Here is a 57,671-nt window from a genome sequence, read left to right as displayed (position 1 = left end):
CGTGAACGCTACCGGCGGGTAGACAAAACGGGCGCCGAATATGGTTGCGATCGCGCCGCGATGTCCCTATCCTCGATCGCGTGCCGAATCCCGCCGACCGCCACAGCGCAGCGCTCAACGTCGCAGACCGCGACAGCGCCGTGCTAATTCCGCTCACCGCGATGGTGGCGCGGCGGCGACTTCTCGTAGTACCCCGCCGTAGCGGGGTCTGATTCGGACCGGCCCCCTCGCTGCGGGCTGAAGACTTTTACTTGCTGGTCCCCTCTGTCAACTGAGCCACGACATTCTTCGGGAAGACCTAACTTTCAATGACCATCCTCACGCTTGATACAGACACGTTCCAGTCCGCCGCGCCCAGGGGCCTGCGCGCCGAAAGCATCGGCCTCACCCCCGCGCAGTTCCACCGTCGCTACTGCGAGCACACCGGGCCGATCCGGCTCGGCGACTGGTCGCCCGCGGGCAGCCGGGGCGCGGAATTCACTGCGACACTGGAGTTCACCGACCACCTGCGCACCGTCATCGCCTCCGGCAGCCCGGTCGCGGCGATGACCTCGGCCCTCTACGACGAGGGCTACCCGGTCGAGATCCTGCAGTTCCATCAGCGGCGCACCCCGGAAGGCACCGCGACGTTCGTGCAGTGCGAATACAACGGCCGACGCGGCTGGAGCGCGGCTCTGGCCGACGACGCCGCCGAGTCGACGGTGCGCGCGATGATCGCGGGCGTCAACCTGCTCGGTCACTGAGTCCCACCGGCAAGAACAGGGCCGTCCCTCCGCGGGGAGGGACGGCCCTGTTCGGTCGGCGTTTCGAGCGAATTACTGCTCGGCACCGGCCTGCTGCTCGGCGAGCTGCTTGCGCACCTCGTCCATGTCCAGACCCTTCACCTGGGTGACCAGGTCTTCGAGCGCGGCGGGCGGCAGGGCGCCGGGCTGTGCGAACACGAGCACGCCCTCGCGGAAGGCCATGATGGTCGGGATCGAGCGAATGTTCGCGGCGGCCGCGAGCCCCTGCTCGGACTCGGTGTCGACCTTGCCGTGTACGACATCGCTGTGCTTCTCGGACGAGGCCTCGAAGGTGGGCGCGAAGCTCTTGCACGGGCCGCACCACTCAGCCCAGAAATCGACGAGTACCACGTCGTTTCCGGCGACTACCTCTTCGAAATTCTGTTGGGTCAGCGTCTGGGTGACCATGACGTCCTCTCATTCGGTATGTCGGCTATAACGCCGACCGTTGCTCTAATCTTCCATGGGCTGCACGGGCGCCCGCCCCTAATCGCCGTCCTCTCGCCGGATACCCACGTCCGTCGCCGGGAAATCACGGCGGCACTACCCGCGGGTGGGGGGTCGGTGCGTGGACCCGAGCCGGGCGAGGCGAGGATGAGACGGTGACGGATCGAACCAACGGGCCGGTACGGCTCGGACTGATCGACGGTGACGGCATCGGGCCGGAAGTGGTGCGGGCCGCCCGGCAGGTCGTCGACGAGGCCGTGGCGGCGGCGGGCGCGTCGCCGATCGAATGGGTGCCGCTGCTCATGGGACATCGGGCGATCGAGGAATACGGTGACCCGTTGCCGCGGCCGACCCTCGACGCGCTGGCCGAGGTCGACGCCTGGATTCTCGGCCCGCACGACAACGCGTCCTATCCGCCACAGCATCGCGCGGCGCCGGGCGGCGCGATTCGGAAACAGTTCGGCCTGTACGCCAATATCCGGCCGGCTCGTGCCTTCGCCGGGGTCCGCGCGCTCGCGCCCGCCATCGACCTGGTGATCGTCCGGGAGAACAGCGAAGGTTTCTACGCCGATCGCAATATGTTCGCCGGATCGGGGGAGTTCCGCGCCACCGAGGATGTGGCCATGGCGGTCGGCGTGGTGACTCGGCAGGCGTGTGAGCGGATTGCGCACGAGGCCCTCCGGCTCGCCGCGACGCGGCGCAAACGACTGACCATTGTGCACAAGGCAAACGTGTTGCCGATGACCATGGGCCTGTTCCGCGATGTGTGCTATGAAATTGCCCACGCCTATCCGGGGGTCGAGGTCGACGACGAACACGTCGACGCGACGGCCGCGCATCTGGTGCGCGCCGCCGCCGATTACGACGTTCTGGTCACCGAAAATCTCTTCGGTGACATCCTGTCCGACCTCGCCGGAGAGCTCAGCGGATCGCTAGGGTTGGCCGCCTCGTTGAACTGCTCGGCCACGCACGCGATGGCGCAGGCGGTGCACGGCGCGGCGCCCGCGCTGGCCGGGCACAACCGCGCGAATCCGGCGGCGCTGCAACTGTCGGCGGCAATGCTGTTGCGCTGGTTGGGAACTCGGGACCGTGACGGCCGTAACAGCGGCGCGCTGCGACAGGCCGCTGAGCGGGTGGAACGCGCCGTCGCGGCCACCTTCGAGGCCGGCATCGCCACCGCCGACCTGGGCGGACTGGCCTCGACGAGCGAGTTCACCGAACAGGTCTGTGCTAGGGTCCACCGCCGGTAGTCATGGTGTTGTAGCTCGGAGTGTTCAGCACGGAACGGATCAATCTTCCGTTACTGTCCAGCACGAAGCGTCTCGGTCGCTTAGATTGCCAACGGGTGGTGACACCCGGGTTTCTTGAATCCGAAATGTGGAGGGCTGCTGTGTCTGTTCGATCGGTTCTTGGCAGGCGCGCCCTGCAGGCGATGTGTGTACTCGCAGGAGGCGCACTGGTGCTGACGGGCTGTAGTAATACCGAAGACTCCGGACCCGCCGTCGACAAGGTGAAGGTCGACAAGGTCGACTCGATCGCGGCGCAGCTCCCCGACAAGATCAAGCAGTCCGGCAAGCTCGTCGTCGGCGTGAACATTCCGTATCAGCCGAACGAGTACAAGGATCCGAGCGGCAAGATCGTCGGCTACGACGTCGACCTGATGGACGCCGTCGCCGCCACGCTGGGCGTGCGGGCCGAGTACCTCGAGTCCGCGTTCGAGAAGATCATTCCGACCATTCAGGCCGGTACGTACGACGTCGGCATGTCCTCGATCACCGATACCAAGGAGCGCGAGCAGCAGGTCGACTTCACGACCTACTTCAACGTGCGCACCCAGTGGGCCCAGCAAAAGGGCAAGCCGATCAATCCGGACGACGCCTGCGGCAAGAAGGTCGCCGTGCAGGCCACCACCATTCAGGACACCGACGAACTCCCGGCCAAGAGCAAGAAGTGCGTCGAGGAGGGCAAGCCCGCGATCGACATCAAGTCGTTCGAGGAGCAGAGCGCCGCGACCAACGCGCTGGTGCTCGGCCAGGTCGACGGCATGGCCGCGGACCTGCCGGTGACGGTGTACGCGATCCAGAAGAGCGACGGCAAGATCGAGATCTCCGGTACGGCGTACGGCGAGGCGCTCTACGGCTGGGCGGTCGCGAAGGGTTCGCCGCTGGCCGGCGTGCTGCAGAAGGCCGTGCAGAGCCTGATCGACAACGGCAAGTACCTCGAGATCGCCAAGAACTGGGGCGTCGAGCAGGGCGCGATCACCAAGTCGGTCGTCAACGGCGCCGCGAGCTGACCCGATGAGTTCGAACGAAACCATGCCGGCGCCCGGCGATCCCGGGCTCGGCGCGGCAGCGGACACCATGGAACCGGAGCCGATCAAAGCGGTTCCGCTACGCAGGCCCGGCCGGTGGATCGCCGCCGCGGTCATCCTGGTGCTGGTCGGATTGTTCGTCTACGGTGCCGCGACGAACGAGGCGTATCAATGGTCGACCTACCGCAAGTACCTGTTCGACAGCCGGATCGTGCAGGGCGCGGTCGTCACCCTGGAATTGACCGTGCTCGCCATGGCGATCGCCGTCCTGCTGGGCACGCTGCTCGCGGTGATGCGGCTCTCGCCGAACCCGGTGCTGCGTTCGGCGGCCTGGGTGTACCTCTGGATCTTCCGTGGCACACCGGTTTTCGTGCAGTTGGTGTTCTGGGGTCTGTTCCCCTCGCTGTACAAGACGATCGTGCTCGGCGTGCCGTGGGGGCCGCACCTGTTCGAGTTGAACGTGCAGAACATGCAGGCCGCCTTCACCTTCGCGGTGATCGGCCTGGGCCTCAACGAGGCCGCCTACATGGCCGAAATCGTCCGCGCCGGCATCAATTCCGTCGGTGAGGGCCAGCGCGAGGCGTCGATCGCGCTGGGTATGTCGTGGAGCCAGACCATGCGCCGGACGGTGCTGCCGCAGGCGATGCGGGTGATCATCCCGCCGACCGGCAACGAGCTCATCGGCATGCTGAAGACCACCTCGCTGGTCACGGCGTTGCCGTTGAGTACCGACCTCTACGGCCGGGCCCGCGAGATCTACGGCGTGAACTTCCAGCCGATTCCGCTGCTGCTGGTCACTGCCACCTGGTATCTCGCGATCACCAGCGTGCTGATGGTCGGTCAGTTCTACCTGGAGCGCTACTACTCGCGCGGCCTGTCCCGCCAGCTCACCGGTAAGCAGTTGCAGGAGCTGGCCGACGCCCAGACGATTGTGAAGGCGAAATGAGCAGCGTCGACGTCGAGCAGACCGCTCGACTCCCCATGATCGTCGCCGACCGGGTCTGCAAGAACTTCGGCGCGTTGCAGGTGCTCAAGGGCGTCTCGCTGGAGATCGGCCGCGGCGAGGTGCTGTGTGTCATCGGGCCGTCCGGTTCGGGCAAGTCCACCTTCCTGCGCTGCATCAACCATCTCGAGCAGGTCAACGCCGGACGGCTCTACGTGGACGGCGAACTCGTCGGCTACCAGGAGAAGAACGGCAAGCTCTACGAGCTGCACCCGCGTGAGGCGGCCCGGCAGCGGCGCGAAATCGGCATGGTGTTCCAGCATTTCAATCTGTTTCCGCATCGCACGGTGCTGGACAACGTGATCGAGGCGCCGACCCAGGTCAAGAAGGTGCGCAAGGCCGACGCCGTCGCCAAGGCGAAGGAGCTGCTCGAGCGAGTCGGCTTGGCGGAGAAGGCGAATGCCTATCCGGCCCAGCTCTCCGGTGGGCAGCAGCAGCGCGTGGCGATTGCCCGCGCGCTGGCGATGGATCCGAAGCTGATGCTGTTCGACGAGCCGACCTCCGCGCTGGACCCGGAACTGGTCGGCGAGGTGCTCACGGTCATGCGTGAGCTCGCCGAGTCGGGCATGACCATGGTCGTGGTCACCCACGAAATGGGTTTCGCCCGTGAGGTGGCCGACAAGCTGGTGTTCATGGACGGCGGCGTGATCGTCGAGGCCGGCGCGCCGCGCGAGCTGCTCGCCAACCCGAAACACGAACGCACCAAGACGTTCCTGTCCCGGCTGCTCTGAGTCGTCGTGCTCCCGCACTCGAATTCGGGTGCGGGAGTAGTCCGGTCCTACGCCTCAGGCGCGGTCGTTTTGCCGCCCAGCGCGATCCGTAGCTGACCGAGCAGCACTTTGGCGGCCGGAGTGCCCGGCCGGTCGGCCCGCCAGACCAGCGCGAGCCTGCCGTGCATCTCGGGCCGCACGATCCGGACCACGCGGACCCCGAACGCCGCCGCTTCCGCGGGCGTGAGCTCGGGGACGACGGCGATGCCCAGACCGCGGGCCGCCAGTTGCAGCAGCAGCGGGGGAGCGGCCGCCTCGAAGGCGATATTCGGCGTGAAACCGGCTGCTGCGCAGGAAAGTTCGAAGACGCCGCGCAGGCCGGTGCCGGGCGGCAGGCAGATCAGCGGCTGCTCGCGCAGTGCGTCGAGGGCGATCTCCGCGCCGTGCGCCCGGTCTGTTGCCGCGACCGCGGCCACCACCGCGGTCTCCAGCACCACATCCATGCCGATGCCGGAACCCATTGGCGCGCCGGTCAATCCGATCAACGCGAGATCCAGGTTGCCGCGGTCGAGGGCGGCGAGCATGCGTTCGGAGGTGTCCTCGGTGAGGCTGATGCCGACCTGCGGATGGTCGTCGTGGAAGTCGGCGAGCACGCCGGCCACATCGAACGCCTCGGTGGCCGCGCCCGAGATCAGGCCGACCCGGACCTGGCCGCGCAGCAGGCCGGCGAATTCGTCCGCCGTCGCGGTGATGCGCTCGGTCGCGGCGAGTGCGGCGCGGGCGTGGGCCAGCACCGCCGTGCCGACCTCGGTGGGGGTCACCGTGCGGGCGCCGCGGTCGAGCAGCTGCTGGCCGAGTTCGCGTTCGAGCTGCCGGATCTGCGCGCTCAACCCTGGCTGGGCGAGGTGCAGGCGCGCGGCGGCGCGGGTGAAGTTCGCCTCTTCGACCACCGTGACGAAGTAGCGCAGCTGACGCAGTTCCATAACTGATGATTCTAGTTGCGAGAAGATCTATCTGTTGTACTTCTCGCTGCGCCCCGGGCAGGGTCGAAGTCATGGAGAACACCGCAGAAAACATCACCGCTACCTTCGTCGGCCCGGTCTTCCGCCCCGGTGACGCCGGATACGACGAGGAGGTCGCGGGCTTCCAGACGGCCTACAAGCACCGGCCCGAACTGGTCGTCGGTGCCCGGCACACCGAGGATGTCCGCGCCGCCGTCGAATACGCCGCACGGCACGGGCTGCCGGTCGCGGTGCAGGCCACCGGTCACGGCCTGTCGGTCGCCGCGGACGAGGGAGTGCTGATCAGCACCGGCCGGATGGCCGGGCTCGAGATCGATGCCGCGGCGCGCACCGCTCGGGTCGGCGCCGGGGTGCGGGCGGGCGCGCTGGTCGAGGCCGCCGCCGCGCACGGGCTCGCGCCGCTGATCGGCTCCTCGCCGTCGGTGGGCGTGGCCGGCTACCTCCTGGGCGGCGGAATCGGCCTGCTGGCAAGGGAATTCGGCTACGCCGCGGAGCATGTGGTGGCGATCGAATTGGTCACCGCGGACGGGCGGGTGCGCCGGGTGCGGCCCGGCGACGAGCTGTTCGGCGCCGTGCTCGGCAGTGGCGGCAACTTCGGCGTGGTCACGGCGGTCGAGTTGGGCCTGCTGCCGATCAGCGAGGTGTACGGCGGCCAGTTGATGTTCGATACGCCGCTGGTGGAACGGGCGCTGGAAGTCTGGCGGGACTGGACCGCGACGGTGCCCGACGAGCTGACCTCCACCGTGGCGATGCTGCGGTTCCCCGATATTCCGCAGGTGCCCGCGCCGTTGCGTGGCCGGTTCGTGGCGTCGTTCCGGATCGCGTACCACGGTAGCGCCGCCGACGGCGAGCGCTTGGTCGCTCCGCTGCGCGCGGTGGGCGAGCGGCTGAAAGACGACCTGCGGGTCATGCCGTACACCGAATCGCACACCATCCACAGCGATCCCGATCACCCGCACGCGTACGCGGCCACCAACGCACTGCTCGGTGCGCTGACCGGAGAAACGTTGTCCGCCTTGCTTTCCGCCGCCGGACCGGACTCCGCTGCCGGTGCCGTGATCGACATCCGCCACCTCGGCGGCGCCCTGGCGAAGCCGCGCGCCGAGATCGCGGTGGACCATCGCGAGGCCGCCTACGTCGTCCGGGTCATCACGGACGCCGGGGATGCGGGCACCGCACCGGCAAGCCAGGCGGCGATCCGGGCGGCGCTCGCACCGTGGACGCTCGGCCACAGCCTCAACTTCCTCTACGGCGCGGGCGCCGACGCGGACGAGGCGCAGACCCGAGGCGGCTACGCCGGCGACACCTACACCCGGCTCGCCGAGCTGAAGCGAAAGTACGACCCGCACAACATGTTCCGGTTCAACCGCAACATCCGCCCGGCGCGGCGCTGACCGTCCGGCAGTTCTTCGCACTCGGCGCTCTGGCGGGTATGCGAAGTCGTGACGCGGGATCCCGGGGGCCGTCTGCTATCTTGGTGATATCACTTTGATAGTTGGAGGATGTCATGAAGCTACGTCCCGCGCTCCACGTCAACGGCTTCCTGGTGCTGGTGGCCTGGCTGGTGCTCACCCTGTTGCTCGGCGGCGGCGCGGCACTGGGGTATCTCGCGATGGCGCACGATCAGAACGTGCCCGCCCTGGTCGGGGCGATCGTCGCGAGCTTCCTGGTGCTCGTGCTGCTGCTGGGCGCGACCGGTTTGACCATCGTCAACCCGAACGAAGCCCAGGTGGTCCAGTTCTTCGGCCGCTACATCGGTTCGGTGAGCGAACCCGGCTTCTTCTCGGTGCTCCCGCTGACCGACCGCAAGCGGATCTCGTTGCGGGTGCGCAACTTCGAGACGCAGAAGCTGAAGGTCAACGACGCCGACGGCAACCCGGTCGAGATCGCCGCCGTCGTGGTCTACCGGGTGGTGGACAGCTTCAAGGCCGCCTTCTCGGTCGACGACTACGAGGAGTACGTGCAGACCCAGTCCGAGGCCGCGGTACGCCATCTGGCCACCACGCACCCGTACGACTCGCACGACGACACCCGCACCAGCCTGCGGGACGGCAGCGAGGTGGCCGAGGAACTCACCGTCGAGTTGCGCGACCGCACCGAGCTGGCCGGCATCGAGGTACTCGAGGCCCGCATCACCCACCTCGCCTACGCGCCGGAGATCGCCCAGGCCATGCTGGTCCGGCAGCAGGCTTCGCAGGTGGTCGCCGCGCGCACGCAGATCGTCGAAGGCGCGGTCGGCATGGTGAGCCTCGCGCTCGACCGGCTCACCGAGCAGGGGGTGGTGGAACTCGACGAGGAACGCCGCGCCGCGATGGTGTCCAACCTGCTGGTGGTGCTCTGTGGTGACCGAGCGACCCAGCCTGTCGTGAACACCGGCTCGCTCTACAGCTGAACGCCGAAGCCCATGGCTGAGCGCAAGAAGCTACTGCTGCGACTGGATCCCGGTATCCACGAGGCCATCGCCAAGTGGGCCGCCGACGACCTGCGCAGCGTCAACGCCCAGATCGAATACGCACTGCGGCTGGCGCTCGAACAGGCGGGCCGCAAACCGAAATAGGGCACCGAGCCGCACACCGACAGAATTCGGTGTGCGGCCGTGCCGTGTTCGCCGTTACGGTGGGCGGGTGCCTATCTCGTTCGATATCAGTGGACTGCAACAGATGGACACCAACACCTGGGGGGATCACAGCACCGGCGACATCGTCACGCTGACCTACCACGACTTGGTGCCCGACCTGCCCGCGCCGCTGGAAGACCTCGACACGCTGCGCACCCGGCTCGCGGAGATCTCGGCCGAATCGGGTTGTCTGGTCGAGGCTTTCCTCGTCTGGGTCGACAAGTTGCCCGGCCTGTTGCGGATCGAGAAGCTGCCGCTGCCGAACCGGGATCACGGCCTGGTCTTCGCGGCCTCGATCGTGGTGCCGAAAGACCGGTGCAGCGCGGTGTTCCAGATCCTGTGCCCCGAATTCGGCACCACCGGCCTGCGCGAGGCGGCGCTGCTGGCCCAGCTCGGCCCGCAGCACATGTTCCCGCCGCACCCCTACGCGCCCGGCCTGCGCGGCAAACTGCCCTACAACATCGCCGACGAAGTCCGTTGGGACGCGCAGTTTCCGGACCATCCGGTGAGCCGGGCCCGCCGCTGGGTCGCCCGGACGGTCCCCACCGCCAAGGTCGATCCCGGTTTCGCGGCGCTGCCCCCGTTCCCCGGGCCGCAAACCTGAACTCCCGCACCCCTTCCGTGTTCCCGCACCCGCTATGGCCGGCCACAGCGGGTGCGAAGCATCAAAACCCGTGCGACTCCGGCTTCTGTGCGATGAAGATCGCGGTCCCGGGGAAGATCTCACCGCGCAGCGGACTCCACTGACCCCATTCGCGGTCCAGCCATTCGGGCCAGTCCGGCTCGACGAGGTCCACCAGCAGCAGCCCGGCGGCCACGATTTCGCGGACGCGATCCCCGACGGTGCGGTGATGTTCGACGTAGGTCGGCTCGCCCGCGCCGTCCACCTCGACATACGGGGTGCGGTCGAAATAGGGGATGGCGGCGGTGAGCCCGGCCGGGCCGGGATCGTCGGGGAAGATCCAGCGCATCGGGTGGTTCACCGAGAAGACCCAGCGGCCGCCGGGCCGTAGTACCCGGGCCACTTCGCGCATCACCTGCGCCGAATCGGCGACGAACGGGATCGCGCCGAACGCCGAGCAGGCCAGGTCGAAGGATGCGTCGGCGAACGGCAGCGCCTCCGCGCCCGCCTGGACCAGCGGCACCTGCGGTCCGCCGCGGCGCATCGCGTCGAGCCCGCGGGTCAGCATGCCCATCGAGAGATCCAGCCCGACCGGGTGTGCGCCCTGCCCGGCCAGCCAGCGCGAGCACGGCGCCGATCCGCAGCCGATCTCGAGCACCCGCTTGCCCGCGACCTCGCCGAGGAAACGCATATCGCCCTCGTGCAGGCCCTCCGGGCACCAGACGAATTCGCCGTCTGGGGAATCGACGCCGAGGAACGCGGCGTGCGTCTCGTGGTACTGCCCCGCGTCCGCGTCCCACCAGCGCCGGCTGGCCTGCTGGCTGGCGGCCGAACCGATCCGGGTTCGCGCCGTTCCCGCGGTCCCGAGCAGTGTGTTTGCCTCTGCATGGCGATCTTCCGACACGGGCGTCAGCTTATCGACCGAGGGTGTGGCGCTCGGCGCGCGGACCGGGAGGCCGACCGCGGTACGCGTATATATATAGCCGCCCGCTTGCTGTGCGCGGTCCGGACAATGCCTCGACGGCGTGGCGGCCGGACCGGTTTGCCCGGCCGGACCAAGGTCGCGTACGCTGAACGCGCGAGTGCCTTCTGTACAGCCGTACCGGAGTCAACCACCCGTGCTGAGTTTCACGTGCGTTACGTGCGGTACGTTCCTTGTGTCCGTCTTCACTTCACCGCGGTGAATTCGCCAGCGTACCGAAAGTTCCAATGTCCGCAACCGACCACAATCCGTCCGGAGCAAACCGACATATGCCCACCACCGTCACCTCGCCGCAGGTAGCCGTCAACGACATCGGCTCCGCCGAGGATTTCCTCGCCGCCATCGACGCCACGATCAAGTACTTCAACGACGGCGACATCGTCGAAGGAACCATCGTCAAGGTCGACCGCGACGAGGTCCTGCTCGACATCGGTTACAAGACCGAAGGCGTCATCCCTTCCCGCGAACTCTCCATCAAGCACGATGTCGACCCGAACGAGGTCGTTTCCGTGGGCGATGAGGTCGAGGCTCTTGTTCTCACCAAGGAGGACAAGGAAGGCCGCCTGATCCTGTCGAAGAAGCGGGCGCAGTACGAGCGCGCGTGGGGCACGATCGAGGAGCTCAAGGAGAAGGACGAGGCCGTCAAGGGCACCGTCATCGAGGTCGTCAAGGGCGGCCTGATCCTCGACATCGGTCTCCGCGGCTTCCTGCCCGCCTCGCTCGTCGAGATGCGTCGCGTCCGCGACCTCCAGCCGTACGTCGGCAAGGAGATCGAGGCCAAGATCATCGAGCTGGACAAGAACCGCAACAACGTGGTCCTGTCCCGCCGTGCCTGGCTGGAGCAGACCCAGTCCGAGGTGCGCAGCGAGTTCCTGCACCAGCTGCAGAAGGGCCAGGTCCGCAAGGGTGTGGTCTCCTCGATCGTCAACTTCGGTGCCTTCGTGGACCTGGGCGGCGTCGACGGTCTGGTGCACGTCTCCGAGCTGTCCTGGAAGCACATCGACCACCCGTCCGAGGTCGTCGAGGTCGGCACCGAGGTCACCGTCGAGGTGCTCGACGTCGATCTGGATCGCGAGCGGGTTTCGCTCTCGCTCAAGGCGACCCAGGAAGACCCGTGGCGTCAGTTCGCCCGCACCCACGCGATCGGCCAGATCGTGCCGGGCAAGGTCACCAAGCTGGTTCCGTTCGGTGCGTTCGTGCGCGTCGAAGAGGGCATCGAGGGCCTGGTGCACATCTCCGAGCTGGCCGAGCGCCACGTGGAGGTCCCGGACCAGGTGGTCGCGGTCGGCGACGACGCGATGGTCAAGGTCATCGACATCGACCTGGAGCGTCGCCGGATCTCGCTGTCGCTGAAGCAGGCGAACGAGGACTACCACGCCGAGTTCGACCCGTCGAAGTACGGCATGGCCGACAGCTACGACGAGCAGGGCAACTACATCTTCCCCGAGGGCTTCGATCCCGACACCAACGAGTGGCTCGAGGGCTTCGACAAGCAGCGCGAAGAGTGGGAAGGCCGCTACGCCGAGGCGGAGCGTCGCCACAAGATGCACACCGCGCAGATGGAGAAGATGGCGGCCGACGCCGCGGCCGAGGCCGCGAACGGCGGCGGCTCCTCGAACTACTCCTCCGAGAGCGGTTCGCAGGCGTCCTCCTCCTCCAGCTCGTCCGAGTCGGCCGGTGGTTCGCTGGCCAGCGACGCGCAGCTGGCGGCTCTGCGGGAGAAGCTCTCCGGCAACGCCTGATAGATGCAGCACGACGAAGGCCCCGGTCCGCTGGACCGGGGCCTTCGCCCTTTTCGCAGGTGGCCGGACCGCCGCGGAATGCCGTGACAGGTAGCGGCGGCCGGTATCGTTGGTGTGATGTCCGATGCCATTGCCGAGCTTTCCTCGACCTCCTGGGAACGCAGGAAGATCGAGGCGATGGGCCGAATCCAGCGGGTCGCCCTGGATCTGTTCGACGCGCACGGGTACCGGAATGTGACGATCGAGCGGGTCGCCGCCGCGGCGGAGGTGTCACCGAGTTCGGTCTACCGCTACTTCGGCACCAAGGAGATGCTCGTCCTGTACGACGAGGCCGATCCGAAGGTGCTCGAGGCGGTCCGGACCGCGGGCGGGCCGCAGACCGTCGCCCCGGCCGAGTTGATCGCGGTCGGACGGCTGCTCGTCCCGGTGTTGCTCGAATCGCTGCTCACCGCGGAGGCCGAGCATCGAATCCGGCAGCGGCTGCAGTTCATCGCGGCGGTGCCCGAGATCCGGGCGGGGCAGACCAAGCAGATGCGGGAGCTGGAAGACGAGTTCCGGACCCTCGTCGCGGAGCGAACCGGCTTCGGCCCCAACGATCTTCGGGTGCGGATGGCCGCGGCCACCGCGGTCTGGGGCTGCGTCGCCGCGCTGGATCATTGGGCCGGAACAGGTTTCGCCGGACGGCTGAAAGACGTCTACACCGAGGCGTTCGGGTCGATCATCGACCAGGTCGAGACCATGTTCAGGTAGTCGCCCGCTGCGCGCGCGACTTGCGTTGCGGCAGCCACCAATTCCAGCGGCCGAACAGCCGCATGAAGGCCGGCACCAGCACCAGTCGCACCAGCACCGCGTCGATCGCGATGGCGACCGCGAGCGCGAAGCCGATCTGCTTCAGCTCCAGCACGTCCGCGGTCACGAAGCTGGCGAACACGGCGACCATGATGGCGGCCGCGGCGGTGATCGGCCGGGCCGTGCGTTGCAGGCCGTCGGCGACGGCAGCGGCGTTGTCCCCGTGCACATCCCAGTGTTCCTTCATTCGCCGGATGAGAAACACCTCGTAGTCCATCGAGAGACCGAACAGCACCGCGAACACCAGCATCGGCAGATAGATCTGTAAGAACCCGGTGCTCTGGAATCCGAGCACGCCCGCGCCGACCCCGTGCTGGAACACCGCGACGGTGATACCGAGCGCCGCGCCGGTCGCGAGCAGGTTCATCGCGATCGCCTTGAGTGCGAGCACGATACTGCGGAACGCGACGACGAGGAAGCCGAGCGAGATCGCGAGCACCAGCGTGATCACCCACGGGAAGCGGTCGGTGATCCGGTGCGACACATCGACGAACAACGCGGACGTGCCGCCGACCTTCACCTCGGCGTGCGTCAGAACCGCTGCGCGGGAACGGATATCGGTTACCAGATCGGCGGATTCGGTCGACTCGAAGGAGGCTTTGGGCACCACCGCCGCGAACATCCGGCCCTGCGCGAATTGCGGCAGCACCGCCGCGATCCGGGGATCGCGGGAGAACTCACCGATGAGCCGGTCCCCTTCGGCGCGAGCGTCGGCGGTGAGCGGGGTGTCGGCGGCGCCGGTCACGACCACCTCGATGGGTGATACCAGACCGGGTGTGAAGTTCTGCTTCACCAACGTGAGCCCTTGGCCCGACGCGCGATCGGTGAGTGATCCGAGGCCCACGTCGACGCCGTAACGCAGGCCGGTCAGCGGAGCGGCCGCGACGAGCAGCAACGCGACCCCGACCGCGCCGAACAGCACCGGTCGCGCCATCACGATGCGGGCCCAGCGCGCCCAACCGCTCGACGCCGTGGCCGCGCGCACCTCGGCGGGCCGCAGGCGTTCGGGTAGCGCGCCGCGATTGATCGCGGGCCCGAGCGCGGCGAGCAGGGCGGGCAGCAGCGTGAAGGCCGCCGCCATCGTGGCGATCACCGCGGTCACCACGCCGATCGCGACTCCGTTCAGCATGGGCAGCCCGACCACCACGAGGGAGCACAGCGAGATCATCACAATGAGACCGGAGGCGAGCACCGTCCGTCCGGTGGTGTCCATCGCCGCACCGACGGCCTGCGCGATGGCGTTGTGCTCCTGCCTGTTTCGGACGCCGCGCCGGGTCAGCTCCTCGTTGAACCGGCTGACGATGAACATGCCGTAGTCGATCGCGGTGCCGGTGGCGATCATGGTGGCGACCGAGAGCACCAGCGAGTCGAAGGCGAGGAACGTGGTCAAGCCGAACAGCGCGCCGACCGCCACGGCGATACCGGCCGCGGTGACGCTGATCGGCAGCGCCGCGGCGGCCACCGCGCCCAGCGCCAGTACCAGCAGCACCGCGGCGATGGGCACGCCGAGCGCCTCGCCGCGTTGCAGATCCGCCGTTTCGATCTCCATCAGATCGGCCTGAATCGGCGCGTAGCCGGTGAGCACGGCCTGCGCGCTCGCGTCGGATCCGGCGGCGAGCGCGGTGCGCAATTCCCGGACGACGCTGACCCGCTCGGAGATATCGCCGTCGAGGCCGACGACGGCGAAGGCGGTGTGCCGGTCGGCGGCGATCTGGGCGGCATTGCCGTCGAACGGGCCGACGGCGCCGGCGACGCCGTCGGTCTGCCGGACCGTGGCCAGGGTGCGCTCGATCGCCGCACGGAATTCCGGCGCCTCGACCGTCGCGGTGTCGGAATGGAAGACGATGAGGTCCTGTTCGGTGCCGAACTGGGCGAAGTGCTCGGCGACCAGCTTGCTCGCCGCGACGGAGTCCGACCCCGGCACGGAGTAGTCGGGGGTGCCGAGCCGGGCGTGCAGGGCGGGGTAGGTCGCGCCGCAGGCGATGACCAGCAGCACCCAGACGGCGAGCACGATCCGGCGATGCCGGGCCATCGCCATGCCCCAGCGACCGGCGGCGCCCCATCGCGGCGTGGCCCGCGGGGGTTGCGGCCGTTCGAGGATGGTCGGTTGCGCCATCGCCCCTCCCAGGGTTCGCTACCTGACAGTGACTATCAGGTTCTTTCGGTCAGCATACGAATACTGAGGGAGCAGAAGCAAGGGACTCTCAACTTTGTGGCAGTGGTCCGGTTGCCGGAGCTGTGCGCGGCGGGGCTGTTGCGGGCGAGAGGCCGTACTATCGCCGGTCAATCGGGTCGTGCGAGATCCGCCCGCCGACCTATGAAATGAGCCCGCCGCCGACGTGGCACGATCCGGTGCGACAGGTGCTGTCGCGGATCGCTGGCACCCCGGCGGCGGGCTCGAATTCAGTTGTCCGCGTGGTGCATCAGCTGGGGCTGGACGCGCCGCGACGGTTTCGTCGTGCCTCCTCGGGTCACCTCCGGCGGGCCGGTCGGGCGAGTGGTCCATCCGCCCGGCTGTGCCGTGGTGAGCACGACGACCTGGATCTGTTCCAGCCGCAGCCCCAGCCCGGCGAGCCGGGCGATCACGCCGAGCCGGTGTTCCGGCAGCCCCGGGCGGATCGCCAAGGGTTCCCGGCCGGGCCGGCGCAGCACGTAGGTCCGCCGTTCGAGGTCGAACTCGAGCGGCGCACCGTCGCGCACCGCGCGGTAGGCGTCGAGATCCAGGGTGGTGTGCTGGACCGGGTCGATCATCATCGCCTCGATCAGCCGCTCGGCATGGGCCAGCCGCATCGCCCGATCGTCCGGTTCCAGCCACTCCACCCGCTGCGCCACCCGCCACCGATAGTCCTCGGCCGCGGCGCGGAGCAGGTACCGATGCCGCTCGATCTCTGCCGCCAGCTCCACCAGCCGCTCGAGATCGACATGCATCGGGTCGCGCGGGTCGGGTGTCGAAGCTGGGACATCAGGCATTGCGCCTCCTCGTTCGAGTGCCAATTACCTTTCGCGGCAACTCGATCGACGTCCGACCTGAGAACTATTCTCCCTCAGGGGTACGACAAGTTTCGGTGCTCAGTAGCCGACGGTGAAGCGACGCTGGATGAACCGTGGCTGTTCCGCCTCGTCGAGCAGCGCGACGGCGATGTCCTCGGCCGAGATGTCGCCCGCGCCGGGGGCGGGGGGCAGCAGCTGGTCGCCGCCGATGCGGAAGCGCCCCGTGCGCTCACCGGATTCGATCCGGCCCGCGGACGGACTGAGGTAGGTCCAGTGGCGATCGGACAGCCGATAGACGTTCAGGCTGTCGCGCAATGCGCGCACCACGTCGATGTATTCCGCCGGTACCGCCAGCACCTCGGTCAGGGTGCGGGTGAAATCCGCTCCGGTGTCGACCAATCGGCGCCCGGGCGCGACCTCCAGGCTGCCCGCGCCGCCGACGGCGATCACCCGGACCCGGGGCTGCCGTTCGAGCGCGCGCACCATGGCCTGCGCGCCGGTGACGAAATCGCTTGCGTGGGCGATGGTGTCGGCGATGTCGCGCCCCGCGTTCACGGCGCTGATCACCACGTCGACGCCGGTGATGGCGGTGGCGATGCTGTCGGCGTCGAGCCAGTCGGCCACCTGCCAGCGCACCCCGGCCTGCTCGGCGGGAATCCGGGCCGCGTCCCGGGTGAACGCGGTCACGCGGTGTCCCCGCTGGGTGGCCTCGGCGACGACCCGGCTGCCGATGACGCCGGTCGCCCCGAAAATTCCGATCTCCACGATCTCTCCCTCAACGCTGTTCATTTACTACACGCCGTTCAGTAACAGCACGGACGATAGTAGCCAAACGCTGTAGAGTGTCAAACCGTGGTCGAGGCAGTCAGGAGTCGCAGGGAGCGGTTACGCGCGCAAGCGTCGGACGAGATCAAGGCGATCGCCTTGCGGTTGCTCGCCGAGGGCGGTCCGGACGCGGTCTCGTTGCGCGCCATCGCCCGGGAGATGGGCATGACCGCGGGCGCCATCTACGGCTACTACGCCACCCGTGACGACCTGATCTCCACGCTGATCTCCGATGTCTACACCGCGCTGGTGGACCGGGTCGAGGCCGCGCGCGACGCGGTTCCCGCCGCCGATCCGGCGGGACGAATCGTCGCGTGGGGAGAGACCGTGCGCGACTGGGCGATTGCGCATCCCGCGGAGTTCCGGCTCATCTATGGCGATCCGGTGGCCGGGTACCAGCCTCCGCCCGGCGGACCCGCGACGGCGGCCGAATTGCGGGCCTGCACCGGGCTCGTCGGCTTGGCTGCGGCGGCCTGGCCGCGCGCCGCGGCGCGGCAGACGGTCGGTGACGAGGACTGGTCCGACTTCGATGCGGGGCTGGTCGCCCACGTACGCAACGACTTTCCCGAGCTGCCGCCCGCGGCGCTGAGCCTGGCGCTGCGGATGTGGGGCCGGATGCACGGGCTGATCGCGCTCGAGGTCTACGGTCACCTGGTGCCACAAGCGCAAGCCCCCGCGAAGCTCTATCACGCCGAAATGCTGGACCTGGTCCGGTCGCTCGGGCTCTAGCCGGGATGAGCGAGATAGCGACGACTATCGGCAAGCTCGCGCCGGTGGCCCTGGTGTTCGGCGGTGGCGTCGTCTTCGCGCGGCGCAAGATCATCGGTGCCGAGGTCTCGAAGGCGTTCTCCGACTTCGCGTTTCTGTTCGCGATTCCCTGCTATCTGGCCGGGGCACTGTATTCGAGTGACCTCGGGCGGCTGTTCGATCCGCGCGCCATCGCCGCGTATCTGGTCACCGCGCTGGCCGGCATGCTGGTGGTCGGGTTCTGGTCGCGGCGGGTGACCGGCGCGGACAGCCGGGGGATCGCGCTACGCATCATGGCCGGGGTGCAGGTGAACACCACCTATTTCGCGATTCCGGTGTTCGTGCTGCTGTTCGGTGATGCCGCGCCGATCTTCCCGATCATCCTGCTCCAGGTCTGTGTGCTCACCGTCGTGGTCATCGCCGTCATGGAATTCGGTGCCGGACAAGAGGATCCGGGTGGGCGGCGGCCGATCGCCGCCGCGGTGCGCGGGATTCGCGCTGCCTTGCTGACGCCGATCGTGGTGGCCTGCTACCTCGGTATCGGCGCGAACGTGGCCGAAGTGCCAGTGCCGCAATGGCTCCTGGACGCACTGGCCTTCGCGGGCAACGCGGCGGCGCCCATCGCGCTGTTCGCGATCGGCCTGCACCTGGGCGGTTCCGGGCTGCGCCTGCGGGCCGCGGCGCGCGACGAGTACGCGCTGATCGCCTTCAAATGCTTGGTCTTTCCGCTGCTCGCCCTGCTGGTCGGCAAGTATCTCTTCGGTATTCGCGGTGCCTGGCTGACGTATTCGGTGTTGATCGCCGCCATGCCGTCGCCGCAGAATCTGTTCATCTTCGCCCAGCGCTACGAGACGGATATCGATCTGGCGGCGTCGATCGTCGCGAAGACCTCGCTGCTGGCGCTGCTGCTGTTGCCTGGGTGGTTGCTGCTGGCCCGGTGACGTCGCGCCAGTAGCCGCGCATCCGGCCCGCGGGCCGCTCAGATGCCGAGGTACCCGACCGTGGCCGCGAACATGATCGCGGTGAACAGCGGCCAGAACAGCACCTTGGGCAGCAGGTTGTCCCGCCAGGCCAGTGCCTTGCCGAAGGTGCCGTGCAGCAGCAGGGTTGCGTTGAGCGCCACGAGCAAGGTCATCACGTACAGGGTGAAGTACCAGTACTCGATGTAGGAGATGCCCGCGGAGCCTACTTCGGTGCGGGCCGCGTTGTCGTTGACCGCGACGACCAGCACGGTGGACACGGAGAAGGTGATGATCGCGAACGCGGTGAAGCCGGAGATCGGCCGCCGGTCCGGGTCGGTGGTGATGACGAACAGCGAGAGGAACATCAGCACCGCCAGCAGCAGCACCGGCACGATCCGGCCGAGCAGCGGTCCGAGCAGCCCGCGGGTGACGCCGACGTTGAAGTACAGCTCGTCGGTATTGGCCAGCCCGGGATGGGTGAGCATGCTGTACGCCTGGTGGTTGAGGCTCCACACGGTGTACTCGGGCTCCCAGTCGCCGAAGACCAGGCCGGGGTCCAACCCGTTGAGCGCGTGCGGATTCCACGGCGGAAACGATTCGAACGAGGGAACCAGCTGCACCTGATGGATCATGTCGACCGGGCGCATGCGCAGCCAGATGTCCTGGTGGTCGAGCGGATAGTCCTGGTAGTGGAACTGCTGGCGGATGACGGTGGAAAACGACCAGACCACCACGCGCCAGTCGCCGAGCGGGTACTCGAACACCTTCTTGGGGCAGTGCGGGTCCTCGGCCTCGAGCAGCTGCACGCCGATCTCGATCTCCGCCGGGAAGTCGCGGGGTATGTGCTGCCAGATGTGGCCGGTGGCCTTGACGTTGTGCGCGTTGACGAACTGGAGCGAGTTCACCAGCACGCCGGTGGAGAGCCGGGGGACGTGCTGGTCCTGGGGGAGGTTCGGCCGCACCGCTGCTTCGGCCTCGGCATAGGACGACACCGTGGTGCCGATCTCCGCCACCGGTGCGTGCTTGCTCGCCGCGTGCGTCCACGAGTACACGGTGCCCGCGGCCAACAGCAGCGACACCGCGGTGGCGGCGAGCCACAGCAGCAGCTTCCACTTCGATACCAAGCCCGAGACCGCATCCCTGATCGGCACAGCCAGGAGATTAGCTCTCCAGTAGCCAATCGAGCGGTATTCGGACATCGGCGGACATGTCGCGTCCGGCTCGACGGGTGTGTCCGGTTTCACTGAAAATGCTAATGAAAATCATTACCAGTAGTCTACGATGCTGACATGGCTTTGTTTCGGATCGGGATGTGTGCTGCCGCAACGGCATTCGTAGTAGGTCTGACCGCGTGCTCGGCACCGGGGGAGACATCGAGCGATCCCGACCAATTCGTGGTGATCGACACCGAGGAACTCGGCGATTTCAGCCCGCTTCTCGGCGCGGGGAAGAACGGCGAGTCGAAGATCTTCGAAAGCCTGTACCGGATCGAGGAGGGTGTGACGGATCGGATCCCGGCGGCCGTGCCGGTGCTGGCCGTGGGCGCGCCGGAGCCGGTCGGCGGCGATCTGTCCCGCTGGCGGGTGCACACCCGAACCGGGGTGCGTTTCTCGGACGGCACCACCTTCGGGCCCGAAGACGTTGTCGCGACCTACAACTCGTTGATCGATCCGGCATTCGCCGCGCCGATCGCCGCGGACTACGACTTCCTGAAGCGGGCGGTCCAGACCGGGCCGGATACCGTCGAGTTCGAATTGTCCGGCGCCTATGCCGATTTCGACCATCGACTGTTCTTGGCGATCGCACCGGCGGAAGCGTTCGCCGTCCCCGGACCCGCGGACCAGGCCGAGCTGAATCGGCACCCGATCGGCACCGGACCGTACGTCCTCACCGAATCCCGCCCCGATCAAATCATTCTCACCGCCCGTGACGATTACTGGGGCGAGCGCGCCCAGGTGCGAAAGTTCGTGGTGCGCCGCAGCGACGACGACAACGCCAGAGCGAGTCAGCTGCGCGACGGTGCCGACGGCACGGTGCTGCCGCCCGAACTGGCCCCGGCGGCGGCCAAGGACGGCTATCGGGTCGTTTCGGCGGTCGCCGATGATTGGCGGGCCATCACCTTGCCGACCGGCAATCCGGTCGCGGGTGACCCGGCGGTCCGCAAGGCCTTGAACTTCGCCGTGGACCGTAAGGCCATGGTGGAGCACATCCTCGGCGGGCACGGTGCGCCGATGTCCACCCTGATGAGCCCGGTCTACGGCGAGAACTACGACCCCGCACAGGATTTCGGCTTCGACCGGGACGAGGCGGCACGGTTGCTGGACGCCGGGGGTTGGCGACTCGGTGCGGACGGCATCCGGGAACGGGACGGGCGGCGCGCAAGTTTCGAGATCGCCTACTACCCGACGGAAGTGCTGCGCCGCGATCTGACGATGGCCGTGGTCTCGGATGCGAAGAAGGTCGGTATCGAGATCACTCCGGTCGCGGTCGACAAGAAGAAGATGACGCCGGAGTACCTGGCGCAGACCCCGTTCATGCTCGGTGGCGGCGGCCAGCCCTACACCGTGGACAGCCAGCTCTACACCAAACTGCATTCCCGCTATGCCGCACCAGGTGTCGGCTCCAAATGGGACAACGCCTCGGACTACGTGAACCCGAAGATCGATGAGCTGCTCGATGCCGCCCGCCGCGAGACGAATGCGCAGCGGCGGGCCGAGCTGTACCGGCAGTTGCAGGCGGAATATCACAATGCGCCCGCGATACTCGCGCTGGTCACCACGAACCACGTCTACGTACTGCGGGACAACGGCTGGCGGGTCACACCGACTGCGCTGGAACCGCATTCGCACGGTGTCGCGTGGGGCCCGTGGTACGGGCTCGCGCGCTGGACCCGGTGATGGGTGGCAGAGCGGGCAGGTTGATCGTCCGCCGGCTCGTCGTCGCGGTACCGCTGGCCGGATTGGTCTCGCTCGCCGTGTTCGCGCTCGCGGCGGCCAGCCCGTTCGATCCACTGGACGCCTATCTCGGTGCGCACGGAGACGGCTTCGACGAGGCGCAGCGCGCGGCGCTGCGCGAGCGACTCGGGTTGGACCGCAACTGGTTCGGCGCGTGGTGGTCCTGGCTCGGTGACCTGATGCGGGGCGAGCTGGGCACCTCCCGGTCCTACCGGCAGCCCGTCGCCGAGGTGCTCGCCGAGCGGCTGCCCTGGAGTGTGCTGCTCGGCGTGCTCGGCGGTGCGGTGGCGCTGGTGCTCGCCGCCGCACTCGGCGCGTGGGCCGGGCTGCGCCGCGACGGCGTGGCCGACCGGATCATCAGCGCGAGTGCCGTGGTGTTGCAGTCCGTTCCGCCGTTCGTGCTGACGCTCGGCGCGGTGCTGGTCTTCGCGACCACCCTGCGCTGGTTTCCCGCCTCGGGTCTGACCGATCCCGGTGGTGGCATCGGCGTCGGATCGACGGCCCGGCATCTCGTGCTGCCCGCGGTACTGCTCGGCGTGACGCAGCTGCCCTGGCTGGTGCTCGGGCTGCGGGAGACCGTGGCGAACAGCCTCGACAGCGACGCCGTTACCGGGGCGAAGGCCCGGGGATTGCCGTGGCGGGTCATCGCTTTCCGGCATGTGCTCCCGGTGTCGGTGGCACCGTTCTTCGCGCTGTGCGGCGCCAGGCTGCCGGAACTGGTGGTCGGCGCCACGGTGATCGAGACGGTGTTCAGCTGGCCGGGCGTGGGCGCGGCGACCGTGACTGCCGCTCGCGCACTGGATTTCCCGTTGCTCGCCGCGCTGACGCTGCTCGTCACGGCCGTGGTGCTGCTCGGCAATCTGGCCGCCGATGCGATCGGCGTGGCCATCGATCCGCGGATCGACGCCGATGGCTGAGCCGCGGACCGCACAGCGGTCGATCAGGACACATTGGCGTGCAACGGTTCCCGTCATCGCGGTGGGCGTGCTGGTGCTCGCGGTGCTGTACGCCGGGCTGGTGCCGCTGCTGCGGCCGGTCGACAACGCGCTGGTCGATTTCTCCCTCAGCAGACGGCCACCCGGTCTCGAATTCCCGTTCGGCACCGACAGTGCCGGGCGTGACGTGTTCGTCCGCGTCGCCGCGGGCATGCGCGTCTCGCTGCTGATCGCCACGGCCGCGGCGCTGGGCTCGGCGGTCCTCGGCCTGCTGGTCGGAGTGAGCGCGGGGGCGTTCGGCGGCTGGTGGGACCGAATCGCGATGCGCGCGGTGGACGCGATGAACTCGCTGCCGAGCCTGCTGCTCACCCTGCTGGTCGTGGCCATGTATCGCGGCTCGGTGCGCGCCATCGTCATCGCGCTCGTGCTCACCCATTGGACCTCGGTGGCCAGGGTGGTGCGGGGTGAGGTGCTGGCGCTGCGGCACGCCGAATTCGTACAGGCGGCCCGGTTGCGCGGGCTGCCCGGATGGCGCATCGTCCGGCGGCATTTCGTCCCGCCCGCCCTCGGTCAGGCGTTGATCGGCGTCGTGCTGCTGATCCCGCACGCGATCTGGCACGAGTCGACGCTGTCGTTCCTGGGCGTCGGCCTGCCGCCGCACCAAGCCTCGCTCGGCACGCTCCTCTCGGACGCGCAGGCGTCGATTCTGCTGGGGGACTGGTGGTTACTGGTCTTTCCGGCCGGGGTGCTGGTGCTCGTCGCGCTGGCGGTATCGGTGCTCGGCAGGCATTGGCAGCGGAACAGTCAACTGCGCCACGAGGTGTCGGCGTGACGTTGACGTTGCAGCGCGTGTCTGTGCGAATCCCGCTGGGCCCCGGCCGCATCGTGCACGCGGTCACCGAGGCGGACCTGGTCGTCGCGCGCGGCACGGTGCACGGATTGATCGGCGAATCGGGCTCGGGGAAGTCCATGCTGTCGGCGACCGTCACCGGTTTGCTGCCGAAAAGTGCCCAGATGACCGGCACCGTCGCACTCGAGGCCAGCGGCCGGACCTACTCCGCAGCGCAGCTGCGGCGGGCACGGGGCCGCACGGTGGCGTGGGTCCCGCAGTCGGCGATGACGTACTTCACGCCGGTCCGGCGGTTGGGACCGCAACTGGCCGAAACGATCCGGTGCCTGGGCACCGCGCACGAGCCGGGCGACCTGCTGCACCGGGCCGGGTTGACCGCGGACGTGCTGCGCCGGTATCCGCACGAACTCTCGGGCGGTATGGCGCAGCGAGCGGCGCTGGCCTTCGCGCTGGCGGGCGATCCCACCCTCATCATCGCCGACGAGCCGACCTCGGCGCTCGACACCGCGCGGGCGGCCGCGATCCTGGGCCTGCTCGGCGAATTCGCCGCGGCGGGCGGCAGCGTGCTGCTCGTCACGCACGACCTGACGGCCCTGCGCGCGGCGAAGATCTGCACGGACATCTCGGTGATGTACGCGTCCCGGATCGTCGAAACCGGCAGTGCCGAGCAGATTCTCACCGCGCCCGCGCATCCGTACACGAAGGATCTACTGGCCGCGCTGCCCGAGAACGGCTTGCACCCGCTGCCGTATCGCACACCGGAACTGGTGAACCTGCCCGCGGACTTCCGCTACGGAGCGACATGACGAGAAGATCTCTTGCGGCCGAAGCCGTGTCGGTGCGACTGGGCGGGCGCCTGGTCCTCGACCGGATCTCGCTCGAACTGGCTCGCGGTGAAGTGGTGGGGTTGACCGGGCCCTCCGGGACCGGCAAAACGACCCTCGCACAGGTCTTGTCCGGCCTGCGCAAACCCAGCGGCGGCCGGGTCGTCTGTGACGGGAGCCCGTTGCCCCGGCGGCACACCGGGCGCATCGCGATGCTGTTCCAGTCGCCGCGGCGGTCCTGCGATCCGCGCCTGACCCTGCGCCGGTCGATCGCCGAACTCGCGCGTGGGCCGGTGGCTTGGGCGAGCGTGCTCGAATCCGTCGGTATGACACCGGATCTGCTCGACCGGTATCCGGCGCAGGTTTCCGACGGCCAGTTGCAACGGGCCGCCGTCGCCCGGGTGCTCGCCGCCGAGCCCGACTACCTGCTGTGCGACGAGATGACCTCGATGCTCGACCCGGCCACCACCGCCTCGGTCGCCCGCACCGTGACCGCACTGGCGGGCACGGGTGTCGGCGTGCTCTTCATCAGTCACGACATCCCCCTGTTGAGCGTGTGCGCGGATCGGCTCGTGCGCCTGGGGGACAACCTTTCTCCCGTGTCCGGTGCGGCAGCGTCGTCGCCCGGACCGACCGTTGATTCGACCGACGACATCGGAGTTCTATGAGCAACGCACTGCATATCCTCACCCGCACCGATCTGGCCGATATCGATCTGACGCCCGCCGAGGTCATCGATCTGGTCGAGGAGGGGTATCTGGCGTACGCGCGCGGCGAATCCCGGTGCCCGGTCAAGCTGATGATGCCGATTCCGAAGGTGGAGCGCGACGCGGTGTCGTATTCGATGCTGGGCTACGACAGTTCGCTGGAGCAGATCGGTTTCAAGACGTCCTACCGGCAGGGCAGCGAGAGCGCGGACAAGTACTACACCACGATCAGCCTGTACGACGACACCACGGGGCTGCCGTTCGCCTTCATGGACTGCCAGCGGGTCGGTGCCGCCCGCACCCCGGCGACGACGGCCATCACGGCGAAACACTGTGCCCGCGAAGGTGCGACGAAGGCCCTGATGATCGGCACCGGGGTGCAGGGACGGAACACCTTGCCGTACCTGCTCACCGCGCTACCGGAACTGCAGCAGCTGCGGCTGTTCGGTACCCATCCCGACGGTATCGCGGAAACCCTTGCCACCATGCGGCGTTGGTATCCGGACCGGGAGATCGAGCTGGTCGAGGACGTACCCGCCGCGGTCGCCGATTCGGATATCGTCGTCGTCGCTTCCGGGCGGGCAGCGCATCCGAAGGTACGCACGGAGTGGTTGCCGCCGGGCGGTGTGCTGATCTCGGTGGCCAGTAAGGGCGTCGAGAGCGGCGCGCTGCGCGCGGCGGACTACGCGATCGCGACCAGTGCGGGGCAACTGGGCGTCACCGGCACCCGGCTGGCGGGCCCCGACGGACCGGTGATCGACGCCGAACTCCCGGACATCGTGGCCGGCCGGGCGCGCGGGCGGATCGGCGCGGACGACCGGGTGTTCGCCTTCGCCAGCGGCATGATCATCACCGATATCCCGGTCGCGCACGCGTTGGCGACTCGGGCGGTGGCCGCGGGCCGTGGACAGCGGGTGGAACTGTGGTCGTGAACATCGCACCGGTCGAACTCCCCGGTCTGCCTGCGCTGGAACAGAAGTGGCAGCAGCGGGTGCGCGCGGACCGGCACCTGCTCTTCGATATCCGGCACGCGTTGGACGGCCCGTTTCACGTGGTCTACCCGGAGCAGTTCGCCGACAACCTCAGGTCGTTCCAGCGGGTCTTCACCGCACGCGGTGTGCGCGGCCAGGTCTATTACGGCAAGAAGGCCAACAAGGCCGGTTGCTGGCTGTCCGAGATCGCCGATCTGGGCGGAGCGGTCGACGTGGCGAGTGAACCGGAACTGGTGCACGCGCTGGCGCACGGTGTCCGCGGGCGCGACATCGGGGTGACCGGCGCCGCGAAAACCGATGCGCTGCTGCGCCTGGCCGCCCGGCACGACTGCGTGGTCGCCATCGATGCGCTGGACGAACTGGATCGGATCGCCGAGATCGCCGGGCAGGCCGGGCCGGTGCGGATCTTGTTGCGGCGGCTGCCACCCAAGGCCCCGCACAGCCGGTTCGGTTTGTCCGCAACCGATCTCGATCGCGCGATCGAGGTGTGCGTGCGACTGCGGCCGCGGGTGGAACTGATCGGGTTCTCGTTCCATTTGGACGGCTACGCGGTCGCGCCGCGCGCCGAACTCGCCGACGAGCTGATCCAGCTGTGCGTGCGGACGCGGGCGCGGGGTTTGCCCGTCGACACGATCTCGATCGGCGGCGGCTTCGCCTGCCGGTATGTGCGCGACGATGATTGGCACACCTTCCTCGAACAGCGTCGCGACGACTGGTTCCATGCCGGAAAACAGTTCGACAAGTTCTACCCCTACGCCCAGGACCCGACCGGCGCCGCCATGCTCGACGCCGTACTGGCCACCCGCTTCGGTGTCCGATCCCTGGCGGAGAACCTGCGGGACAACGATATTCAGCTGTTCATCGAGCCGGGGCGGGCCCTGCTGATCGATGCGGGATTCACCGTGTTCCCGGTGCTCGGTTACAAACAGAACGCCGAGTACGGCATCACGACCGTGCACGGACTCAGCATGAGCGTCTCCGAGCAGTGGAAGGGCAGTGAGTTCCTGCCCGACCCGATCCTGGTGCCGCGCAAGCAGATCACCGACGCCGCACCGGTGGCCACCTGTGTCGGCGGCGCCAGCTGCATGGAGTACGACGTGCTCACCTGGCGCAAGGTCCGCTTGGCGCAGCGACCCGAACCCGGTGACCTGCTGTTGTATCCGAATACGGCGGGCTATCAGATGGACAAGAACGAGAGCGAGTTCCATCAGCTCCCGTTGCCGCCCAAGGTTGTCGTCACCGAACAGGAGGACCGGTGGTTGTGGCGTTTGGACAAGTAGAAGCGGACGCGACGACGGTGCGTCCGGTCGGCCGGGCCACGGTGCATCCGGCCGGAGTGCGGCCGATGCCCCGGCTCCGGGAGAACGTCGTGCGCAGCGCGTCCGAGCTCATCGGCGCGACCCCCCTTCTCGAACTGGTGCGTACCGGCACGGGCACCCGGATCTTGTTGAAGCTGGAGCAGTTCAACCCGACCGGCTCGGCGAAGGTGCGCATGGCCCGCGAGATGGTGTTGCAGGCCGAACGCAGCGGCGAACTGCGCCCGGGCGGGCACATCGTCGAACCCACGTCCGGCAATACCGGTACCGGGCTCGCTCTGATCGCGCTGGAACGCGGCTACACGTTCACCGCGGTGGTCGACGACCACGCCGCGAAGGACAAGCTGCGCGCCATGAAAGCGATGGGCGCGCAGCTGGTCTCGGTGGACAGCGGTGACAGCGGCGGCCCGAGCACGGTCGAGCGCAGGCGGATCGCCGACGAGATCGCCGCGCGCACCGGCGCATACCGCCCCGATCAGCACAACAATCCGCACAACAACGCGGGCTATCGGGACCTGGCCGCCGAACTGCTCACCGATCTCAACACCGATGTCGACTACCTCGTCGGGGCGGTCGGCACCGGCGGATCACTGTGCGGCACAGTCGAAGAGCTGCGCAGGCTCGGTTCCCGGGTGCACGCGATCGGGGTCGAGCCCGTCGGGTCCATCATCTTCGGCGGCGCGGGCGGCGGCTATTGGCAGACCGGCGCGGGCAGCCCCGCCGGGTTCCCGGTCGGCGGCAACGTGAAATACGACGCGATCGACGAGGACTGCCGAGTGGGCGATATCGACGCGTTCGCCACCGCGCGCGTGGTGGCGCTGCGTACCGGCATCCTGGTGGGTGGTACCGGTGGCGCGGCGATCCACATCGCGCTGCGCCGGTTGGTGCATGTCCCCGCGGCGAGCACCGTAGTGGTGCTGGTGTGCGACGCGGGGGAGAAGTACCTCGACACCGTCTACGACGAGGATTGGCTGCACGAGCGCGGTCTGTACGACCGGGCGGCGCAGCAGCGGATCACGCGGCTGCTGACGGCTTATGACGAATCGGTACGGTTGGCGGCCGACGACCTGGAACGGGCGGGGGCGTAAACGCTGTGGCAATTCGGGAGTATCGCGCCATCGTCGCGCTGGCCGCCCCGATCGCGGGCATCCAGCTCGCGCAGGTGGCGCTGACCACGGTCGATCTGGCGATGATGGGACTGCTCGGGATCGCGGCCGTCGCGGCGGGCGGGCTCGCGCTGCTGCTGTACAACCAGCTGCGCACCATGTGCGTCGGCATGGTCACCGGCGTCGGGAACATGATCGCCACGGCGGCCGGGCAGGGTGAGAAACGCACCGGCAGTGACGGACTCGATGCGCAGGCCCGCGCCGAGATCCGCGGGTACGTGCGCGCCGCCGCCGCGGTGGCCACCGTGGTGTCGATCGTGGGCGCGCTGATCCTCGTCGCGCTCGGCTACGCGCTGCGGTGGTTCGGGCAGGACCCGGCGGTGCTCGAGCTGGCGCGGCCGATCATCTGGGCGCTCGCACCGGGGCTGATTCCGATGCTGTGGCTGAATGTGCTGCGGCAGTTCGCCGTCGGGCTGCGCCGAGCCGGCTCGCTGCTGCGGGTGACGCTGCTCTCGATCGGCGTGAACGCGCTGTTGAACGCGCTGTTCATCTTCGGCTGGTTCGGTATTCCGCAGCTGGGCCTGGCCGGTATCGGTCTAGCCACGACGCTGGTGCAAGTCTGGACCTTCGGTACCTACCTGCGCACCGTCCGGCGCGATCCCGTACTCGGCGAACTGCTTTCGCTGCGCGTGTGGACCGCCGACCGCGCCACGGTGCTGCGGATCGTGCGGATGGGCACGCCCATCTCGCTCACCTACGGTGCGGAAGCGGCGATCACGTCCATCGCCACGGTGCTGATGGGTGGGTTCGGGCCGGTGGCGCTGGCCGCGAGCAATATCGTGAATCAGCTGGCCTACATCGTCTACCAGGTGAACATCGGCCTCTCCCAAGGCTCCTCGATTTTGGTGAGTCGCACGGTGGGCCAAGGGGATCAGCATGCGGTCGCCGGTATCGCCCGGCGCACCTTCGCGCTCGGTTTCGGCTTCATGACGGCGGTGGGACTGGTGTACGTGCTGTTCCCCGGCACGGTGCTCGCGCCGTTCCTCGGCGCGGACCGCGACGACACCGCGGTGGTCGCCGCGGCATCGACGCTGCTGTGGTTCGCGATCGTCCAGCAGTACTGCAAGGGTTCGCAGAATCTGTGCATCGGCCTGCTGCGCGGGATCGGAAATACCAAGGCGGGCATGCAGAGCACGTTGATCGGCTACTTCGTGCTCGGTGTGCCCGCGATGGCGCTGTTCGCATTCGCATTGGATTTGCGCGGGCCAGGGATCTGGCTGGGCTTGTGCGTCGGGTTCGGCACCACCGCGATCCTGGTGTGGCGCAGGTTTCTGCGCGGGGTGGCCGAGTTGACCACGGCCGCACGGGAACCCGTGTCCGTCAACTGACGAACGGGAGGAATCGGGCAAAGCACATGAAACCGGCTGGGCCGCTGGGATTCTCGGACACATTGCGTTGAGTCCGGCAATTCGGGCAATCGACGGCAATTGTTCAGCATCGATCGGTGGCGAACGTGGTCCAGATCACCTGATCGGTATCACCTGTTGATCTTTCTCTGCGGCGTCGCCGCACCTCGGGTAGGGTCGGCGCGGATCGCGAAATTCTGCTCGACAGCCCTGGCGGAAAGGTCGGCCGACACGATGTGCGCAGCGGGGCCGTTCAGCGGACTCAACCGCAGACAATTCCTAGCGAAGGCGGCCGCGGCCGGTGCGGTGGGCGCGTTGGCCTCCTGGGCCGACCCGATCATCCAGCGGGCCTACGCCGCCGATCCGGCGGGCACAGGCGGCCTCGGCGATATCGAGCATTTCGTGCTGCTGATGCAGGAGAACCGTTCGTTCGACCACTATTTCGGCACACTGTCAGGCGTCCGCGGCTTCGACGACCCGTCGCCGGCCTGGCGGCAGTACGGGTGGACGCCCGGAACCGGCCCCACGGCTGACGGTTTCGTCAATCCGTTCCGGCTCGACACCACCCGCGGCGCCACGCTGGACGGTGAATGCATCAACGACCCGGATCATTCCTGGGGCGGCATGCATCGCGCGTGGAACGGCGGCCGCAACGATGGTTGGATGCCGATGTCGGTGGCCAGTGTCGGCCCGGCGAACGCGCCCGCCGCGATGGGTTACTACCTGCCGGAAGACATTCCGATCCACACCGCGCTCGCCGATGCCTTCACGCTGTGTGACAACTACCACTGCTCGGTACTCGGACCCACCGATCCGAACCGGCTGTACTGGATCAGCGCGACCATCGACCCGGACGGCTACGCGGGCGGCCCGCTGGTGCGGACGCCGACGCTCATTCCGCAACACGTGTACAGCTGGCGCACCTACCCGGAGAACCTCACCGAGGCCGGCGTGAGCTGGAAGGTCTACAACAACCGCGATGTCGGCCCGCTGTCCTCGGTGCTGCTGGACGGCATGCTCGGCTGCTTCACGCAATCCGCCGACCCCGCTTCGGATTTGGCGCGCCGCGGCATGGCGCCGGTGTACCCCAACGACTTCCAGGCCGACGTCGCCAACGACACGCTGCCCGCGGTGTCCTGGGTGATCCCGTCGCTGCTCAACTGCGAACATCCCGCGCTGCCTGCGGCTTTCGGCGCCTTCGGCATCGTGCAGCTGCTCGACATCCTCACCTCGAACCCGAAGGTGTGGGAGAAGACCGCGCTGATCATCAGCTACGACGAGAACGGCGGCTTCTTCGATCACGTCACCCCGCCGACCGCGCCGCCGGGCACCCCGGGCGAGTTCCTCACGGTGCCGCTCGACCGCGTCGAGGCGGCGGACGGCACCGCCGGTCCGATAGGTCTCGGCTATCGTGTTCCCGCACTGGTGATCTCGCCTTATACCCGGGGCGGACTCGTCGCGTCCGAGACCTTCGATCACACCTCGCAATTGCGGCTGCTGGAAACCAGATTCGGCGTCGATGTGCCCAATCTGACGGCGTGGCGGCGGGGCGTCACCGGCGATATGACCTCCACGTTCGATTTCGGCTCCGCGCCGAATTCGGCGAAACCCGTACTGCCCGACCCGAAACCGAAAATGGATGCCGCGATCGCCCAGTGCGGCCCGAATGTCGCCCTGGGAACGGCGACCGCCGGAGTTCCGTATCCGGTGCCGCCGAATGCCATGCCGACGCAACAACCCGGTACCCGGCGCAGGCCGAGCGGGTTGATTCGGGCATGAGAGTGGCCCAGCCCTGGCGGGGGCTGGGCCACTGCTCGAAGTATGAGGTCAGCTCGCGGTCGCGGGCACCCACCGGACCGAGGCGACGGTGGAGCGTTTGCGCATGGCCGCGAAACTGTGCCGGGCCGGGCTGATCAACGCGGTGAACCAAGTGCGGCGGTGCTCGGCCAGCGCCTCCGCGACGGCGGGAATCTGGGTGCAGTGCACGCCACCCGCCATACCCAGGCGGTGGCGACCCGTCTGGTTGTTTCTGGTGCCCAATGGTGTTCCTTTGCTTGCTGGTGCTGGCGCCTGGATCGCCACGGCGAAGATTAGCCGAACGAAAGTGCCGCGCAGAGTATTTTGCGCAAGTAATTGGCTCGGCGTGTCGGAAAGTTGTCGCCGCGTGACCCGGTTCGACCGGAATTGTTGCGAATCGGTCTCGGCCTCGTCACGGATCGAACAAATGCGGCGAGGGCAGGTGGAAAGTCAGCCGTCAGTGGGTAATCGGGCTGATTGTGTCCCGATGGCGGCCGGGTGCACGGGTGGGGCGCGGCGCGCGAGAACGCCGGATGTAAGACTGGTCGAATGTTGCGGATCGGCCTCACCGGAGGCATGGGAGCGGGCAAGTCGACGGTGGCGCGGATGCTCGCCGACCGCGGGGCGGTGATCGTCGATTCCGATCTGATCGCCAGGGAGGTCGTCGCGCCTGGCACCGAAGGCCTCGCGGCCCTCGTGGACGCGTTCGGCGCCGGCATCCTGTCGGCCGACGGCAGTCTGGATCGCCCGGCCCTCGCCGCCAAAGCATTCGCCGACGACGCGTCCCGTGCCCGGCTGAATTCCATTACGCATCCGCTGGTGGGTAAACGCACCGGGGAATTGATTGCCGCCGCGGCGCCGGACGCCATTGTGGTGCAGGATATTCCGCTGCTGGTGGAAAACGGTCTCGCGCCGCTGATGAATCTCGTGCTGGTCGTCGACGTGCCCGCGGAAACTCGGCTGCATCGATTGGTGGAATTCCGTGGTGTCGCCGAAGCGGACGCGCGGGCGCGAATTGCGGCGCAGGCCACCGACGAGCAGCGGCGTGCGGTAGCCGATGTGCTGCTGGACAACAGTGGTGCGCCGGCGGATATCGAGGGGACGGTCCGCGCGCTGTGGGACGAGCGGCTGGTGCCGTTCGAACACAACCTGCGCACCGCGACCCCCGCCCGGCGAAAAGAGGTGCGGCTCGTCCCGGCGAACCCGGAGTGGGACGCGCAGGCGCAGCGACTGATCGCCCGATTGTGGGTGGCGTGCGGGCAGGCCGCCGCGCGGATCGATCACATCGGCTCGACCTCGGTGCCGGAGCTGCCCGCGAAGGACGTGATCGATCTCCAGATCACCGTCGCCGATCTGGCGGCCGCCGACGGACTGCGAGATGCGTTGGGGGCAGCGGGATTTCCGGTGCGGCCGAGCGTCACCCAGGACAATCCGAAGCCGACGCCCGCAGACCCCGAGGGCGTCGACACCGCGCTGTGGTCCAAGCGATTCCATCAGAGCGCGGACCCCGGCCGCCTCGCCAATGTGCATGTGCGCGTGGACGGAACCCCGGGCCAGCAATTCGCGCTGCGCTTCCGTGACTGGTTGCGTGCCGACCCTGCCGCGCGCGCCGAATACCTCGAGCTCAAGCGAGCGGGCGAGGCGAAAGCGGCCGGGCTCAGCGGTGCCGAGGCGACGACCGCCTATCTCGACGTCAAGGAGCCGTGGTTCGACGCGGTGTACCAGCGGCTGTTCGGGTGATCCGGCCGGTTACTTCCAGGTCAGCGTGATGCCACGCGAATCGAGCCAGCGGTTCAGGTCGTAACCGTGCGCGGCGAGACCATCGATGGTGGCGGTGGCGTGTGCGATCGCCGCCTCGGCCGCGGCGGCGGTGATCAACCCGGCGACGTGCGCGGCGAGCAGCTCGTCGACGTCGAGCAGTTCGCATTCGCGGCCGGTGCGCACGACGATGTCGAGGTAGTGGTCCACCGACTGCCACTTGTCCGGCGCCACCTGGCCGAACTCGCCGAGGTCCAGATAGAAATCCTGATCCCGCCGATGCTCGGGGTGGTAGTGGAACACGCTGGCCCGCAAGGCCAGTTCGGGCAGCAGCCAGGACTCGATGTAGTGGAACTGTTCATGGTCCGAGGTGCGCGCCATGTACAGGCCCCATGGCGCCACCTGGTACCGCTCGACCGGTCGCACGAAGCCCTTCGGATCCGTGTTGGTCAGGTCCGCGAGGTCGAAGTATTCGACCTTGGGCCGATGCACGTCGACAGAGGGTGCCTGCGTCATGCATCCAGAATCTACCGGCGCGTGGACCGAGTCGAGCGGTGTGGCGGTCACATCCAGGTCAGCGTGATGCCGCGGGTGGCGAGCCAGTCCTCGACGCAGTGGTCGTTGACGGCCAGTCCGTCCAGCGCGGCCGTCGCGCACTCGAAGGCCCGATGCGCCTGCGCCGAGTCCACCAGGCCGGCCGCGTGGGCGGCCAGCAGGTCGTCCACGCCGCGTAGTTCGACGTCGCGGCCGCGGTGCACCTCGATGTCGAGGTAGTGGTCGACGGCCTTCCAGCGCTTCGGCGCGATCTCGGTGAACTCGCCGATATCGAGGTGGAAGTCGTGGTCGACGTGGTGCGCCGGATTGCGGCGGGTGACCGTCACGCGCAACGACAGCTCCGGCAGCAGCCAGCACTCCAGGTAGTGGTGGTGCGGGACGGGCACGATGCGCGCCATGTAGAGGCCCCACGGTTCGTGGTGGTAGCGCTCGACCTGACGGACGAAACCCTTGTTGTCGGTGCTGGTGAGTTCGGCCAGGTTGAAGAACTCGACGTGCGGCCGGTGGGGTGGCTCACCCGGGGGTAACGAGTTCGGTGGGTTGGCGGCCGGGCCGCTGTGATTCAGGCCGGGTACCGCCGCGCGGAGATGCCTGGCGAGGTTTCCTGCGAAGCCCGTTGTGGGCGCGGTATTAAGCAATGGAATCAGACCTCTCATGGCTGTTGTCCTTCGCCGCATCCGAACTCGTTGTCCGAACAACCAAATCAGAGTACACCTGGGAATGGGTCACGGGGTGTAATGCGCGAGCATCATTTTCGCCACGAAACCTGTTGCTGCTGAGGGAAATTCGGACATCGGTGGGATTCGTAAAGTGAAATAGACGTGGTGCGGCACGGCGGACGTGCCACTTTTACCGTCCCTTTTACCGCTCTTGGGCGGGCGACGGTGTGCCGAATTCCACCGCATCGTGGAACGGCCGCCGTAACAACGGAAAGAATGCCCCGCCCATCCCCGCCGAAAACCCACTTTCGGCCACGACGGACGACCGGTCCGTAGGTTGGGCCGCATGAGTTTTCGGCTGGCGGCGTACGCGGTATGCCTCGACGGCGAACGTCTCCTGCTCACCCGGCACATCCCGTCGAGCGGTGACCCGACCTGGACCCTGCCGGGCGGCCGGGTCGAGCACGCCGAGGATCCGTACGACGCCGTGCTGCGGGAGCTCGCCGAAGAGACGGGCTGTCGAGGGGAGGTCGTCCGGCTGCTCGGCGTGGACTCCAGGGTCATCCCCGCGGATGTCGCGCGGGCCGGGGTCGAGCATCAGAATGTCGGCATCTTCTACGGGGTTCGCGTCATCGGTGGCAGGCTGCGGGCCGAGCCGGACGGTGCGACCGCCGAGCCGACGTGGACCCCGGTCGGCGCCGTCGCGGATCTGCGCCGGTCGTCGCTCGTGGATGTCGGGCTGGCCATGGCACTGACCCGGCCGGTGACGGGTCATGTGGCTACCGTGCCGGTCGGCGGGCTGATCCAGCACTGAGGTGTGGTGCGGGCCACCGGACCAGCGGAATCTGTCGGTGGCTCGGCCTAGGCTGGTCATCATGGCATTCGCAACCGAGATTCCGACGGAGGGCTACGAGGACAGGGCCGCCGGTGCGACCCCGTTGGCCCACTCGGAGCATCGACCCGTCGGCGAGATCGAGCGCACCGAGGGGCAATTCCAGGTGGTCAGCGACCACCAGCCGGCCGGTGACCAGCCGGCCGCCATCGCCGAGCTGGAACGCCGGATCACGGCGGGGGAGCGCGACGTCGTGCTGCTCGGCGCCACCGGTACCGGTAAATCGGCGACCACGGCCTGGCTCATCGAGAAGCTGCAGCGCCCGACGCTGGTGATGGCGCCGAACAAGACGCTGGCCGCGCAGCTGGCCAACGAACTGCGCGAGATGCTGCCCAACAACGCGGTCGAGTACTTCGTCTCGTACTACGACTACTACCAACCCGAGGCGTACATCGCGCAGACCGACACCTACATCGAGAAGGACAGCTCGATCAACGACGACGTCGAACGGCTGCGGCATTCGGCGACCTCGAGCCTGCTGTCGCGGCGCGACGTGGTCGTGGTCGCGTCGGTGTCCTGCATCTACGGCCTCGGCACCCCGCAGTCCTACCTGGACCGTTCGATCCAGCTGGAAGTCGGCACGGAGGTCGACCGGGATGCGCTGCTGCGCCTGCTCGTCGACGTGCAGTACACCCGCAACGACATGGCCTTCACCCGCGGCTCGTTCCGGGTGCGCGGCGACACCGTCGAGATCATCCCGTCCTACGAGGAACTCGCGGTGCGCATCGAGTTCTTCGGTGACGAGATCGAGGCGCTGTACTACCTGCATCCGCTCACCGGCGATGTGGTCCGGCAGGTCGAGATGCTGCGCATCTTCCCGGCCACCCACTACGTGGCCGGCCCGGAGCGGATGGAACGCGCGGTGCGCGATATCGAAGCCGAACTGGAAGAGCGGCTCGCCGAGCTGGAACGGCAGGGCAAGCTGCTGGAGGCCCAGCGCCTGCGCATGCGGACCCAGTACGACCTGGAGATGATCCGGCAGGTCGGCTTCTGCTCCGGCATCGAGAACTATTCGCGCCACATCGACGGCCGCCCGGCCGGATCGGCGCCCGCCACGCTGCTCGACTACTTCCCGGACGACTTCCTGCTCGTCATCGACGAGTCGCACGTGACCGTGCCGCAGATCGGCGGCATGTACGAGGGCGACATGTCGCGTAAGCGCAACCTGGTCGAGTTCGGTTTCCGGCTGCCGTCCGCGGTGGACAACCGGCCACTCACCTGGGAGGAGTTCGCCGACCGGATCGGGCAGGCGGTGTATCTCTCGGCCACCCCCGGCCCGTACGAGCTGGGGCAGGTCGGCGGTGAGGTGGTCGAGCAGGTCATCCGGCCGACCGGCCTGGTCGATCCGCAGGTGGTGGTCAAACCGACCAAGGGCCAGATCGACGATCTGGTGCACGAGATCCGGGTGCGCACCGAACGGGACGAGCGGGTGCTGGTCACCACGCTGACCAAGAAGATGGCCGAGGACCTCACCGACTATCTGCTCGGGCTCGGGGTGCGGGTGCGCTACCTGCACTCGGAGATCGACACGTTGCGCCGGGTCGAGCTGCTGCGGCAGCTGCGCCTCGGCGAGTACGACGTGCTGGTCGGCATCAACCTGCTGCGCGAGGGTCTCGACCTGCCCGAGGTGTCGCTGGTCGCGATCCTCGACGCGGACAAGGAAGGCTTCCTGCGCAGCAGCACCAGCCTGATCCAGACCATCGGCCGCGCGGCGCGCAACGTGTCCGGTGAGGTGCACATGTACGCCGACAAGATCACCGACTCGATGCGGCACGCGATCGAGGAGACCGATCGGCGCCGGGCCAAGCAGGTCGCCTACAACACCGAGATGGGCATCGACCCGAAACCGTTGCGCAAGAAGATCGCCGACATCCTCGACCAGGTCTACAAGGAAGCCGACGAGACCGAGGTCGAGGTCGGCGGTTCCGGCCGCAACGCCAGCCGTGGCCGTCGCGCCCAGGGCGAGCCCGGTCGCGCGGTCAGCGCCGGCGTCTACGAGGGCCGCGACATCAAGTCCATGCCCCGCGCCGAACTCGCCGACCTCGTCAAAGAACTCACCGCCCAGATGATGAACGCCGCCCGCGAACTCCAATTCGAACTGGCCGGCCGCCTCCGCGACGAAATCGCCGACCTCAAAAAGGAACTACGCGGCATGGACGCCGCCGGCCTCAGCTGAAGTTTCTCCGTTCCGGAGCAGGTCGCCGCCGAAGGGTTGGTCCCCGAGGGTGGTCGGCCCGCTTCGGCGTGGCGTCCGCCACCGATGGGAGGCTGCCGAGGAGGTGTTGGTGGCCGCAGAAAGGTCGCCGGGCGGTGAGGGTTGTCGGGCGGTGCAGGTTGTCGGGTGGTGCGGGTTGTTGGGCGCTGCAGGTCGCCGGGCGGTGCGGGTTGTTGGGCGCTGCAGGGTTAGCAGTCGACGACGGGGGTCTTGGCTGGATGGACACTCGACGCGAAGCGTCCGCCCGAAGTTCGGGCACGCCTGGCTGCGCTGCGCGCCAGCCGCGCGCAGATCCCGCACCCTTTCTGTGTTCGCGCACCCTGACTTGCCGTGGGACACGCGGTGGTTGGGTGCAGAAGGGGTGCGGCTGATGGAAGTGCTGACTGGAGGTCGGTGCAGGTGGGGTGCTTGCTAGTGCGGAGACGGGTGGAGGTGGCAGGGCTGGTGCTGGTGCGGTTGGGGGAGCGCAAGGCCGGGCGGCATTCGGCGGCGCTGCGAGGTACCGCGCGGGTTTGTGGTGCGTCCGCACCCTTTCTGTGATCGCGCACCCTGACATGCCGCGGGACACGCCGTGGTTGGGCGCAGAAGGGGTGCGGAGTTGGCGGCGAAGTCAGTGCGGAGTCGGGTGCGGCTGCCAGGGCCGTGGAGCTGCTGACGCTGGGCCGTGCACCTCGGCTTGCCGTGAGACGCCGTGGTTCGTTGCAGAAAGGGTGCGGGAGCTGAAGGCTGGGCCGCGCCTGGCGGCGGGGCGGTGGCGCGCGGGTTTGCGGTGCATCCGCACCCTTTCTGTGTTCGCGCACCCCGACTTGCCGTGCGACACGCGGTGGTTGGGTGCAGAAAGGGTGCGGCTGATGGAAGTGCCCGACTGGAGGCCGGTGCAGGTGGGGTGCTAGTGCCGAGACGGGTGCAGGTGGTGGGCCGGTGCGAGAGCGGAAGGCCGGGGCGGCACCTGGCGGAGACGGGTGGAGGTGGCACGGCTGGTGCTGGTGCGGTTGGGGAGTGGAAGGCCGGGCGGCACCTGACGGCGCTGCGAGGTGGCGTGCGGGTTTGTGGTGCGTTCGCACCCTTTCTGTGTTCGCGCACTCTGACTTGCCGTGCGACACGCGGTGTTTGGCACCGTAGGGGTGCGTGGGCTTGCCGAGGTGCGGGTGCGAAGGCGGGTGCAGGTGCAGGCACTGAAGGCGGGCCGCGCCTGGCGGCGCTGCGTTGTGCCGCGCGGGTTTGTGGTGCGGTTCGCACCCTTTCTGTGTTCGCGCACCCTGACATGCCGTGAAACACGCAGTGGTTCGGAATGGAAGGGGTGCGGGGTCTGGTGGAGGCTGTCGGTGTGGTGACGGGTGGAGGTACCAGGGTCGGTCCGGGTCCGGGTCCGGGTCCGGGTCCGGGTCCGGGTCCGGGAGCTGGGGGCCGGGCCGCGCCTGCCGGCGCTGCGATGTGGCGCGGGGTTTGGGGTGTATCCGCGCACCTTCTCTGGGTTCGCGCACCTCGACTTGCTGTGGGACACGCCGTGGTTCGGGGCAGAAGGGGTGCGAAGTTGGTGCAAGTGCCAGGAGCGGAGGCAGGTGCAGGCGCCGGGACGGGTGCCAGGGCCGGTGCGGATGCCGAAGGCCGGTCCGGGCCTGGCGGTGCTGCGGTGTGGCGGGCGGGTTTGGGTGCGCCCCGCACCTTTTCTGTGTTTGCGCACCTCGACTTGCCGTGGGACACGCGGTGGTTCGGAATGGAAGGGGTGCGGGGCTGGTGGAGGTCGCCGGGGGTTACTGGGTGGCGAGCCATTCGTTGACGCGGCGGTCGGCTTCTTCGCGGGAGACGTTTTCGACCTTGGTGAGGACGGCCCAGCGGTGGCCGAAGGGGTCGATGATGACGGCGAAGCGGTCGCCGGTGACGAAGGTCTGCGGTTCTTCGGCGCTGCGGGCGCCGTGTGCGAGGGCGCGGGCGATGACGCTGTCGACGTCGGGGCAGTAGTGCACGATCGAGGTGTGCACCCATTCGCCGTTCGGGGCGAGCACGTTGTTGTCGGGTATCGGCATGCCGAGTTGCAGGGTGGAATCGCCGATCTTCAGTTCGGCGTGCGCGGGCTGTCCGTCGGGCAGGTCGTTGCGGCTGAGCAGTTCGGCGCCGAATACGGCGGTGTAGAAGTCGATGGCCTTGTTCGCGTCTCCGACAGCGAGGAAGCAGGTGATCGAGTGGTAGCCGTCGGCGATGGGGTTCACGGTGTCGGTCATGGCACCGATACTGGTCGCCCACGACCGGCCGGTCTTGTAAGAAAGCGACAGCACGATGTCCGGTAGTACCGCGTTCGATCCGCCCGCACCCAACCCGGTGACCGCCGTGGATACCACCGGCATCCTGCACCCGGACGAACAGGCGAAGTACCGCTCGCTGGCGCGGCTGCCCGCGGGGCCGGTGGTCGGTCGTTTCGTCGAGTGGTACTGGTCGGTGCGCTGGGATCTGCGCGACCGGCCGCCGTACCACGCGCAGGTGCTGCCCTATCCCAGCGTGAACGTCACGTTCGAGCGATCGGCAACGCGTACAGGCGGTTTCGTCACCGGAGTGTGTACGACGAAGTTCGTCCGCGAGCTCAGCGGGGTGGGGGAGACTTTCGGTGTGCGCTTCCGGGCCGGCGGTTTCGGCGCGTTCACGGGTTTGGATGTCGGGTCCTTCCGCGATACCTCCGTCCCGTTGACCGAGGTGCTGCCCGACGCGGGCGACCTGATCGAGCGGGTCCTGGACGCGACCACCGACGAGCAGCGCCGCAGCGTGCTCGAGGATTTCCTCGCGCCGCGCTGCACCCCGGCGGACCCGACCTACCCGCTGGTGTTGCGCATCGTCGAGGCGATCGCCCGGGACCAGGAGTTGACCAGGGTGGATCAGATCACCGAGCGCTTCGACGTTTCGATGCGCACCCTGCAGCGCATGTTCCGCCGCTACGTCGGCGCCGGACCCAAGTGGGTGCTGCGTCGTTACCGCTTGCAGGACGGCGCGGAACTGCTCGCCCGCGGCCGCACCGAAGATCTCGCCATGTTGGCCGCCGAGCTGGGATACTTCGATCAGGCGCACTTCTCGCGCGAGTTCACCGCGGAAGTCGGAATGGCTCCACTGGAATACGCCAAGAATTCGCTACGCTCGCGCAACGAGGTTACGGCGAAGGTCCTGCCGACCAGGACGTAGTTGCCGAGCCGACCGTATTCGACCATTCGACCGGGGCTGGGGAAATACCCCTCCGAGCCGCTAGTTGAATGTTGCACTACCTACCGTCAGCCAAACAAGGAGCTGGACATGGATGTCGTGGTGTTGATCGGACGGGTGTTGTTCGCGGTGTTGTTCCTGAGCTCGGGCGCCGGGCATTTCATGCAGACCGACGCGATGGCGGGCTATGCCGAGAGCCGGGGTCTGCCGATGGCCAAGCTGTCGGTGCTCGGGTCGGGTGCGCTGTTCGCGCTGGGCGGGCTCAGCATTCTGCTCGGGGTGTGGGCGGATCTGGGCGCACTGGTGCTCGCGGTGTTGCTGGTGGTCACCGCGGTGCTGATGCACGCGTTCTGGAAGGAGACCGACGCCCAGGCCAAGCAGATGGAGATGATCAGCTTCAACAAGGACGTGGCCCTCGGCGGCGCCGCGTTGATGCTGTTCGCGTTCTTCGCTCATGTCGACGACCTCGGATTGACCATCACCGGACCGCTTTTCGACCTCTGAACCCTGTGCGGCGCGCTAATATTGCGCGTCCTTTTAGTGCAGGGAGAAGGTAGGCATGGACATCATCGGAGCGATTCTGGGCTTATTTTGGGCGAACTACCGGCAGTGGCCCTGATAGCTCGTCAGTACCGAGCCCGATCGGCCCGTCCCGGCGCGTGATTTACGCGCCGCGGCGGGCCGATCGGCGTTCCATCGCCCCTGGTGTGTGACGAATATCCCAGGGGGACAAGACGGTTCACCATTGTTGTGCTGGATCACAGTTTGCCGACCCCGCATTTGTGTCCGGCCTGGTTACTCGGGCCCTCGCGACATTTCCCCGCGAACCTGTGGCATGAATGCCCGGACACCGCCGATGTGATGTGTTGCGATTTCTGATATTTCCACTCCGTTTGCCGCTAGGGTCGACGCAAGTCGCTGCGCCGGTGCCGCGTCTGTGCGGGTGCACCGGCGTGGGCAACGTGACCACTTCATAACTTGGAGGAGAGAATGACCGCCTACCGGACGATCGTCGTCGGTACCGATGGCTCGGACTCGTCGTACGTCGCCGTCGAGAAGGCCGCCGCGCTGGCTGGAGTGTCCGCCGCGACCCTGGTCATCGCGTGTGCTTACTACCCCACCGACGATCGTGACGTGGCCGCGGCCGCCGATGTCCTGAAGGAAGAGGCCTACCAGGTGCGCGGGTCCGCCCCCACCAACGAGATCCTGCGCACCGCGCGGGACAAGGCCGCCGCCGCGGGCGCGGTGGACATCGTCGAGCGCGCCGTGGTCGGCGAGCCGGTCGAGTCCCTGCTGACGCTGACCAAGGAGGTCGACGCCGACCTGCTCGTCGTCGGTAACCGTGGCTTGAACACCCTGACCGGTCGCCTGCTCGGCTCCGTCCCCTCGGACGTGGCCCGCAAGTCCCGCTCGGACGTGCTCATCGTGCACACCGTGCGCTGACCCACCCGCTACCCGAAAGGCTCCGCATCGCACCCGATGCGGAGCCTTTCGCGTCATCTGGACAGGCGATCACCAGGTAATGGTGGCGGCATCGGCCGAGAGGCTGCCGCCACCATTACCTGGTGATCATTCGACCAGCAGCGCGCCGAGCACGTCCGGCAGGTCCGCGCTGTGGACCACGCCCAACCGCTGGGTCGCGCGGGTCAGCGCGACGTAGAGGTCGTTGAGTCCGCGCGGTGACTCGTCCAGAATGGCGTGCGGTTCGACCAGGTAGACCGCGTCGAATTCCAGGCCCTTCACGTCGTGCACGGTCAGCACCCGCACCGATTCGCCGGCGAGTTCGGCCAGCTCCTCGATCGACGCGTGCGGCGCGATCACCGCGGTGGTGCCCGGGCCGGTCTCCGTCGCGATCAGTCGGGCCACCTCGTCGCGTACGCCGGACGGATCCACCCGATATCCGCGCGGCGGGTTTCCGGTTTCGCGGACCGAGCGCGGGGCCGTCGCGTCCGGATCGATCGCGGCGAGGACATCCGCGGCCACGTCCATGATCTCGGCCGGCGTGCGGTAGTTGACCGTCAGCTCGGTGAGCTTCCAGCGTTTGGCCACATAGGGTTCCAGCATCCGCTGCCAGGAGGACGCCCCGGCCGGGTCGCCGGTCTGCGCGACATCGCCGACCACGGTGATCCAGCGATTCGGGATGCGCCGCATCACCATTCGCCATGCCATCTCCGAAAGTTCCTGTGCCTCGTCCACGATGACGTGGCCGTAGGTCCAGGTGCGGTCGCCCGCGGCGCGTTCGGCGGTGGTCTGCCTGGTGCGCACATCTTGCCGCTCGGCGAGCTGGCTCGCGTCGATCAGGTCGTAGGCCATCAGGATTTCCGGGTCGAGTTCGTCTTCGAGATCCTGTGGCGCGGAACCGGTCAGGATGTCGAGCGCGTCCTGCGCCTCGGCCAGCTGGGCGCGCCAGCGGCGGCGGGCTCGTTCGCGCTCCTCGGCATCGTCGACGCCGAGCAGCTCGGCCAGTTCGTCCAGCAGCGGCGCATCGGCCGCGCTGAAGGTGCCGTCGTCCGAGCGCACCAGTTCGGCGCGGTCGGCCGGGTCCAGGCTGCTGCCCGCGCGGTCGAGCCGTTTCGGGTCGGCCAGCAGATCGGCGAGCACTTCCTGTGGGGACAGCAGCGGCCACAGCTTGCCGATGGCCCGCTGGATCTCCTGATCGGCCCGCATCTCGTCGCGGATCTCGGCCAAATCCGTCCGGCTCAGTAAGCTCGGTCCGCCGGAGAGATCCGCGCCCATGGTTTCGGCCAGCTGGTCGGTGAGCGCGTCGATCACCGAACTGGTGAAGATCGGCTTGGCCAGGTTGTGCGGGCGGCGTGAGGAGCGGGCCCGCCCGCGCGCCTTGGTGGCGATCTTGCGGTCCAGCGTCACCGGGTAGCCGTCGAAGCTGAGCCGGATCGGTTCGGCGGGCACCTCCTGCCGATCGCGGACCGCCTGCTTGAGCACCTCCAGGATGTCGAGTGAGCCCTTGATCTCGCCCGCGCGCAGCGAATCCTCCCGGGTGGCTTTCACACCCGGGTACAGATCGCCGATCGTGGACAGCAGCACGCCGGTCTCGCCGAGCGAGGGGAGTACCTGCCCGATGTAGTCGAGGAAGGTGGCATTCGGCCCGATGATCAGCACACCGCTCTTCGCGAGCTGCTGGCGGAAGGTGTAGAGCAGGTACGCGGCGCGATGCAGCGCGACGGCCGTCTTGCCGGTACCGGGGCCGCCCTGCACCACCAGCACGCTCTTGTGCTCGGACCGGATGATCGCGTCCTGCTCGTGCTGAATGGTCTCGACGATGTCGTTCATGTGGCCGGTGCGGGCGGCGTTCAGCGCGGCGAGCAGCGCGCTCTCGCTGCCGACTCCGCCGTCGTCCTCGCGTGCGCCCGCCTGGCGCGCGGCGTCCAGGTCCAGGTATTCGTCGTTGATCGCGGTGACCTTGCGGTTGCGCGACCGGATGTGCCTGCGCCGGGTGACGCCGTCCGGCGCCGCGGTGGTGGCCAGGTAGAACGGGCGAGCCAGCGGCGCACGCCAGTCCAGCAGCAGCGTCTCGTAGTCGTCTTTCTCGTCGAGGATGCCGAGCCTGCCGATGTAGCGGTATTCGTCGGCCAGATCGATCCGGCCGAAACACAAACCGTGTTCGGCCGCATCGTATTTGGCGAGATCCTCGGTGTAGAGCTGGCTGAACGACTCGCGTTCGCTGCGGGCCTGCGGGGTGCCGCCGGTTTCGAGCAGCACGGTGCGTAATCGGTTGCGCGCGTAATCGCGCATTTCGTCGAGCCGGTCGTAGAGCACCGAGAGGTATGCCTGTTCCTGTTCGGTCTCGCGGGTCAGCTCCGGGCCGTCCGCACGAGCGGGCAACGCGGTGCTGTTGCCCTGACCCGACGAGCCGGCTCGGTCCTGAGTGAGGTCGGGCAAACTGAACTCCTTGTCACCGCGATGAAGCCGGGCGAACGGTACACGCGGTCGACACCGCGCACGCGAACGCTCGGAAAACAGAGTTGTCGAGTCTACTGCGATTGCGGCGCGCTCGCCGTAACCGCTGGTGTACCCGAAATCATGCCGTCCAGTACTCCGGCGCAGGTCGCGGCGCCGGGCGTGTTGGTCTTCGAGTTGCGGGCGTGATCGAGGTCATCGGCGCGGCCCTCGCCTCAGGAGGCGTGCGTGCTGTTGGGCCGGCGGCCCTTGGTGACCGTGCCCTCGCGGTGCCCGGACGGCTTGGCCCGGTACATGGCGAGGTCGGCGTCGTGCAGCACCGCCTCCGGGGTGCGCCGGTCGCCGACACTGAGCGGTGCCACGCCGATCGAGGCGTTCACCTCGATGCGATGCCCGCGCGCGATGATCGGCTCGGCCATGGTGGTGCGCAGGCGTTCCACCAGCGCGTCGATATCCACCCGCCGGGTCCGGCCGGAGAGCAGCACCAGGAATTCGTCGCCGCCGAGCCGCCCGACGATATCGTCGCCGCGCAACGCGCGCTGCAGCCGTTGCGCGACGATCTGCAGCACCGTGTCGCCGATCGCGTGCCCGAGGGTGTCGTTGATCGCCTTGAACCCGTCCAGGTCGATGAACAGCACGGTGGACACCGGCAGGTCTTCGCTGGTGGCCAGCGCGCCCGCCAGCTGGGACAGGATCAGCGAGCGGTTCGCCAGTCCGGTCAGCGAGTCGTGCGTGGCCTGGTACTCCAGTTGCCGCCGGCTGGCCCGGAACTCGGTGATGTCGGCGAAGGAGGACACCGCCGAGGAGCGCTTGTCGTCGGGATTGAGCAGCCTGCTGCTCCCGGACAGCCACCGCCGCTGCCCGTCGGCCCGGTCCACACCGAAGACGTAGCCGGTGATGGTTTCGCCGGTCGCGAGGGTGCGGGCGATGGGATGGCGATGCGGCGGCAGCGGTTGCGCGTTCGCGTCGAGCAGGGTCAGCGGCAGCGCATCGATCGGTTGACCGATGATGGTGTCGCTGTCCTCGGCGCCGAAGATGCGCCGGGCCGCCGGGTTGATGGATTCGATCCGGCCTTCGGTATCGATCACCACCACGCCCTCTTCGAGCTGCGAGACGACCGTGGTGAAGTGCTGCTCGGCCAACTGCTGCGCGGCCTCGGCGTGCCGCTGGGCCGTGAGGTCGTGGATGACCACCTGGTAGGCGAGCCGGTCGTGCCAGGCGGTGAGCACCGAGACGGTCTCCACCGGCACCGGGGCGCCGTCGAGGCGGACCAGCGTCATCTCGGTCGGCCGGGAGGCGGCGCCCTTGGTGGTGAGGTGACTGATCCGCTCCAGCATCCCCGGGACCGAGCTGGGGTGGACGAATTGGGTGAGCGGCTTGCCGATCACGTCGTCGGCGGTGCCGGCGGCCAGCAAACGGACGGCAGCGGGATTGGCATAGACGAGGACGCCGCGCTCGTGCACACAGATGCCGTCGGGTGAGTGCTCGACCAGGGAACGGTAGCGCTCGGCCAGCTGCTCGGCGGCGTCGACCGCAGCGGCTACCTTGTCCTCACCCACTCGAACCCCCGATCGTCGACCCGATTATGGCCATTGGAACATGGGATTATTCTGGTATCGGCGCGTACGAGATCACAGCGCCGACGCTATTGCCTCGATCACAGTTCGCGCACTTGATCGGGCTCGGTCCGCCGATCATTACAGCACCGTTTTTTCCGGGAAATTTCCGGCCGATACTGCTCAGCCGGGGAATCCCGGGCCGGACCGACGCGGGGTCGGCTGCGACCCGGACAACCGATACCGCCTTCAAGATCATAGGACGTTTCCCCGGATCGGGTCGTCACCGCCCGTGGTCGGCGACACGCGGGCCGGTGATACGGCTTGTTCCTCGGCATGTCGGCGGCGTTCGGGCCGCGGTGGTGCGGGCCGGGCGGGCACGCGGATTCGCCGGCGGGCGGGGGTGCCGCTCGCGCGATCGGGACAGCTCGGTGCGCCCGCGCCGGGCGCGCGTCCAGCTGTGCGATACGCACCGGCGCCTGCGGACGGCAACCGGCGGCCCGGCTGCGCCCGGCGACTCTGTCGTCCGATCATGGCAGCGGCACCGACCAGCACAGCCTGGTGCCGGGCATCGCGCCGCCGTCTCGTTCCTCGGGCGCGAGACCCGCCGTCGCGATGGCGAATTCGCCGTCGGCCTTTTCGGCCCGCTGCTCCAGATTGCGTAATCCGCTGCGCACCACGTGATTCGGAATGCCCCATCCGTTGTCGGTGACCACGATGGTCAGATCGTCGTTGACGGTGACCTGTACCGCGAGCGTGTCCGCTCCGGAGTGCCGGACCGCGTTGCTGACCGCCTCGCGCACCACCGCTTCCGCGTGATCGGCCAGCTCGTCCGCCAGCACCGACAGCGGGCCGGACACCGAAAACGTTGCGTGCAGCGGTGTTTCGGCGGTCTGCTGGCGGATCGCGCGCTCCAGCCGCTGCTGTAGCGGGTTGCCCTGGCTGCCGTGCAGGTCGAAGATCGAGGTACGAATGTCCTGGACCACCTCTTGCAGATCGTTCACCACCGTCGAAAGTCGCTGTCGCACTACCGGAACCGTAGCCTTCGCGACCGCGCCCTGCAGCGTTATCCCGATCGCGAACAGCCGTTGGATGACCTGATCGTGCAAATCGCGCGCGATGCGATCGCGGTCGGCCAGAATATCGATCTCGCGCATCCGGTGCTGGGCATCGGCCAGCTGCATGGCCAGCGCCGCCTGATCGGTGAAAGCGGCGGTCAATTCCACCAATTCGTCGGAGTACGGTGCCGCGCCGGCAGGGCGCAATGTGGTCAGTACGCCGAGTGTGGTGTCGGGGGTGCACAGCGGCAGGATCAGCAGCGGCCCGTTCTCCGGCCGGGCGAAGCCGAGACCGACAGCGCTGGCGTCGTCGAACCGCAACGGGGTGCGCCGGGCGAACGCCTCACCGAGCACGGTGCCCTCGACGGGCACCACGGTGCCCTCGTAACCCGTTCCGGGACCGCACCATTGGGTGATCACCAGTTCGTCCGGAGCACTGCCCGGACCGGCCAGGAACGAGCGCTGCGAGCCGGTGAGCGTGCGCGCGTGCTCGACCACCTGGCCGAGCACGCTGGCGGACTCGGTGCCGGCCAGGAACTCGGTCGCGATATCGCGGGTGGCCGCGATCCAGGCCTGCCTGGTGCGGGCCGATTCGTAGAGCCGCGCGTTGTCCACCGCGATGCCCGCGGCCGCCGCCAGTGCCTGGACCAGCACGTCGTCATCGTCGGTGAACGGTTGCGCGTCCGCCTTCTCGGTCAGATAGAGGCTGCCGAACACCTCGCCGCGTACCCGCACCGGCACCCCGAGGAAGGTGCGCATCGGCGGGTGATTCTCCGGAAGGCCAACGGAGGCAGGGTGTTTCGACAGATCGTCCAGGCGCAGCGGTCTGGACTGCTGGAACACCACACCGAGCACGCCGTGCCCGGCCGGCAATCGGCCGATGGCGCCGCGAGTCCGGTCGTCCATGCCCTCGTCGATGAACTGCACCACCTGCTGGTCGTGCCCGCGCACGGCCAGCGCGCCGTAGCGGGCATCGACCAGGCTGATCGCGGTGCGCACGATGGTGCGCAGCGTTTCGTCCAGATCCAGGCCCGACGTGACGGCCAGCATCGCCTCGACCAAACCGTCCATCCGGTCGCGGGAGTCGAGAATGAGCTCGACCCGCTCCTTGACCTCGCTCAGCAGTTCCCGTAACCGCAGTTGCGACAGGGTGTCACGGACCGAGTAAGGGTCGTTGCCCGGCTCGTCGGTCATCTCGGCTTCCCCTTGTGGCGGGCGCTTGAACTGCGCCTCGCGCCAGTTTAGTTCGCCGATCGGGGACTTTCGGCCCTGTTCGCGGTGGCGTCGCGATGATGACATGGTGGCTCGGGTTCGAATCGAAGGCAGGACGTGCCACATGAAGTCGTCAGGGCTGTTGCGATCGTCGCCGGCACAGTATTGGCACACCGCGGGTGAACTCGATCTCGCCGTCACCACCTGCGGTGCGGTACCGGCGATGGACGTGACGCGGGCGGTCCGGGCGATCGGGCGGGTGCTACGCCGCCACCACCTGGACGCGGCGACCAGGGTGCGGGTCACCGCTCCGGCCGACGCCGAGGATCCGACGGTGGTGCAGGCCAACATTCGCAGCCACGGCGTCGCGACCCGGGTGCAGGTGACCGGGCCCAGCGGGTTCGCGGTGACCTTCGCCGCCGAACGACTCGACCGGCAACTGGCCCGGCTCGCGACGGCGGCGTCGCGGGACTGGCCGGACCCGGCCCGGCCGCCGCTGGCCCGGGTCACCGCGCCGCGACCGATCGTGCGCCGCAAGTACTGCGCGCTGCTGACCGGGACACCGGCCGAGGCGACGGCGGTGATGGACGCGATGGACTACGACGCGTACCTGTTCGTGGACGAGGCGACCGGCGCCGACGCCGTGGTGCACTGGGGCGATCCGCTCGGTGTGCGACTGTCCCGGCAGTGCGGTGCGCCGGAACACCTCGCCGGAACCGTGAATCTGCTTCCGCTGACCGTGGATACCGAACCCGCGCCGGTGCTGGACGAGGAGCGGGCCGCGAGCATCCTGTGTCAGCAGGGCCTGCCGTTCCTGTTCTACACCGATCACGACCACGGCCGCGGTCAGCTGCTGTACCGGCGCTACGACGGCGATCTCACGCTGGTCGGTCCGGCCTAGCAGCGCATCGGACCGCCCCGCGCACAGGAAGGCTCGGTTCGCCGGAAGGCTCGGTTCGCCGGATGACTCAGCTCAACGGCACCGACCACTGCACCAGCGTGCCGCCGTGCGCACCGCCCTCGATCCGGCAGTGGCCGTCCGATTCGGCCGCGCGCTGCGCGAGATTGGCCAGGCCGCTGGGGATCACGTCGTCGGGCAGACCGGAGCCGTTGTCCTGGACCAGGATGGTCAGCTCGTCACCGATGGCGATATCGATCGTCACGGAGTCCCCGCCGGAATGGCGTACGGCGTTGCTGACCGACTCGCGCACAACGGCTTCCGCGTGATCGGCCAGGGCGGGACCGACCACCGACAGCGGTCCGTCGACGCGCAGCCGGGCCCGGATCGCGGTGTCGGTGGTCTGCTGCCGGATCGCGTCCTCCAGTCGCTTGCGCAGCGAGGCGCCCGCGCCGCCGTGCAGGTCGAAGATCGTCGTCCTGATCTCGTGCACGATCTCCTGGAGCCGATCGATCTCGTCCGAAAGTCGTTGCCGGACTTGCTCGTCGTCGACCCGGGTGGCCAGGCCCTGCAGGCCGAGGCCGACCGCGAAGACCCGCTGGATGACATGGTCGTGCAGATCGCGGGCGATGCGGTCGCGGTCGGCGAGCACGTCCAGTTCCCGCGCCTTGCGTTGCGCCTCGGCCAATTGCATGGCCAGCGCGGCCTGGTCGGTGAACGCCGAGGCCAGTGCGATGAGTTCGGTGGAGTAGGGCGCGGATTCGGGTCCGCGCACGATGATCAGCACGCCCAGCACCACGCCCGCGGTCTGCAACGGCAGGATCAAGGCCGGACCGGCCGCCGCGACGGGCGCACCGAGATCGACGTCCCGCGCGTCCGCGAGCTGAACCGCCGCCCGCTCCGTGAACGCCCTACCGGCCGCGGTGCCGGTGAGCCGCACCGTATGTCGCGCGACCGGTTCCGCGGCTAGGGACCATTGCGCCACCACGAGTTCGGTGGCTTCCTCGGGCGGGACGCCCGGTTCGACCACCGCGAGCAGCGCGCGCCGCGAGCCGGTCAGCGTGCGCGCGTGCTCGACCACCCGCGCGAGCACCCGGTCCGGTGCGGTGCCCGCGAGGAATTCGGTGGCGATATCGCTGGTCGCTTCGATCCAGGCCTGTCTGGTGCGGGCCCATTCGTAGAGCCTGGCGTGGTCGATCGCGACGCGGGTCGCCGTGTCGACCACCGCGCGCAAGGTGTCCAGCACGGTGTGCGGGATCTCGGCCATCGCCCGGGTCAGCGTTCGCCGAGCTTGCTGGCCAGCACCGCCGCCTGGGTCCGGCGCTCCATGCCGAGTTTGGCGAGCAGCCGGGACACGTAGTTCTTCACGGTCTTCTCGGCCAGGAACATGCGGGCGGCGATCTGCCGGTTGGTGAGGCCCTCGCCGAGCAGTGCGAGCAGCCGGCGTTCCTGCTCGGTGAGCCCGGCCAGCGCACCGTCCTCCGCGGTGCCCGCGCGCAGTCGCGCCCGCAGCGCGGCCGCCGCGCGATTGTCCAGCAGTGAGCGGCCCGCGCCGACCGCCTTGATCGCCGCGGCCAATTCCATGCCCTTGATGTTCTTCACCACATAGCCGCCCGCGCCCGCCAGGATCGCGTCGAGCATCGCCTGCTCGTCGGTATAGGAGGTGAGGATCAGGCAGCGCAGCCCGTCGACCTCGGCCAGCAGGTCGCGGCACAGCTCGATGCCGTTGCCGTCGGGTAGCCGGACATCGAGCACGGCGACATCGGGCCGCAGCGCCGGAATCCGGGCCAGTGCCTGCGCGACGTCACCGGCCTCGCCGATCACCCGCAGTTCCGGGTCGCTGTCGAGCAGATCGATCAGGCCACGCCGGACGATCTCGTGGTCGTCCACCAGAAAAACGGTGATCACGCAACCCTCCTGCCGCACTGCCGTCCCGGTTCACCGACCTCGCGAGCCCGATCGATCCCCGCGTCCCCTGCTCAAATTAGCCGGGTCCGCCCGCGCGCAGGCTGGATCGCCGCGAAGAGGTATCCGGCGCAGCGGATTACGTCCCCGCGTGGTCCGGCTCACGCGCGATGCGGTCGAGCTATGGCCCGGCGGCGGGGAGGTGGCGAAGCTGCGTACGATGGGTTTGCTGGGGCCCGGTGTTCCGGAGGGGGTCGGCGGTGACCTGTGACGGACTACGAGCACGGATCGCGATATCGCGGGTGTGCGTACCCGTCGAGTTCCGGTGCGTTGCCCGCGCATCCCCGCAGCTGAAGCGGCCGTGACCCCGCCGCACTATCCCGCGCGACCCGCGCGAGCGAAACTTGTCGGTGGGCACGCCTAGCATGGCGGCGGGATAGGTCTGGACGCCGTTTTGTCGGTTCACCCGAACACGATCGAGAAGGGATTCACCAGGTGGCGGAACGCCTCACTGTGCGCGGAGCTCGGGAGCACAACCTGAAGGGGGTCGACCTCGATCTGCCCCGCGACAGTCTCATCGTGTTCACCGGATTGTCCGGCTCCGGTAAATCGAGCCTGGCGTTCGATACGATCTTCGCCGAGGGACAGCGGCGCTACGTGGAGTCGCTGTCGGCCTACGCGCGGCAGTTCCTCGGGCAGATGGACAAGCCCGACGTCGACTTCATCGAGGGCCTCTCGCCCGCGGTGTCGATCGACCAGAAGTCCACCAACCGCAACCCGCGCTCGACCGTCGGCACCATCACCGAGGTGTACGACTACCTGCGTCTGCTGTACGCCCGCGCGGGCACCCCGCACTGCCCGGTCTGCGGTGAGCTGATCGCCAAGCAGACCCCGCAGCAGATCGTCGACCAGGTGCTCGCCATGGCGGAGGGCATCAAGTTCCAGGTGCTCGCGCCGGTGGTGCGTACCCGCAAGGGCGAATTCGTCGACCTGTTCGACCAGTTGAACAGCCAGGGCTACTCGCGCGTGCGGGTCGACGGCGTGGTGTACCCGCTCACCGACCCGCCGAAGCTGAAGAAGCAGGAGAAGCACGACGTCGAGGTCGTGGTCGACCGGCTCGCGGTGAAGCCGAATTCCAAACAGCGCCTCACCGATTCGATCGAGACCGCACTGCGCCTGGCCGACGGCATCGTGGTGCTCGACTTCGTCGATCGCGACGAGCACGCGCACGATCGGGAGCGCCGCTTCTCCGAGCGCCTGGCCTGCCCGAACGGGCACCCCCTCGATATCGAAGACCTGGAACCCCGGTCGTTCTCGTTCAACTCGCCCTACGGCGCCTGCCCCGATTGCACCGGTCTCGGCATCCGCAAAGAGGTCGATCCCGAACTGGTCGTGCCCGACCCGGCGCTCAGCTTGAACGAGGGCGCGATCGCCCCGTGGTCGCGCGGCCAGACCGCCGAGTACTTCACCCGCCTGCTGTCGGGGCTCGCCGAGTCGATCGGCTTCTCGATGGACACGCCGTGGGAGGATCTGCCGCTCAAGGCGCGCAAGGCGGTGCTGGAGGGCAGCTCCGATCAGGTGCACGTCTCCTACACCAACCGCTACGGCCGGAAGCGTTCGTACTACGCCGATTTCGAGGGCGTGATGCCGTTCCTGCAGCGGCGGATGGAGAGCACCGAGTCCGAGCAGATGAAGGAGCACTACGACGGGTACATGCGCGACGTGCCGTGCCCGGTCTGCGACGGTGCCCGGTTGCGCCCGGAGATCCTCGCGGTCACCATCAGCGCGGGGGGCGACAACAAGTCCATCGCCGATGTCAGCGATCTGTCCATCGGCGACTGCTCCGCCTTCCTGAACTCGCTCACGCTGGGCGAGCGCGAGGCCGCGATCGCCGGGCAGGTGCTCAAGGAGGTGCAGGCGCGGCTGGGGTTCCTGCTCGACGTCGGCCTGGAATACCTGTCGCTGTCGCGGGCCGCCGCGACGCTGTCCGGTGGTGAGGCGCAGCGGATCCGGCTCGCCACCCAGATCGGATCGGGCCTGGTCGGCGTGCTCTACGTGCTCGACGAGCCGTCCATCGGCCTGCACCAGCGGGACAATAGACGGCTCATCGAAACCCTCACCCGGCTGCGCAATCTCGGCAACACCCTGATCGTCGTCGAGCACGACGAGGACACCATCCGGGCCTCGGACTGGGTGGTCGACATCGGCCCGCTGGCCGGCGAGCACGGCGGCCGGGTGGTGCACAGCGGGCCGTACCAGGAACTGCTCACCGATCCCGAATCGCTCACCGGCGCATACCTTTCCGGCCGGGAGCGGATCGAGGTGCCGATGGTGCGCCGCCCGATCAGCAAGAAGCGCCAGCTCACCGTGGTCGGCGCGACCGAGCACAACCTGCGCGGCATCGACGTCAGCTTCCCGCTCGGCGTGCTCACCGCGGTCACCGGCGTCTCCGGCTCCGGTAAGTCGACGCTGGTCAACGACATCCTGGCGACGGTGCTCGCGAACAAGCTCAACGGCGCGCGGCAGGTGCCGGGCCGGCACACCAGGATCAACGGCCTGGACAACCTGGACAAGCTCGTCCAGGTCGACCAGTCGCCGATCGGCCGCACCCCGCGCTCCAACCCGGCCACCTATACCGGCGTGTTCGACAAGATCCGCACGCTGTTCGCGTCCACCACCGAGGCGAAGGTGCGCGGCTACCAGCCGGGCCGATTCTCGTTCAACGTCAAGGGCGGTCGCTGTGAGGCCTGCTCCGGCGACGGCACCCTGAAGATCGAGATGAACTTCCTGCCCGACGTGTACGTCCCGTGCGAGGTCTGCCACGGTGCGCGCTACAACCGGGAAACCCTCGAGGTGCACTACAAGGGCAAGACCATCGCCGAAGTCCTCGATATGTCCATCGAGGAAGGTGCGGAGTTCTTCGAACCGATCAGCTCGATCCACCGGTACCTGAAGACGCTGGTGGATGTCGGCCTCGGGTATGTGCGGCTCGGCCAGAGCGCGCCCACCCTGTCCGGCGGTGAGGCGCAGCGCGTCAAGTTGTCGGCCGAATTGCAGAAGCGGTCCACCGGTCGCACCGTCTACATTCTCGACGAGCCCACCACCGGCCTGCATTTCGAGGACATCCGCAAGCTGCTCAAGGTGATCAACGGTCTGGTCGACAAGGGCAACACGGTCATCGTCATCGAACACAACCTGGACGTGATCAAGACCTCCGACTGGATCATCGACATGGGCCCCGAGGGCGGCTCCGGCGGTGGCACGGTGGTCGCCGAAGGCACCCCCGAAGACGTGGCCGCCGTGGCGGAAAGCTACACCGGCCAGTTCCTCCGCGAAGCCCTGGCCGCACCCCCCGCCACCAAGCCCGCCAAAAAGGCCCCCGCCAAAACGGCTCCGGCGACAAAGGCTTCCGCCAAGAAGGCCCCCGCCACCAAGGCGGCCAAGGCCACCCCCGACAAGCCGAGCGAAGCCCAAGCCGCCGCCAAGGCCGCAACCAAACGCCTTTCGCGCAAAGCCGCCGCCCTGCGCTGATCCCGCGCAGCCGGTCCCCGGGTCTATTCATCCGGGGGCCGGCTACGGGATCAGCTCTGCATGAGTTGGGCGAGGCGGTGCCAGGCGGGGGAGGTGGCGCCGGGTTGGGATCGGGCCGCGAGGCGGGCGATGGCGGGGTTTTGGACGGGGCGGGTTTCGGAGCGGCTGTGGTGGGTGGTGAACCAGGTGCGGGTGCGCTCGGCGAGGCCTGGCAGGCGCGGGTCGTCGGGGGACCAGTGGAATGCAGCGTCGTGCTCCAGGTAGAGGGCGCGGAACTCGGGAACCGCGAGCAGCTCACGCTTTTCGGCCAACCAGAGCGCGGCGTCGGCGGGGGAGGCGGTTTGCAAAAGGATCCAGCCGTCGCGTTCCAGGTGGATCTGGCGGTCGCTGGCACCGAGTTCGCGGAGTTCATCGAGGAAGTCGGCTACCTCGGGGGCGACGAAAAGCCGGTCGCCGCCGCGTAATTGGGCGAGCTGCTCGCGGGTGCGCCGCAGTTGGGTCATGCGCCGGCGGACGTCGCGATCGATCTCGGCGATCGCGGCCGAGAGCGTCTCGGGGTCGGCGTCGAGCAGGTTCTTGACGCGGGCCAGCGGGACGCCCGCCTCGGCCAGGGTCCTGATCTTGACGAGATCGATCGCATGCTGGGCGGTGTAGCGCCGGTAGCCGGACGAGTCGCGATCGGGCTCGGGGAGCAGACCGCGCTCGTGATAGTGGCGGATGGCCTTGGTGGTCACTCCGGCGAAGTCCGCGAGCCGGCCGATCGTGATCATGCGGGTCATCCTTCCACTCGTCGTATCGCCCGGCCGGAACGGTCAGGCGCGGCGGGTGAGCCGGCCGCCGCCGTTGCGGAAACGGGCCCGGCCGTCCTGGATATCGTGGAAGGAGACCAGCAGGAGGCGCAGGTAGCCGTCGAACGTCTCCAGGGGGTAGTCGGCCGGGGCGAACAGGCCGGGCCGGATCGGCACGTACCGCTGCGGCGGGGCCGCGGTCGTGCCGCCCGCGAACTCGGTGAAAATCCGGTCCTGCGATTCGTCGGCGGGCTCGTAGGTCATCCGTTCCTCGAGCTGGCCGTCGACGATGCTGACATCGATGCGGAGCTGGTTGGCACGGTAGGTGCCGACGTACGGGGTGAGGTCGACATTTTCCGCGAATTCGGTGACCAGCGTGGGGATCTCGACACCGAGCCGGCTGCGCAGCAGCCACTGCAACAGCTGGTCCTGCAGCATGATCGCGTCCGGGCTGTTGCCGAACGCGGCGAAGACCAGATCGTGGTCGGGCACCACGCACAGCAGCGAAACACCGCCGGGCGAGGCGCCCGACATGGCGAGCACGGTGGTGTCGCCGAACGGGTAGCGCACCCAGCCCATACCCATCGGCGGCACGTTCGGCGTCGCCATATCGTGCGAAACCTGCTGCATCAGGGCGACCGAATCGGCTGACAGGACGCGAGCCCCGGCGGGCGACATGCCGCCCGCGAGGTGGGTGCGGCCGAATGCGAGCAGGTCGGCGACGGTGCCGATCGGGGTGCCACCCGCCGGACCCCAGGTGTCGGGCAGCGTGAACATGCCGGTGGGTTCGGCGGTCACGGTCTCGGGGTTCAGGAAGTGGCCGACGGCGGTGCTGCGCAGGATGGCCTGTTCGGCCGAGGTGCTGGAGTCGCGCATGCCGACCGGGCCGTAGATGTCGCGCTCGAGCAGTGCGTGGAACGACAGGCCGGTCACTACTTCGAGCAGGCGGCCCGCGACGATCATGCCGCCGTTCGAATAGCTGAGCTGCTCGCCCGGCTCGAACAGGACGCCGCTGCCCTCGGCGAGGCCCGCGACGTAAGTGCGCAGTGCGGCACTGCCTTTGGCGTCGGGGAAGTACAGGTCCGCGTCGATGCCGTTGGTGTGCGAGAGCAGGTGCCGCACCAGGATCTTGTCCGCCGCGCCCGGCACGTTCAACGCGAATTCCGGCAGGTAGCGCACCACCGGCGCGTCGAGGTCGAGGTTGCCGCGTTCGACCTGCTGCAGGACGAGGGTGGTGGTGAGCACCTTGGTGACCGAGCCGAGGAGGAATCCGGTGTGCTCGAGCATCGGCGCGCCGGTCCGGGCATTCGCCGTGCCGTGCGCCACGACAACCTGTTCACCCGCTCGATAGACACCGGCGACGAAGCCGGGCACGAGGTTGCTCTCGCAGAAGGCGGCGGCCTGTTCGCTGATCTGAGTCGCGATGTCGTGCAGTGCGTTGCTGTTCATGAGAACTATCGTCGAACCTTGCCCTAGGGGCAAGGTCAAGTCGAAGTTTTCGGCAGCGGAAAATGCCTGTTCAGAGATGATTTGGGTAGACACTGCGGCGTGGCCGCTTCGTTTGCGCGGGGCCGTGCACTGCGGGAAATCGCTTGTGGGTGCGGGTGACGGTTTGTCACGCTGCGGAGGTGACCATGCATGCCGATCAACTGGCCGTCTCGCTCGAGACGGTGCGGACGCTGGTCGATGAGCAGTTCCCCGCTTGGCGTGATCTGCCGATCCGGGCGGTCGCTGCCGCAGGTACGGAGCATGCGCTGTTCCGGATCGGTGATCGGTTCGCGGCGCGGTTCCCGCTGCGCGCGGGAGATGTCGAGTCCGTACGGCGCTCGTTGCAGGCCGAAGCGGCCGCCGCGCGAGAATTGCTCGGTCGCACGAGATTTCGCACCCCCGAGCCGGTGGCGATCGGCGAACCCGGCGCGGGCTATCCGCTACCGTGGGCGGTGCAGACCTGGCTGAGCGGGACGGTCGCCACCCTCGCGGATCCGGGTGATTCCATCGAATTCGCTTGCGATCTGGCCGAGTTCATTCGCGGCGTGCGCGC

At 68.2% G+C, this 57,671-nt stretch carries 50 protein-coding genes (1 of these 50 running past the window's edge); 32 read left to right on the top strand and 18 right to left on the bottom strand.

The features are described from left to right. The first annotated feature begins 308 nt into the window (after positions 1-308). Complete coding sequence (locus NVU01S_RS21075; RefSeq protein WP_043668694.1) at positions 309-743, top strand: 2-isopropylmalate synthase; 435 nt, start codon at positions 309-311, stop codon at positions 741-743. A gap of 72 nt (positions 744-815) precedes the next feature. Here the strand turns inward: NVU01S_RS21075 and trxA are convergent, their stop codons facing one another. Then, on the bottom strand, positions 816-1,190 hold the full coding sequence (trxA, locus tag NVU01S_RS21070) for a thioredoxin (protein WP_043668697.1): 375 nt from the start codon (positions 1,188-1,190) through the stop codon (positions 816-818). Between the two features lie 194 nt (positions 1,191-1,384). Here trxA and NVU01S_RS21065 point away from each other — a divergent pair, with 194 nt between their 5' ends. The 4 genes from NVU01S_RS21065 to NVU01S_RS21050 all read left to right on the top strand — a co-directional run bounded on the left by NVU01S_RS21065 (position 1,385) and on the right by NVU01S_RS21050 (position 5,274). Next, the gene (locus NVU01S_RS21065) at positions 1,385-2,479 is read left to right on the top strand and encodes an isocitrate/isopropylmalate dehydrogenase family protein (RefSeq protein ID WP_043668700.1); all 1,095 of its coding nucleotides are present in this window, start codon (positions 1,385-1,387) and stop codon (positions 2,477-2,479) included. Between the two features lie 182 nt (positions 2,480-2,661). Beyond that, positions 2,662-3,522 (top strand): ABC transporter substrate-binding protein, encoded by an 861-nt coding sequence (locus NVU01S_RS21060; protein WP_081868823.1) that lies wholly within the window; start codon positions 2,662-2,664, stop codon positions 3,520-3,522. A gap of 22 nt (positions 3,523-3,544) precedes the next feature. Next, on the top strand, positions 3,545-4,486 hold the full coding sequence (locus NVU01S_RS21055; protein WP_052280495.1) for an amino acid ABC transporter permease: 942 nt from the start codon (positions 3,545-3,547) through the stop codon (positions 4,484-4,486). 35 nt (positions 4,487-4,521) lie between these two features. Then, a complete protein-coding gene (locus NVU01S_RS21050) occupies positions 4,522-5,274 on the top strand; it encodes an amino acid ABC transporter ATP-binding protein (protein WP_043669020.1) in 753 nt (250 codons plus the stop codon). A gap of 47 nt (positions 5,275-5,321) precedes the next feature. Here the strand turns inward: NVU01S_RS21050 and NVU01S_RS21045 are convergent, their stop codons facing one another. After that, entirely contained in the window at positions 5,322-6,236 is a 915-nt protein-coding gene (locus NVU01S_RS21045; RefSeq protein ID WP_043668705.1) for a LysR family transcriptional regulator, read from the bottom strand. 71 nt (positions 6,237-6,307) lie between these two features. Between NVU01S_RS21045 and NVU01S_RS21040 the strand changes: the two genes are divergently transcribed. From NVU01S_RS21040 to NVU01S_RS21030, 4 genes are all read left to right on the top strand, one after another. Continuing rightward, complete coding sequence (locus NVU01S_RS21040) at positions 6,308-7,669, top strand: FAD-binding oxidoreductase (protein ID WP_043668708.1); 1,362 nt, start codon at positions 6,308-6,310, stop codon at positions 7,667-7,669. Between the two features lie 113 nt (positions 7,670-7,782). Further along, positions 7,783-8,667, top strand: coding sequence for an SPFH domain-containing protein (locus NVU01S_RS21035; protein WP_043668711.1), 885 nt, complete (start codon positions 7,783-7,785; stop codon positions 8,665-8,667). A 12-nt stretch (positions 8,668-8,679) separates the two neighbouring features. Next, positions 8,680-8,832 carry a type II toxin-antitoxin system antitoxin gene (locus NVU01S_RS44255; RefSeq protein ID WP_014983382.1) on the top strand — a complete coding sequence of 51 codons (153 nt, stop codon included), beginning with the start codon at positions 8,680-8,682 and terminating at the stop codon, positions 8,830-8,832. A gap of 67 nt (positions 8,833-8,899) precedes the next feature. Then, positions 8,900-9,496 carry a hypothetical protein gene (locus NVU01S_RS21030; RefSeq protein ID WP_043668715.1) on the top strand — a complete coding sequence of 199 codons (597 nt, stop codon included), beginning with the start codon at positions 8,900-8,902 and terminating at the stop codon, positions 9,494-9,496. Between the two features lie 61 nt (positions 9,497-9,557). On the opposite strand, the gene NVU01S_RS21025 is transcribed toward NVU01S_RS21030, so the two are convergent. Next, on the bottom strand, positions 9,558-10,418 hold the full coding sequence (locus NVU01S_RS21025) for a class I SAM-dependent methyltransferase (RefSeq protein ID WP_043668718.1): 861 nt from the start codon (positions 10,416-10,418) through the stop codon (positions 9,558-9,560). Positions 10,419-10,765: 347 nt separating this feature from the next. Here NVU01S_RS21025 and rpsA point away from each other — a divergent pair, with 347 nt between their 5' ends. Further along, on the top strand, positions 10,766-12,238 hold the full coding sequence (gene rpsA / locus NVU01S_RS21020; protein ID WP_014983385.1) for a 30S ribosomal protein S1: 1,473 nt from the start codon (positions 10,766-10,768) through the stop codon (positions 12,236-12,238). A gap of 117 nt (positions 12,239-12,355) precedes the next feature. After that, the gene (locus NVU01S_RS21015; protein ID WP_052280478.1) at positions 12,356-12,988 is read left to right on the top strand and encodes a TetR/AcrR family transcriptional regulator; all 633 of its coding nucleotides are present in this window, start codon (positions 12,356-12,358) and stop codon (positions 12,986-12,988) included. Here the strand turns inward: NVU01S_RS21015 and NVU01S_RS21010 are convergent. From NVU01S_RS21010 to NVU01S_RS21000, 3 genes are all read right to left on the bottom strand, one after another. Further along, the gene (locus NVU01S_RS21010; protein ID WP_043668721.1) at positions 12,981-15,203 is read right to left on the bottom strand and encodes an MMPL family transporter; all 2,223 of its coding nucleotides are present in this window, start codon (positions 15,201-15,203) and stop codon (positions 12,981-12,983) included. The genes NVU01S_RS21015 and NVU01S_RS21010 overlap by 8 nt on opposite strands. Positions 15,204-15,490: 287 nt before the next feature. Beyond that, complete coding sequence (locus NVU01S_RS21005) at positions 15,491-16,057, bottom strand: hypothetical protein (RefSeq protein ID WP_146154022.1); 567 nt, start codon at positions 16,055-16,057, stop codon at positions 15,491-15,493. A gap of 99 nt (positions 16,058-16,156) precedes the next feature. After that, a complete protein-coding gene (locus tag NVU01S_RS21000) occupies positions 16,157-16,843 on the bottom strand; it encodes an NAD(P)-dependent oxidoreductase (protein ID WP_043669023.1) in 687 nt (228 codons plus the stop codon). Between the two features lie 87 nt (positions 16,844-16,930). On the opposite strand from NVU01S_RS21000, the gene NVU01S_RS20995 reads away from it, so the two are divergent. Then, entirely contained in the window at positions 16,931-17,632 is a 702-nt protein-coding gene (locus tag NVU01S_RS20995) for a TetR/AcrR family transcriptional regulator (protein WP_043668723.1), read from the top strand. A gap of 5 nt (positions 17,633-17,637) precedes the next feature. After that, on the top strand, positions 17,638-18,591 hold the full coding sequence (locus tag NVU01S_RS20990; protein ID WP_043668727.1) for an AEC family transporter: 954 nt from the start codon (positions 17,638-17,640) through the stop codon (positions 18,589-18,591). 38 nt (positions 18,592-18,629) lie between these two features. Here the strand turns inward: NVU01S_RS20990 and NVU01S_RS20985 are convergent, their stop codons facing one another. Beyond that, entirely contained in the window at positions 18,630-19,763 is a 1,134-nt protein-coding gene (locus NVU01S_RS20985; protein ID WP_043668730.1) for a hypothetical protein, read from the bottom strand. Between the two features lie 138 nt (positions 19,764-19,901). Here NVU01S_RS20985 and NVU01S_RS20980 point away from each other — a divergent pair, with 138 nt between their 5' ends. The 10 genes from NVU01S_RS20980 (at position 19,902) to NVU01S_RS20935 (ending at position 31,481) form a co-directional block, all read left to right on the top strand. Then, the gene (locus tag NVU01S_RS20980) at positions 19,902-21,509 is read left to right on the top strand and encodes an ABC transporter substrate-binding protein (RefSeq protein ID WP_043668733.1); all 1,608 of its coding nucleotides are present in this window, start codon (positions 19,902-19,904) and stop codon (positions 21,507-21,509) included. Continuing rightward, entirely contained in the window at positions 21,470-22,483 is a 1,014-nt protein-coding gene (locus NVU01S_RS20975; RefSeq protein WP_307682941.1) for an ABC transporter permease, read from the top strand. Before NVU01S_RS20980 ends, NVU01S_RS20975 begins: the two co-directional genes overlap by 40 nt. Then, on the top strand, positions 22,476-23,333 hold the full coding sequence (locus NVU01S_RS20970; protein ID WP_052280479.1) for an ABC transporter permease: 858 nt from the start codon (positions 22,476-22,478) through the stop codon (positions 23,331-23,333). Before NVU01S_RS20975 ends, NVU01S_RS20970 begins: the two co-directional genes overlap by 8 nt. Beyond that, entirely contained in the window at positions 23,330-24,157 is an 828-nt protein-coding gene (locus NVU01S_RS20965) for an ATP-binding cassette domain-containing protein (RefSeq protein ID WP_043668735.1), read from the top strand. The genes NVU01S_RS20970 and NVU01S_RS20965 overlap by 4 nt, the downstream gene beginning before the upstream one ends. After that, the gene (locus NVU01S_RS20960; RefSeq protein WP_052280480.1) at positions 24,154-24,843 is read left to right on the top strand and encodes an ABC transporter ATP-binding protein; all 690 of its coding nucleotides are present in this window, start codon (positions 24,154-24,156) and stop codon (positions 24,841-24,843) included. The genes NVU01S_RS20965 and NVU01S_RS20960 overlap by 4 nt, the downstream gene beginning before the upstream one ends. Further along, on the top strand, positions 24,840-25,814 hold the full coding sequence (locus NVU01S_RS20955) for an ornithine cyclodeaminase (protein ID WP_043668738.1): 975 nt from the start codon (positions 24,840-24,842) through the stop codon (positions 25,812-25,814). The genes NVU01S_RS20960 and NVU01S_RS20955 overlap by 4 nt, the downstream gene beginning before the upstream one ends. Beyond that, entirely contained in the window at positions 25,811-27,154 is a 1,344-nt protein-coding gene (locus tag NVU01S_RS20950; RefSeq protein ID WP_043669031.1) for a type III PLP-dependent enzyme domain-containing protein, read from the top strand. The genes NVU01S_RS20955 and NVU01S_RS20950 overlap by 4 nt, the downstream gene beginning before the upstream one ends. 65 nt (positions 27,155-27,219) lie before the next feature. After that, positions 27,220-28,278, top strand: a complete 1,059-nt coding sequence (locus NVU01S_RS20945) for a PLP-dependent cysteine synthase family protein (protein WP_043669034.1) — start codon at positions 27,220-27,222, stop codon at positions 28,276-28,278. A 5-nt stretch (positions 28,279-28,283) separates the two neighbouring features. Next, on the top strand, positions 28,284-29,684 hold the full coding sequence (locus NVU01S_RS20940) for an MATE family efflux transporter (protein ID WP_043668739.1): 1,401 nt from the start codon (positions 28,284-28,286) through the stop codon (positions 29,682-29,684). A gap of 252 nt (positions 29,685-29,936) precedes the next feature. Then, complete coding sequence (locus NVU01S_RS20935; protein ID WP_043668742.1) at positions 29,937-31,481, top strand: phospholipase C; 1,545 nt, start codon at positions 29,937-29,939, stop codon at positions 31,479-31,481. A gap of 48 nt (positions 31,482-31,529) precedes the next feature. On the opposite strand, the gene NVU01S_RS43470 is transcribed toward NVU01S_RS20935, so the two are convergent. Next, positions 31,530-31,742 (bottom strand): hypothetical protein, encoded by a 213-nt coding sequence (locus NVU01S_RS43470; protein ID WP_043668744.1) that lies wholly within the window; start codon positions 31,740-31,742, stop codon positions 31,530-31,532. A 306-nt stretch (positions 31,743-32,048) separates the two neighbouring features. Between NVU01S_RS43470 and coaE the strand changes: the two genes are divergently transcribed. Next, the gene (gene coaE / locus NVU01S_RS20930) at positions 32,049-33,239 is read left to right on the top strand and encodes a dephospho-CoA kinase (protein ID WP_043668747.1); all 1,191 of its coding nucleotides are present in this window, start codon (positions 32,049-32,051) and stop codon (positions 33,237-33,239) included. A gap of 9 nt (positions 33,240-33,248) precedes the next feature. On the opposite strand, the gene NVU01S_RS20925 is transcribed toward coaE, so the two are convergent. Then, on the bottom strand, positions 33,249-33,773 hold the full coding sequence (locus NVU01S_RS20925; RefSeq protein WP_043668749.1) for a ribonuclease FAU-1 family protein: 525 nt from the start codon (positions 33,771-33,773) through the stop codon (positions 33,249-33,251). 47 nt (positions 33,774-33,820) lie between these two features. Continuing rightward, complete coding sequence (locus tag NVU01S_RS20920; protein ID WP_043668751.1) at positions 33,821-34,468, bottom strand: ribonuclease FAU-1 family protein; 648 nt, start codon at positions 34,466-34,468, stop codon at positions 33,821-33,823. A gap of 349 nt (positions 34,469-34,817) precedes the next feature. Between NVU01S_RS20920 and NVU01S_RS20915 the strand changes: the two genes are divergently transcribed. Together NVU01S_RS20915 and uvrB are read left to right on the top strand one after the other, a co-directional pair. Beyond that, a complete protein-coding gene (locus NVU01S_RS20915) occupies positions 34,818-35,285 on the top strand; it encodes an NUDIX hydrolase (protein ID WP_043668754.1) in 468 nt (155 codons plus the stop codon). 61 nt (positions 35,286-35,346) lie between these two features. Beyond that, on the top strand, positions 35,347-37,539 hold the full coding sequence (gene uvrB, locus NVU01S_RS20910) for an excinuclease ABC subunit UvrB (RefSeq protein ID WP_043668757.1): 2,193 nt from the start codon (positions 35,347-35,349) through the stop codon (positions 37,537-37,539). A gap of 1,793 nt (positions 37,540-39,332) precedes the next feature. Here the strand turns inward: uvrB and NVU01S_RS20905 are convergent. Beyond that, positions 39,333-39,800, bottom strand: a complete 468-nt coding sequence (locus NVU01S_RS20905; RefSeq protein WP_043669037.1) for a VOC family protein — start codon at positions 39,798-39,800, stop codon at positions 39,333-39,335. Positions 39,801-39,855: 55 nt separating this feature from the next. On the opposite strand from NVU01S_RS20905, the gene NVU01S_RS20900 reads away from it, so the two are divergent. The 3 genes from NVU01S_RS20900 (at position 39,856) to NVU01S_RS20890 (ending at position 42,207) form a co-directional block, all read left to right on the top strand. After that, positions 39,856-40,746 carry a helix-turn-helix domain-containing protein gene (locus NVU01S_RS20900; protein WP_244467206.1) on the top strand — a complete coding sequence of 297 codons (891 nt, stop codon included), beginning with the start codon at positions 39,856-39,858 and terminating at the stop codon, positions 40,744-40,746. Positions 40,747-40,854: 108 nt separating this feature from the next. Further along, positions 40,855-41,268 (top strand): DoxX family protein, encoded by a 414-nt coding sequence (locus tag NVU01S_RS20895; protein ID WP_043668760.1) that lies wholly within the window; start codon positions 40,855-40,857, stop codon positions 41,266-41,268. A 486-nt stretch (positions 41,269-41,754) separates the two neighbouring features. Continuing rightward, the gene (locus NVU01S_RS20890; protein ID WP_014983412.1) at positions 41,755-42,207 is read left to right on the top strand and encodes a universal stress protein; all 453 of its coding nucleotides are present in this window, start codon (positions 41,755-41,757) and stop codon (positions 42,205-42,207) included. Between the two features lie 126 nt (positions 42,208-42,333). Here NVU01S_RS20890 and NVU01S_RS20885 read toward each other — a convergent pair whose 3' ends face one another. The 3 genes from NVU01S_RS20885 to NVU01S_RS20875 form a co-directional block, all read right to left on the bottom strand. After that, positions 42,334-44,607, bottom strand: a complete 2,274-nt coding sequence (locus NVU01S_RS20885; RefSeq protein ID WP_082031994.1) for a HelD family protein — start codon at positions 44,605-44,607, stop codon at positions 42,334-42,336. Positions 44,608-44,897: 290 nt separating this feature from the next. Further along, on the bottom strand, positions 44,898-46,241 hold the full coding sequence (locus NVU01S_RS20880; protein ID WP_043668762.1) for a diguanylate cyclase domain-containing protein: 1,344 nt from the start codon (positions 46,239-46,241) through the stop codon (positions 44,898-44,900). A 527-nt stretch (positions 46,242-46,768) separates the two neighbouring features. Then, positions 46,769-48,490 carry a sensor histidine kinase gene (locus tag NVU01S_RS20875; protein WP_043668765.1) on the bottom strand — a complete coding sequence of 574 codons (1,722 nt, stop codon included), beginning with the start codon at positions 48,488-48,490 and terminating at the stop codon, positions 46,769-46,771. Between the two features lie 142 nt (positions 48,491-48,632). Here NVU01S_RS20875 and NVU01S_RS20870 point away from each other — a divergent pair, with 142 nt between their 5' ends. After that, a complete protein-coding gene (locus tag NVU01S_RS20870) occupies positions 48,633-49,409 on the top strand; it encodes a sigma 54 modulation/S30EA ribosomal C-terminal domain-containing protein (protein WP_043668768.1) in 777 nt (258 codons plus the stop codon). 67 nt (positions 49,410-49,476) lie between these two features. Here NVU01S_RS20870 and NVU01S_RS20865 read toward each other — a convergent pair whose 3' ends face one another. Both NVU01S_RS20865 and NVU01S_RS20860 read right to left on the bottom strand, forming a co-directional pair. After that, positions 49,477-50,673 (bottom strand): GAF domain-containing sensor histidine kinase, encoded by a 1,197-nt coding sequence (locus tag NVU01S_RS20865; protein ID WP_052280481.1) that lies wholly within the window; start codon positions 50,671-50,673, stop codon positions 49,477-49,479. Between the two features lie 8 nt (positions 50,674-50,681). Continuing rightward, a complete protein-coding gene (locus NVU01S_RS20860; RefSeq protein WP_029899211.1) occupies positions 50,682-51,314 on the bottom strand; it encodes a response regulator in 633 nt (210 codons plus the stop codon). A 492-nt stretch (positions 51,315-51,806) separates the two neighbouring features. On the opposite strand from NVU01S_RS20860, the gene uvrA reads away from it, so the two are divergent. Further along, a complete protein-coding gene (gene uvrA, locus NVU01S_RS20855) occupies positions 51,807-54,842 on the top strand; it encodes an excinuclease ABC subunit UvrA (RefSeq protein WP_043668771.1) in 3,036 nt (1,011 codons plus the stop codon). Between the two features lie 50 nt (positions 54,843-54,892). On the opposite strand, the gene NVU01S_RS45250 is transcribed toward uvrA, so the two are convergent. Both NVU01S_RS45250 and NVU01S_RS20845 read right to left on the bottom strand, forming a co-directional pair. Beyond that, positions 54,893-55,612: a MerR family transcriptional regulator gene (locus NVU01S_RS45250; RefSeq protein WP_043669047.1), complete on the bottom strand. Its 720-nt coding sequence runs from the start codon at positions 55,610-55,612 to the stop codon at positions 54,893-54,895. A 42-nt stretch (positions 55,613-55,654) separates the two neighbouring features. Further along, entirely contained in the window at positions 55,655-57,079 is a 1,425-nt protein-coding gene (locus NVU01S_RS20845; protein ID WP_043668773.1) for a serine hydrolase domain-containing protein, read from the bottom strand. Positions 57,080-57,264: 185 nt separating this feature from the next. On the opposite strand from NVU01S_RS20845, the gene NVU01S_RS20840 reads away from it, so the two are divergent. After that, on the top strand, positions 57,265-57,671 hold the beginning of the coding sequence (locus tag NVU01S_RS20840; protein ID WP_043669050.1) for an aminoglycoside phosphotransferase family protein. The gene runs 478 nt beyond the window's last position; only the first 407 of its 885 coding nucleotides appear in the window; it begins with the start codon at positions 57,265-57,267; its stop codon lies beyond the right edge, outside the window.

It is taken from the genome of Nocardia vulneris (assembly GCF_001613425.1).
Classification (GTDB): domain Bacteria; phylum Actinomycetota; class Actinomycetes; order Mycobacteriales; family Mycobacteriaceae; genus Nocardia; species Nocardia vulneris.
This window is presented reverse-complemented; position numbering and strand designations above follow the sequence as displayed.

What these genes read in the sequence shown, in the direction of transcription:
- NVU01S_RS21045 (WP_043668705.1), bottom strand. Translation starts at nt 6,236, where the DNA reads ATGGAACTGCGTCAGCTGCGCTACTTCGTCACGGTGGTCGAAGAGGCG.
- NVU01S_RS21055 (WP_052280495.1), top strand. Translation starts at nt 3,545, where the DNA reads ATGCCGGCGCCCGGCGATCCCGGGCTCGGCGCGGCAGCGGACACCATG.
- NVU01S_RS20935 (WP_043668742.1), top strand. Translation starts at nt 29,937, where the DNA reads ATGTGCGCAGCGGGGCCGTTCAGCGGACTCAACCGCAGACAATTCCTA.
- NVU01S_RS20845 (WP_043668773.1), bottom strand. Translation starts at nt 57,079, where the DNA reads ATGAACAGCAACGCACTGCACGACATCGCGACTCAGATCAGCGAACAG.
- NVU01S_RS44255 (WP_014983382.1), top strand. Translation starts at nt 8,680, where the DNA reads ATGGCTGAGCGCAAGAAGCTACTGCTGCGACTGGATCCCGGTATCCAC.
- NVU01S_RS20875 (WP_043668765.1), bottom strand. Translation starts at nt 48,490, where the DNA reads ATGACCGACGAGCCGGGCAACGACCCTTACTCGGTCCGTGACACCCTG.
- NVU01S_RS20920 (WP_043668751.1), bottom strand. Translation starts at nt 34,468, where the DNA reads ATGAGAGGTCTGATTCCATTGCTTAATACCGCGCCCACAACGGGCTTC.
- NVU01S_RS20870 (WP_043668768.1), top strand. Translation starts at nt 48,633, where the DNA reads ATGAAGTCGTCAGGGCTGTTGCGATCGTCGCCGGCACAGTATTGGCAC.
- NVU01S_RS20865 (WP_052280481.1), bottom strand. Translation starts at nt 50,673, where the DNA reads ATGGCCGAGATCCCGCACACCGTGCTGGACACCTTGCGCGCGGTGGTC.
- NVU01S_RS21075 (WP_043668694.1), top strand. Translation starts at nt 309, where the DNA reads ATGACCATCCTCACGCTTGATACAGACACGTTCCAGTCCGCCGCGCCC.
- NVU01S_RS21005 (WP_146154022.1), bottom strand. Translation starts at nt 16,057, where the DNA reads ATGCCTGATGTCCCAGCTTCGACACCCGACCCGCGCGACCCGATGCAT.
- NVU01S_RS21060 (WP_081868823.1), top strand. Translation starts at nt 2,662, where the DNA reads ATGTGTGTACTCGCAGGAGGCGCACTGGTGCTGACGGGCTGTAGTAAT.
- NVU01S_RS45250 (WP_043669047.1), bottom strand. Translation starts at nt 55,612, where the DNA reads ATGATCACGATCGGCCGGCTCGCGGACTTCGCCGGAGTGACCACCAAG.
- NVU01S_RS20970 (WP_052280479.1), top strand. Translation starts at nt 22,476, where the DNA reads ATGGCTGAGCCGCGGACCGCACAGCGGTCGATCAGGACACATTGGCGT.
- coaE (WP_043668747.1), top strand. Translation starts at nt 32,049, where the DNA reads ATGTTGCGGATCGGCCTCACCGGAGGCATGGGAGCGGGCAAGTCGACG.
- NVU01S_RS20980 (WP_043668733.1), top strand. Translation starts at nt 19,902, where the DNA reads ATGGCTTTGTTTCGGATCGGGATGTGTGCTGCCGCAACGGCATTCGTA.
- NVU01S_RS21015 (WP_052280478.1), top strand. Translation starts at nt 12,356, where the DNA reads ATGTCCGATGCCATTGCCGAGCTTTCCTCGACCTCCTGGGAACGCAGG.
- uvrB (WP_043668757.1), top strand. Translation starts at nt 35,347, where the DNA reads ATGGCATTCGCAACCGAGATTCCGACGGAGGGCTACGAGGACAGGGCC.
- NVU01S_RS21010 (WP_043668721.1), bottom strand. Translation starts at nt 15,203, where the DNA reads ATGGCGCAACCGACCATCCTCGAACGGCCGCAACCCCCGCGGGCCACG.
- NVU01S_RS21050 (WP_043669020.1), top strand. Translation starts at nt 4,522, where the DNA reads ATGATCGTCGCCGACCGGGTCTGCAAGAACTTCGGCGCGTTGCAGGTG.
- NVU01S_RS20900 (WP_244467206.1), top strand. Translation starts at nt 39,856, where the DNA reads ATGTCCGGTAGTACCGCGTTCGATCCGCCCGCACCCAACCCGGTGACC.
- rpsA (WP_014983385.1), top strand. Translation starts at nt 10,766, where the DNA reads ATGCCCACCACCGTCACCTCGCCGCAGGTAGCCGTCAACGACATCGGC.
- NVU01S_RS20890 (WP_014983412.1), top strand. Translation starts at nt 41,755, where the DNA reads ATGACCGCCTACCGGACGATCGTCGTCGGTACCGATGGCTCGGACTCG.
- trxA (WP_043668697.1), bottom strand. Translation starts at nt 1,190, where the DNA reads ATGGTCACCCAGACGCTGACCCAACAGAATTTCGAAGAGGTAGTCGCC.
- NVU01S_RS20925 (WP_043668749.1), bottom strand. Translation starts at nt 33,773, where the DNA reads ATGACGCAGGCACCCTCTGTCGACGTGCATCGGCCCAAGGTCGAATAC.
- NVU01S_RS20895 (WP_043668760.1), top strand. Translation starts at nt 40,855, where the DNA reads ATGGATGTCGTGGTGTTGATCGGACGGGTGTTGTTCGCGGTGTTGTTC.
- NVU01S_RS20945 (WP_043669034.1), top strand. Translation starts at nt 27,220, where the DNA reads ATGCCCCGGCTCCGGGAGAACGTCGTGCGCAGCGCGTCCGAGCTCATC.
- NVU01S_RS21040 (WP_043668708.1), top strand. Translation starts at nt 6,308, where the DNA reads ATGGAGAACACCGCAGAAAACATCACCGCTACCTTCGTCGGCCCGGTC.
- NVU01S_RS20915 (WP_043668754.1), top strand. Translation starts at nt 34,818, where the DNA reads ATGAGTTTTCGGCTGGCGGCGTACGCGGTATGCCTCGACGGCGAACGT.
- NVU01S_RS20955 (WP_043668738.1), top strand. Translation starts at nt 24,840, where the DNA reads ATGAGCAACGCACTGCATATCCTCACCCGCACCGATCTGGCCGATATC.
- NVU01S_RS21035 (WP_043668711.1), top strand. Translation starts at nt 7,783, where the DNA reads ATGAAGCTACGTCCCGCGCTCCACGTCAACGGCTTCCTGGTGCTGGTG.
- NVU01S_RS20905 (WP_043669037.1), bottom strand. Translation starts at nt 39,800, where the DNA reads ATGACCGACACCGTGAACCCCATCGCCGACGGCTACCACTCGATCACC.
- NVU01S_RS20960 (WP_052280480.1), top strand. Translation starts at nt 24,154, where the DNA reads ATGACGAGAAGATCTCTTGCGGCCGAAGCCGTGTCGGTGCGACTGGGC.
- NVU01S_RS20990 (WP_043668727.1), top strand. Translation starts at nt 17,638, where the DNA reads ATGAGCGAGATAGCGACGACTATCGGCAAGCTCGCGCCGGTGGCCCTG.